The organism is Serratia sp. BIGb0234, from assembly GCF_024809915.1.
Classification (GTDB): Bacteria; Pseudomonadota; Gammaproteobacteria; order Enterobacterales; family Enterobacteriaceae; genus Serratia; species Serratia liquefaciens.
This window is the reverse complement of record NZ_JANUEI010000002.1, coordinates 564761-622280: the sequence shown is the minus strand read 5'-3', so window position 1 is coordinate 622280 and position 57520 is coordinate 564761. Positions and strand designations below refer to the sequence as shown.

Annotated in this window: 51 protein-coding genes, 2 tRNA genes and 1 pseudogene (1 of these 54 only partly in view); 36 read left to right on the top strand and 18 right to left on the bottom strand. The window is 56.5% G+C overall.

Going from position 1 to position 57520, the window contains the following annotated elements; all coding sequences use genetic code 11:
• The 4 genes from M2407_RS09955 to M2407_RS09940 all read left to right on the top strand — a co-directional run.
• A protein-coding gene (locus M2407_RS09955; RefSeq protein WP_259217859.1) for a Gfo/Idh/MocA family protein crosses the window boundary here: on the top strand, positions 1-972 show its 3' portion. It extends 207 nt beyond the left edge of the window; the window shows 972 of its 1179 coding nt (coding positions 208-1179); its start codon lies beyond the left edge, outside the window; its stop codon occupies positions 970-972.
• A 23-nt stretch (positions 973-995) separates the two neighbouring features.
• Positions 996-1937 carry a sugar phosphate isomerase/epimerase gene (locus M2407_RS09950; protein ID WP_122079849.1) on the top strand — a complete coding sequence of 314 codons (942 nt, stop codon included), beginning with the start codon at positions 996-998 and terminating at the stop codon, positions 1935-1937.
• Positions 1938-2098: 161 nt separating this feature from the next.
• Positions 2099-3289: a sugar transporter gene (locus M2407_RS09945; RefSeq protein WP_115058468.1), complete on the top strand. Its 1191-nt coding sequence runs from the start codon at positions 2099-2101 to the stop codon at positions 3287-3289.
• Between the two features lie 190 nt (positions 3290-3479).
• Positions 3480-4901 carry an MFS transporter gene (locus M2407_RS09940; RefSeq protein ID WP_234530175.1) on the top strand — a complete coding sequence of 474 codons (1422 nt, stop codon included), beginning with the start codon at positions 3480-3482 and terminating at the stop codon, positions 4899-4901.
• Positions 4902-5031: 130 nt separating this feature from the next.
• Here the strand turns inward: M2407_RS09940 and katG are convergent, their stop codons facing one another.
• Entirely contained in the window at positions 5032-7230 is a 2199-nt protein-coding gene (gene katG / locus M2407_RS09935; RefSeq protein ID WP_142814848.1) for a catalase/peroxidase HPI, read from the bottom strand.
• Between the two features lie 653 nt (positions 7231-7883).
• On the opposite strand from katG, the gene M2407_RS09930 reads away from it, so the two are divergent.
• Both M2407_RS09930 and M2407_RS09925 read left to right on the top strand, forming a co-directional pair.
• Entirely contained in the window at positions 7884-8288 is a 405-nt protein-coding gene (locus M2407_RS09930; RefSeq protein ID WP_142814933.1) for a DUF2251 domain-containing protein, read from the top strand.
• Between the two features lie 263 nt (positions 8289-8551).
• A complete protein-coding gene (locus M2407_RS09925) occupies positions 8552-9286 on the top strand; it encodes a 2-phosphosulfolactate phosphatase (RefSeq protein ID WP_259217849.1) in 735 nt (244 codons plus the stop codon).
• 151 nt (positions 9287-9437) lie between these two features.
• On the opposite strand, the gene M2407_RS09920 is transcribed toward M2407_RS09925, so the two are convergent.
• The 3 genes from M2407_RS09920 to dpiA form a co-directional block, all read right to left on the bottom strand.
• Positions 9438-9513, bottom strand: a tRNA-Asn gene (locus M2407_RS09920).
• A 113-nt stretch (positions 9514-9626) separates the two neighbouring features.
• Positions 9627-12716 carry a beta-galactosidase gene (locus tag M2407_RS09915; protein WP_259217847.1) on the bottom strand — a complete coding sequence of 1030 codons (3090 nt, stop codon included), beginning with the start codon at positions 12714-12716 and terminating at the stop codon, positions 9627-9629.
• 113 nt (positions 12717-12829) lie between these two features.
• Positions 12830-13516, bottom strand: a complete 687-nt coding sequence (gene dpiA, locus M2407_RS09910; RefSeq protein ID WP_046373127.1) for a two-component response regulator DpiA — start codon at positions 13514-13516, stop codon at positions 12830-12832.
• 331 nt (positions 13517-13847) lie between these two features.
• Between dpiA and citC the strand changes: the two genes are divergently transcribed.
• From citC to M2407_RS09865, 9 genes are all read left to right on the top strand, one after another.
• Entirely contained in the window at positions 13848-14921 is a 1074-nt protein-coding gene (citC, locus tag M2407_RS09905) for a [citrate (pro-3S)-lyase] ligase (RefSeq protein ID WP_259217844.1), read from the top strand.
• Positions 14918-15226, top strand: coding sequence for a citrate lyase acyl carrier protein (gene citD / locus M2407_RS09900; RefSeq protein ID WP_142814851.1), 309 nt, complete (start codon positions 14918-14920; stop codon positions 15224-15226). Before citC ends, citD begins: the two co-directional genes overlap by 4 nt.
• On the top strand, positions 15210-16130 hold the full coding sequence (gene citE, locus M2407_RS09895) for a citrate (pro-3S)-lyase subunit beta (protein ID WP_020827712.1): 921 nt from the start codon (positions 15210-15212) through the stop codon (positions 16128-16130). Before citD ends, citE begins: the two co-directional genes overlap by 17 nt.
• Positions 16130-17635, top strand: a complete 1506-nt coding sequence (citF, locus tag M2407_RS09890) for a citrate lyase subunit alpha (RefSeq protein WP_044552441.1) — start codon at positions 16130-16132, stop codon at positions 17633-17635. Before citE ends, citF begins: the two co-directional genes overlap by 1 nt.
• Positions 17636-17639: 4 nt before the next feature.
• A complete protein-coding gene (gene citX, locus M2407_RS09885) occupies positions 17640-18188 on the top strand; it encodes a citrate lyase holo-[acyl-carrier protein] synthase (RefSeq protein WP_128865662.1) in 549 nt (182 codons plus the stop codon).
• Complete coding sequence (citG, locus tag M2407_RS09880) at positions 18169-19092, top strand: triphosphoribosyl-dephospho-CoA synthase CitG (RefSeq protein WP_409049650.1); 924 nt, start codon at positions 18169-18171, stop codon at positions 19090-19092. Before citX ends, citG begins: the two co-directional genes overlap by 20 nt.
• 39 nt (positions 19093-19131) lie before the next feature.
• Complete coding sequence (locus M2407_RS09875; RefSeq protein ID WP_020827708.1) at positions 19132-20595, top strand: anion permease; 1464 nt, start codon at positions 19132-19134, stop codon at positions 20593-20595.
• Between the two features lie 150 nt (positions 20596-20745).
• Positions 20746-21975, top strand: a complete 1230-nt coding sequence (gene agp, locus M2407_RS09870) for a bifunctional glucose-1-phosphatase/inositol phosphatase (protein ID WP_122079840.1) — start codon at positions 20746-20748, stop codon at positions 21973-21975.
• Between the two features lie 104 nt (positions 21976-22079).
• Entirely contained in the window at positions 22080-22775 is a 696-nt protein-coding gene (locus M2407_RS09865) for a 4'-phosphopantetheinyl transferase (RefSeq protein WP_201896222.1), read from the top strand.
• 37 nt (positions 22776-22812) lie between these two features.
• Here the strand turns inward: M2407_RS09865 and rarD are convergent, their stop codons facing one another.
• Positions 22813-23706 (bottom strand): EamA family transporter RarD, encoded by an 894-nt coding sequence (gene rarD, locus M2407_RS09860; RefSeq protein WP_122079838.1) that lies wholly within the window; start codon positions 23704-23706, stop codon positions 22813-22815.
• A 139-nt stretch (positions 23707-23845) separates the two neighbouring features.
• On the opposite strand from rarD, the gene alkB reads away from it, so the two are divergent.
• Complete coding sequence (gene alkB / locus M2407_RS09855) at positions 23846-24493, top strand: DNA oxidative demethylase AlkB (RefSeq protein ID WP_020827704.1); 648 nt, start codon at positions 23846-23848, stop codon at positions 24491-24493.
• Here the strand turns inward: alkB and M2407_RS09850 are convergent.
• Positions 24476-25411 carry a LysR family transcriptional regulator gene (locus M2407_RS09850; RefSeq protein WP_201896224.1) on the bottom strand — a complete coding sequence of 312 codons (936 nt, stop codon included), beginning with the start codon at positions 25409-25411 and terminating at the stop codon, positions 24476-24478. The genes alkB and M2407_RS09850 overlap by 18 nt on opposite strands.
• Before the next feature lie 84 nt (positions 25412-25495).
• Here M2407_RS09850 and M2407_RS09845 point away from each other — a divergent pair, with 84 nt between their 5' ends.
• Positions 25496-26125 (top strand): alanyl-tRNA editing protein, encoded by a 630-nt coding sequence (locus tag M2407_RS09845; protein ID WP_116690169.1) that lies wholly within the window; start codon positions 25496-25498, stop codon positions 26123-26125.
• 16 nt (positions 26126-26141) lie between these two features.
• Here M2407_RS09845 and M2407_RS09840 read toward each other — a convergent pair whose 3' ends face one another.
• A complete protein-coding gene (locus M2407_RS09840) occupies positions 26142-26390 on the bottom strand; it encodes a hypothetical protein (protein WP_048762549.1) in 249 nt (82 codons plus the stop codon).
• A 175-nt stretch (positions 26391-26565) separates the two neighbouring features.
• On the opposite strand from M2407_RS09840, the gene M2407_RS09835 reads away from it, so the two are divergent.
• From M2407_RS09835 to M2407_RS09800, 8 genes are all read left to right on the top strand, one after another.
• Positions 26566-28191 (top strand): TIGR04028 family ABC transporter substrate-binding protein, encoded by a 1626-nt coding sequence (locus M2407_RS09835; protein ID WP_259217833.1) that lies wholly within the window; start codon positions 26566-26568, stop codon positions 28189-28191.
• Positions 28192-28201: 10 nt separating this feature from the next.
• The gene (locus M2407_RS09830; protein ID WP_046373137.1) at positions 28202-29146 is read left to right on the top strand and encodes an ABC transporter permease; all 945 of its coding nucleotides are present in this window, start codon (positions 28202-28204) and stop codon (positions 29144-29146) included.
• Positions 29143-30033, top strand: coding sequence for an ABC transporter permease (locus M2407_RS09825; RefSeq protein WP_115058480.1), 891 nt, complete (start codon positions 29143-29145; stop codon positions 30031-30033). Before M2407_RS09830 ends, M2407_RS09825 begins: the two co-directional genes overlap by 4 nt.
• The gene (locus M2407_RS09820) at positions 30030-31706 is read left to right on the top strand and encodes an ABC transporter ATP-binding protein (protein ID WP_259217830.1); all 1677 of its coding nucleotides are present in this window, start codon (positions 30030-30032) and stop codon (positions 31704-31706) included. The genes M2407_RS09825 and M2407_RS09820 overlap by 4 nt, the downstream gene beginning before the upstream one ends.
• Positions 31696-32742: a putative FMN-dependent luciferase-like monooxygenase gene (locus M2407_RS09815; protein WP_020827696.1), complete on the top strand. Its 1047-nt coding sequence runs from the start codon at positions 31696-31698 to the stop codon at positions 32740-32742. The genes M2407_RS09820 and M2407_RS09815 overlap by 11 nt, the downstream gene beginning before the upstream one ends.
• The gene (locus M2407_RS09810) at positions 32739-33857 is read left to right on the top strand and encodes an alkylhydroperoxidase domain protein (RefSeq protein ID WP_259217829.1); all 1119 of its coding nucleotides are present in this window, start codon (positions 32739-32741) and stop codon (positions 33855-33857) included. Before M2407_RS09815 ends, M2407_RS09810 begins: the two co-directional genes overlap by 4 nt.
• 258 nt (positions 33858-34115) lie before the next feature.
• Positions 34116-35024, top strand: a complete 909-nt coding sequence (locus M2407_RS09805; protein WP_122079831.1) for a sugar glycosyltransferase — start codon at positions 34116-34118, stop codon at positions 35022-35024.
• Entirely contained in the window at positions 35002-36177 is a 1176-nt protein-coding gene (locus M2407_RS09800) for an O-antigen ligase (RefSeq protein ID WP_259217825.1), read from the top strand. Before M2407_RS09805 ends, M2407_RS09800 begins: the two co-directional genes overlap by 23 nt.
• Here M2407_RS09800 and M2407_RS09795 read toward each other — a convergent pair.
• Positions 36158-37264, bottom strand: a complete 1107-nt coding sequence (locus M2407_RS09795; protein WP_259217823.1) for a glycosyltransferase family 9 protein — start codon at positions 37262-37264, stop codon at positions 36158-36160. The two genes, M2407_RS09800 and M2407_RS09795, sit on opposite strands and share 20 nt — an antisense overlap.
• A gap of 147 nt (positions 37265-37411) precedes the next feature.
• Entirely contained in the window at positions 37412-38047 is a 636-nt protein-coding gene (locus M2407_RS09790) for a flavodoxin family protein (RefSeq protein ID WP_020827691.1), read from the bottom strand.
• Positions 38048-38168: 121 nt separating this feature from the next.
• Here M2407_RS09790 and M2407_RS09785 point away from each other — a divergent pair, with 121 nt between their 5' ends.
• From M2407_RS09785 to M2407_RS09775, 3 genes are all read left to right on the top strand, one after another.
• A complete protein-coding gene (locus M2407_RS09785) occupies positions 38169-39050 on the top strand; it encodes a LysR substrate-binding domain-containing protein (RefSeq protein ID WP_048762554.1) in 882 nt (293 codons plus the stop codon).
• Positions 39051-39137: 87 nt separating this feature from the next.
• Positions 39138-39725: a nitroreductase family protein gene (locus tag M2407_RS09780; RefSeq protein WP_020827689.1), complete on the top strand. Its 588-nt coding sequence runs from the start codon at positions 39138-39140 to the stop codon at positions 39723-39725.
• Between the two features lie 157 nt (positions 39726-39882).
• A complete protein-coding gene (locus M2407_RS09775; protein WP_259217821.1) occupies positions 39883-40170 on the top strand; it encodes a DUF2623 domain-containing protein in 288 nt (95 codons plus the stop codon).
• A 33-nt stretch (positions 40171-40203) separates the two neighbouring features.
• Here M2407_RS09775 and M2407_RS09770 read toward each other — a convergent pair whose 3' ends face one another.
• Entirely contained in the window at positions 40204-40773 is a 570-nt protein-coding gene (locus M2407_RS09770) for an XRE family transcriptional regulator (protein WP_116690177.1), read from the bottom strand.
• Between the two features lie 39 nt (positions 40774-40812).
• Here M2407_RS09770 and M2407_RS09765 point away from each other — a divergent pair, with 39 nt between their 5' ends.
• From M2407_RS09765 to M2407_RS09745, 5 genes are all read left to right on the top strand, one after another.
• Positions 40813-41331, top strand: coding sequence for a GNAT family N-acetyltransferase (locus M2407_RS09765; protein WP_048762556.1), 519 nt, complete (start codon positions 40813-40815; stop codon positions 41329-41331).
• Positions 41332-41356: 25 nt separating this feature from the next.
• Positions 41357-41527 carry a hypothetical protein gene (locus M2407_RS09760; RefSeq protein ID WP_232807845.1) on the top strand — a complete coding sequence of 57 codons (171 nt, stop codon included), beginning with the start codon at positions 41357-41359 and terminating at the stop codon, positions 41525-41527.
• Between the two features lie 387 nt (positions 41528-41914).
• Complete coding sequence (locus M2407_RS09755) at positions 41915-43063, top strand: tail fiber domain-containing protein (protein ID WP_259217816.1); 1149 nt, start codon at positions 41915-41917, stop codon at positions 43061-43063.
• A gap of 151 nt (positions 43064-43214) precedes the next feature.
• Positions 43215-45128 carry an S-type pyocin domain-containing protein gene (locus M2407_RS09750; protein WP_259217815.1) on the top strand — a complete coding sequence of 638 codons (1914 nt, stop codon included), beginning with the start codon at positions 43215-43217 and terminating at the stop codon, positions 45126-45128.
• A complete protein-coding gene (locus tag M2407_RS09745) occupies positions 45125-45424 on the top strand; it encodes a hypothetical protein (protein WP_130016410.1) in 300 nt (99 codons plus the stop codon). The genes M2407_RS09750 and M2407_RS09745 overlap by 4 nt, the downstream gene beginning before the upstream one ends.
• Positions 45425-45626: 202 nt before the next feature.
• Here the strand turns inward: M2407_RS09745 and M2407_RS09740 are convergent, their stop codons facing one another.
• Together M2407_RS09740 and M2407_RS09735 are read right to left on the bottom strand one after the other, a co-directional pair.
• On the bottom strand, positions 45627-47813 hold the full coding sequence (locus M2407_RS09740) for a TonB-dependent siderophore receptor (RefSeq protein ID WP_130016409.1): 2187 nt from the start codon (positions 47811-47813) through the stop codon (positions 45627-45629).
• Positions 47814-48062: 249 nt separating this feature from the next.
• Complete coding sequence (locus M2407_RS09735; RefSeq protein ID WP_259217810.1) at positions 48063-48950, bottom strand: SDR family oxidoreductase; 888 nt, start codon at positions 48948-48950, stop codon at positions 48063-48065.
• Positions 48951-49094: 144 nt separating this feature from the next.
• On the opposite strand from M2407_RS09735, the gene M2407_RS09730 reads away from it, so the two are divergent.
• Positions 49095-50027 (top strand): LysR family transcriptional regulator, encoded by a 933-nt coding sequence (locus M2407_RS09730; protein WP_128865675.1) that lies wholly within the window; start codon positions 49095-49097, stop codon positions 50025-50027.
• A gap of 33 nt (positions 50028-50060) precedes the next feature.
• Here the strand turns inward: M2407_RS09730 and M2407_RS09725 are convergent, their stop codons facing one another.
• The 3 genes from M2407_RS09725 to M2407_RS09715 all read right to left on the bottom strand — a co-directional run bounded on the left by M2407_RS09725 (position 50061) and on the right by M2407_RS09715 (position 53290).
• Positions 50061-50660, bottom strand: a complete 600-nt coding sequence (locus M2407_RS09725) for a hypothetical protein (protein WP_130016407.1) — start codon at positions 50658-50660, stop codon at positions 50061-50063.
• A gap of 593 nt (positions 50661-51253) precedes the next feature.
• Positions 51254-52285, bottom strand: coding sequence for a methionine synthase (locus M2407_RS09720; protein WP_041414744.1), 1032 nt, complete (start codon positions 52283-52285; stop codon positions 51254-51256).
• 27 nt (positions 52286-52312) lie between these two features.
• The gene (locus tag M2407_RS09715) at positions 52313-53290 is read right to left on the bottom strand and encodes a DUF1852 domain-containing protein (RefSeq protein ID WP_259218363.1); all 978 of its coding nucleotides are present in this window, start codon (positions 53288-53290) and stop codon (positions 52313-52315) included.
• A gap of 520 nt (positions 53291-53810) precedes the next feature.
• On the opposite strand from M2407_RS09715, the pseudogene M2407_RS09710 reads away from it, so the two are divergent.
• A pseudogene (locus M2407_RS09710) lies at positions 53811-53915 on the top strand (type II toxin-antitoxin system PemK/MazF family toxin); the annotation flags it as partial.
• Positions 53916-53985: 70 nt separating this feature from the next.
• On the opposite strand, the gene M2407_RS09705 reads toward M2407_RS09710, so the two are convergent.
• Positions 53986-54061, bottom strand: a tRNA-Asn gene (locus tag M2407_RS09705).
• 348 nt (positions 54062-54409) lie between these two features.
• On the opposite strand from M2407_RS09705, the gene nac reads away from it, so the two are divergent.
• Positions 54410-55333, top strand: coding sequence for a nitrogen assimilation transcriptional regulator NAC (gene nac, locus M2407_RS09700; RefSeq protein WP_020827677.1), 924 nt, complete (start codon positions 54410-54412; stop codon positions 55331-55333).
• Position 55334: 1 nt separating this feature from the next.
• On the opposite strand, the gene M2407_RS09695 is transcribed toward nac, so the two are convergent.
• On the bottom strand, positions 55335-56792 hold the full coding sequence (locus M2407_RS09695) for a heavy metal sensor histidine kinase (protein ID WP_048762598.1): 1458 nt from the start codon (positions 56790-56792) through the stop codon (positions 55335-55337).
• Positions 56789-57496, bottom strand: a complete 708-nt coding sequence (locus M2407_RS09690) for a heavy metal response regulator transcription factor (RefSeq protein ID WP_020827675.1) — start codon at positions 57494-57496, stop codon at positions 56789-56791. The genes M2407_RS09695 and M2407_RS09690 overlap by 4 nt, the downstream gene beginning before the upstream one ends.
• Positions 57497-57520 lie beyond the last annotated feature (24 nt).

The window sequence follows — 57520 nt, the reverse complement described above, 5'->3', positions numbered from 1 at the left end:
GAAGATTACCACACGTTGTTCGCTCAAGAGGCGCTGCGTGAGGACGGCATTGAAGTGGTGTCGGTAGCGACGCCGAACGGCACGCATTACGAAATTACCCGTGCGGCGCTGCAGGCCGGGTTGCACGTCATCTGCGAGAAACCGCTGTTTTTCACCAGCCAGGAAGCCTATGAAATTAAAGCGCTGGCGGCGGAAAAAAACCTGATCGTCGGCGTGACTTACGGTTTCTCCGGCCACCCGCTGCTGCTGCAAATGCGCGCGATGATCGCCAACGGCCAGATTGGCGAAGTACGGATGGTGGATCTGCAATATACCCACGGTTTTAATGCCACGGACGAAGTGGATCGCCTCAGCGAAGCGCAGAAATGGCGCATTGACCCCAAGATCTCAGGCCCGAGCTTTGTGCTGGGGGATATTTCCACCCACACCTACTACCTCTCCCAATTGGTCATGCCGCAGATGCAGATCCGCGAGCTGCTCTGCGATCGGCAAAGTTTTATTCCCTCGCGTGCGCCGCTGGAAGACAACGCGCTGGTGATGATGCGCTATGAAAGTGGCGCGGTAGGGCGGATGTGGGCTTCATCGGTGAATGCTGGCGCGATGAGCAGCCAGCGCATTCGCATCGTGGGGTCGAAGGCCAGCCTGGAGTGGAGCGACATCAACCCCAGCGAGCTGCGCTACGAGGTGCAGGGGCAGCCAAACCAGACGCTGTATCGCGGCATGGCGTATCTGGACGATACCTGCAACGCCTGGGAACGGCTGGGGGCTTTGCATACCGAAGGCCTGACCGAATCCTGGGCCAACATCTACCTGAAATTTGCTCTGGCTATCGACGCTACCCGCCGCGGCGATCGGCAGGCGCTGGCGCAACTGGTGTATCCGGATATCGACGCCGGGATCGAGGGCGTGCGCTGGATTGAAAACTGCGTGCGTTCCGCCAACCAGGGCGCCCGTTGGGTGGCCTTTGAATAAACCTATTTATCCGGAGCAAGAGCATGAAACTTTCTTTTTGTACCGATAGCCTGGGCCACCTGCCGTTTGAAGCCATGCTGGATCGCCTGGGCGAACTGGGGGTGTTTGGCGTGGAAATGACCACCGGCGGCTGGTCTTCGGCACCGCATCTGGACACCGTGGCGCTGTTGCAGGACGCGGGCAAACGGCGGCGGCTGATGGCGGCGCTGGAAAGCCGCGGCATGAAAATTGCGGCGCTGAACGTTTCCGGTAATCCGCTGGAGCCCGGCGTGCTGGGCGAAAAACACCGCCATGAGACCGACAACACGCTGGCGCTGGCCGCCGGCCTGGGGGTGAAAAAAATTGTTATGATGAGCGGATTGCCGCCTGCGGCGCCCGGCGACAGCATCCCTAACTGGATCACCTATACCGTCAGTTGGCCGCCGACGCTGAAAAACTGCCTGGACTACCAGTGGAACGAGGTGGCGATCCCGTATTGGCAGAAGCTGGTGGATAAGGCGCAGGCGTTCGGCATAGAGAAGTTCGCGCTGGAAAATTTCAGCTCGATGCTGGTGTGGAACCCGGACACGCTGTTCAGGCTGCGCGACGCGGTGGGGCCGATGGTGGGCTTGAACCTCGATCCCAGCCATCTGATCTGGATGGGGGCCGATCCGATTGCCGTCGCACGGCGCCTGGGGGACGCGATCCACCACGTGCACGGCAAAGATGTGCGGCTGGAAAGGGGGATAGTGGCGGTCAACGGGCTGCTGGAAACCCGGCCGGTGGAACAGGTTGCACAACGTGCCTGGAACTATGTGGCCGTCGGGTGCGGGCAGGATTTGCAGTGGTGGAAGGAATTCTTCTCGGTGGTACGCATGATGGGTTACAACGACTGGGTCTCGCTGGAGATGGAGGATCTGACCATGTCGGTCGATGCCGGTATTCATACCTCGGTTGAGGCGTTACAACGCTGCATCAGCCAATAACGCCTGTTTATTTCTGCCAAAGGCCTGCAGGTTTGCAGGCCTTTGCGCGGCAAAAGACTGTCGAAAAAAACAGGCCAATAAAAGTGTGATCTATATCGCATTTACCCCGGCAGTTGGTTAAAATATCGCTACTTCCCGCACCTGTCCGGATCCCGTTTAACATGGAACAAACCCAGGTATCTCGCTCAACCGCCTGGTTGCGCGTGGTCATCCTTGCCGTCTCGGCCTTTATCTTCAATACCACCGAATTTATTCCGGTGGGGTTGCTGAGCGACATCGCCAAAAGTTTCTCAATGCAAACCGAGCAAGTGGGTTTGATCATCACCATTTACGCCTGGATTGTCGCCTCCGCCTCTCTGGTGTGTATGCTGCTCACCAGCAAAATTGAACGGCGCAAGCTGCTGATCGGGGTGTTCATACTGTTTATCGCCAGCCATGTGCTGACCGCAGTGGCCTGGAACTTCACCACGCTGGTGATTTCCCGTGCCGGTGTGGCGCTGGCCCACGCGGTATTCTGGTCGATCACCGCCTCGCTGGCGATCCGGGTCGCCCCGGCGGGCAAAAAGGCGCAGGCGCTGAGCCTGCTGGCCGGCGGTACCGCGCTGGCCATGGTGCTCGGCCTGCCGCTGGGCCGCGTGATTGGTCAGATCCTCGGCTGGCGCATGACCTTTATCGGCATCGCGGTTTGCGCCACCCTGGCGCTGGTGCTGCTGTGGCGTCTGCTGCCGGTGCTGAAAAGCGAGCATTCCGGTTCACTGTCCAGCGTGCCAATGCTGTTTAAGCGTCCGGCGCTGGTCAGCCTGTATATGCTGACCATCATCGTGGTGACGGCGAATTTCACCGCCTACAGCTATATCGAACCCTTTATTCAGACCGTGGCCGGGCTGTCGGAAAACTTCACCACGCTGATGCTGTTGCTGTTCGGCGCCGCCGGTATCATTGGCAGCCTGCTGTTTAGCCGCTTCAGCGAACGTTTTCCGTCGGGCTTTTTCATCGGCGCCATCGCGCTGTTGATGCTGAGCCTGCTGCTGCTGTTGCCGGCCTCCGGCAATGAAAATCACCTGACGCTGCTGTTTGCGGTGTGGGGCATGGCCATTATGGCGATTGGCCTGTCGATGCAGGCCAAGGTGTTAAACCTGGCGCCGGACGCCACCGACGTGGCGATGTCGATCTACTCCGGGCTGTACAACTTTGGTATCGGCGGCGGCGCGCTGCTGGGTAACCAGGTCAGCCAGCATCTGGGCATGGGCAACATCGGTTTTGTCGCTGCACCGCTGGCGCTGATTGCCCTCGGCTGGTGTGTGCTGAACTTTTACCGCGGCGAACGCCTGCAACACCACCACATCCGCTAAGCCCCACCGCACGACAGCGGGCCATCAGTTCGCTGTCGTGCATTGCTACTCCGGTTGAATTTTCTCTCAGCAAAACAGATTGCTGCAGTTTTTTATGCTTAAAATTTTTTCATAGTCTGCTAATTAAATATTTAACTCCGACGCCGAGCCGATAGCATAGAAAACTATCGATTATGTTATGGCGAGGTTAATGGTGAGTGAGTCTTTGGTTGCGGGAAGCGTGGGGGCGGCCCAGTCGCCGATCCATGAACGGGATCTGTCAGCAAGAATAGATGCATTGCCCACCTCCGCCGGGCTGTGGCGGTTTATTGCTTTGCTGGCGTTAGGCGGCTTTTTTGAACTCTACGACCTGTTCCAGACCGGATACATCAGCACCGGCTTAATCGCCGAAGGCATCTTCCATACCGGAGCGCAGGGCGTGTTCGGTGTCTCCGACCAGGCGGCATTCGCCTCCGCCACATTCCTTGGCCTGTTTATCGGCGCCAGCCTGCTCAGCCCCTATGCCGACCGCTTTGGCCGCCGCACCACCTTTATGTTTGCCCTGGCCTGGTATGGCATCTTTTCGCTGTGTCTGGCTTTTCAGCATCAGGCCGAATGGGTGATCTTCCTGCGCTTTTTGGTTGGCGTCGGCTTGGGTATTGAGCTGGTGACGATCGATACTTACCTGACCGAATGGGTGCCCGCACATCTGCGCACCCGGGCGTTTGCCTTTTCCTTCTTCATTCAGTTTCTCTCGGTGCCGACGGTGGCGTTAATGTCGTGGTGGCTGGTGCCGCAAACCATCCTGGGCCTGAGCGGCTGGCGTTACGTGGTGATCGCCGGTGCGGTGGCTTCGCTGGTGATCTGGCTGGTGCGTAAAGGCCTGCCGGAATCGCCGCGCTGGCTGGCACAGCAGCGGCGCTACCCGGAGGTCCGGCAGGTGATGCAGGCGATGGAACGACGTTGCGGCGTCACCCATACGGCGGATTTCCCCGCGCATGACGCGCAAGCACACAGCGAAATGCCGGCGCAGGGGAGCTTTAAGGATATTTGGTCGCCGCGTTACCGCAGTCGTACCCTGATGCTGGTGGTGATGAATTTCTTCCAGGCCATCGGATTCTTTGGCTTTGGCAACTGGCTGCCCGCTTTGCTGGCCGGAAAGGGAGCCTCCATCACCCACAGCTTGCTGTATGCCTTCTTTATTACTCTGGCTTACCCGTTGGGATCGCTGCTGTGCAGCCGCTATGCCGACAAGATGGAAAACAAGTGGCAGATTGTACTTTCCTGCCTGGTGACGGTGATCTTCGGCTCGCTGTTTGCCCTGCAAAACAACCCCGTCTGGCTGATCCTTTGCGGTTTCTTCATCACCTGGTCCAATGCCTGGCTGACCTACAGCTACCATTCTTATCAATCGGAAGTGTTCCCGACCTACATACGCGCCCGCGCTGTCGGCTTCTGCTATTCGTTCAGCCGACTGTCGACGGTATTCAGCAGCCTGATCATCGGCATCATTCTGCAATACGGCGGCTCGGTGGGGGTTATTGCGTTTATCGTGGCCAGCATGCTGATTGTGATGGTGGTGATCGGCGTGTTTGGCCCGAAAACGCGCGGTATCGATCTGGAAAATATCTGAGTACTACTCGCGTGAGATCCTGTGAAATAAAAAGCCCGCTTAAGCTGACCTAAGCGGGCTTTCAGGCTACTGACAAAGCCTTCACTGGTGTTTGGCGTAGGGGCGCTGCATGCTGCGCCCGTTACATCTCTTAGGCGAGATCAAAACGATCGAGGTTCATCACCTTAGTCCAGGCGGCGACAAAGTCGCGTACGAAGCTGCCCTGGGCGTCTGCGCTGCCGTAAACTTCCGACAAAGCCCGCAGCTGAGAGTGCGAACCGAAGATCAGATCGGCACGCGTCGCCGTCCATTTGAGCGCACCCGTTTGGCTGTCGCGCCCTTCAAACACGCCGTCTTCGTTGGCCGCCTTCCAGGTGGTGCCCATATCCAGCAAATTGACGAAGAAGTCGTTGGTCAGCGCCTGTGGGCGTTGGGTCAACACGCCGTGCTGGCTTTGACCGACGTTGGCGTTCAGCACCCGTAACCCGCCCACCAATACCGTCATTTCCGGTGCGGTCAGAGTCAACAGCTGCGCTTTATCGACCAACAGCGCCTCGGCCGGCACGCTGAATTGCTGCTTCAGGTAGTTGCGGAAGCCATCGGCCACCGGTTCCATCGCTTCGAAGGATTCGACGTCGGTCTGCTCCTGCGTTGCGTCCATGCGGCCCGGCGTGAAGGGAACGCTCACCGGGTGCCCGGCGCTGATCGCCGCCTTTTCGATGCCGGCCGCACCGGCCAGCACGATCACATCCGCCAGCGAGACGCGTTTATTACCTGACTGCGCCTGGTTAAAGGCCTGCTGAATACCTTCCAACGTGGCCAGGGTTTGTGCCAACTGAGCAGGCTCGTTCACCGCCCAATCCTTTTGTGGCGCCAGACGAATACGCGCCCCGTTGGCGCCGCCGCGTTTGTCGGAACCGCGGAAGCTGGAGGCGGATGCCCAGGCGGTGGAAACCAGCACCGATACCGGCAGACCCGAGGCCAGGATCCGGGTTTTAAGATCGGCAATATCCTGATCGTTGATCAACTGATGATCGACCGCCGGGATCGGATCCTGCCAAATCAGCTCTTCGGCCGGCACTTCCGGACCGAGATAGCGAGCGCGCGGCCCCATATCGCGGTGGGTCAGTTTGTACCAGGCCCGAGCGAAGGCATCGGCAAGCTGATCGGGATGTTCATAGAAACGACGTGAGATCTTTTCATAGGCCGGATCGAAACGCAGCGACAGGTCAGTCGTCAGCATGGTCGGGCGCTGCTTTTTGTTGGGATCGAAGGCATCGGGAATGGTTTCACCGACGTCTTTGGCCACCCACTGGTGTGCACCGGCCGGACTTTGCGTCAGCTCCCACTCGTATTCGAACAGGTGCCGGAAGAAGTCGTGGTTCCACTGGGTTGGGGTGGTGGTCCAGGTGACTTCCAAACCGCTGGTGATGGCGTCTTTACCCTTGCCGGTACCGAAGCTGCTATGCCAGCCGAGGCCCTGCAGCTCAAGGCCTGCGCTTTCAGGATCGTCACCGACGTGCGACGCCGGGCCCGCGCCGTGGGTCTTGCCGAAGGTGTGGCCACCGGCAATCAGCGCCACGGTTTCTTCGTCGTTCATCGCCATGCGGGCGAAGGTTTCGCGGATGTCGCGCGCCGCAGCGACCGGATCGGGGTTGCCGTCCGGGCCTTCCGGGTTGACGTAGATCAGGCCCATTTGCACTGCGGCCAATGGGTCTTCAAGGTCGCGATCGCCCGAGTAGCGGCTGTTCTGACCGCCGCTCAGTTCCAGCCAGATCTTTTCCGACCCCCAGTAAACATCATCCGGTTCCCAGGTGTCGGCGCGGCCGCCCGCGTAGCCAAAGGTTTTAAAGCCCATGGATTCAAGCGCCACGTTGCCGGTCAGGATAATCAGGTCGGCCCAGGAAATTTTACGGCCATATTTTTGCTTAATCGGCCACAGCAGGCGGCGGGCCTTATCGAGGCTGACATTGTCGGGCCAACTGTTGAGCGGCGCAAAACGCTGCTGGCCTTCACCCGCACCGCCGCGACCGTCGCCGATGCGGTAGGTCCCGGCGCTGTGCCAGGCCATGCGGATGAACAGGCCGCCATAGTGGCCAAAGTCTGCCGGCCACCACTCCTGCGAGTCGGTCATCAGGGCGTGCAGGTCTTGTTTCACCGCCGCCAGATCAAGGCTGTTGAAGGCTTTGGCGTAGTCGAAATCCGGGTCCATCGGGTTGGAGAGGGGGGAGTGTTGGTGCAGCGGCTTCAGGCTAAGTTGGTTGGGCCACCAGTCTTGATTCGAAGGGCCGCGGCGCGGTGCATTCAGTTTACCGCCGCCCGAAAAGGGGCATTTGCTTTCAGTTGTCATGTTGCGCTCTCTGCTTCGTAGGTTGCTCGCCAGACCCGAAATATCTGATGCCTGAGGGAGCCGTTAGCTTGCTATCGCGGGCGAAAGCCCACATCGGGTGTTGCGCTAAGGGTTTATCTAATCAACTGATTTACAAAAATAAAAAATGATCTCTCTTCGTCAGGCTCGCAGCGGGGAGCCTATCGATACTCAGCATTAAGCGTAGTCAGTAGATGCAGATAGATAAAATAGGAATAGTTGAATGTTGTGATAGTTTTTGGCTATTGAATTTTATTTTATTGATAGGGGTGCTGAGGGGAGGGAAGCGAGGCGTTGCGTTAATAAAGGGGATTTCTTGATTAATGCTTTTTTGGTGGGAGGTTATAAAATGGTATCTCTGAGAGGAAATAACCTGTCCAATATTAACCTAATAATAAGCTAATTAATTGTTGGTGTGCTGATAGAGGAATTTCTAGCCAAACTATGGCGATGAGGTTGTGGTTGGAAAGATGATAGGTCTGTTTTGTGCCAGAAGCAGACCTTTCTAAAGCAATTGTGTGTCAACAAAGTGGGCGCAGGTCACGGGCTTATTTCATCGCAGGGATGTTATGGTAAATTGCTTGTCAGTTTGAATGCAGCCTAATCAAACAACCAGGGAAAGGAGAGTAATCGGTATGACGATTTTAGTGACGATACAGGCTCAACTCATTGTTGGAGAAGCGCAGGTGATAAAAAGCCTGGCTCCTGAGGGTATGCTGGCCGCCGTATTTGAAGACGACGGCCAGACCGGGTATTTCTACGCGCTTGATGAGTCCGTTGAAGGAAACCCGATTCAGGATGCAGTGTATATCTACAATGTCGAGGATATTTCAGACGGCCACATTCCTTCTGACGTTAAAATCGGCTGGTCAGAAGACAGTCAGAAGTGCGTGCTCCTTATCAACGGATATCCTCATGGAGCGTTCGATTTCGTTGGGAAAAATGGGTACTGCAGAAGTGGATTTCCTCCCCCGATAAACAAGGTATGGTCTGTGTCCGGCCATGAGTGGAGCGATTCGGTGGATGACTTTTTCCGGTGAGTTACGGTGGGCTTAACGCCTGCCGTTATTATCTATCCATATTGAAAATGTCACTCTGAAGGGGGCGGACGATTTCCTGGACTTTCAGGAGATAAACTATGTATTCAGAATGTCCGCTTCTCGCTCAAAGCGGACCTTATGGCCTAGCTTTCTGTCCAGTCCGTGCCAGAAGTGGACATACCATAGTGCTATTTTTAAAAAAACGATGCTCAGCATTGCGATGTTAAATTCAACTTACAGTAAAACGTTAACCGGGAGGCATGATGGAATGGTACAGCCAAAACAGGTTCGAGGTTCGCCTTGAATGGGGACTTGCAGCTGTCGATTATTTAGCCGAAGAAACAGATTGTGCTGTGATAGTTGACGTTATGTCCTTTTCCACGTGTGTGAGTCTGGCTGTTGAAAATGGTGCCCGAATTTACCCTTATTCGTGGAAAGATGAATCCGCGAACGAATATGGCATGAAAATAGGAGCAAAGGTAGCCAATCCTAACAGAAGATTTAGTGGTGAAGATTACAGCCTGTCGCCTGTTTCTATTCAAAACATAACCGATGGTGAAAAACTGGTACTTCCATCCCCTAATGGATCGGCTATTTCTTTCCGGGCACGGGATGTCGGGATTGAGGTTTTCAGCGGCTGTTTCAGGAATATGTCAGCAACTGCAAATGCATGTAGCACCTTTAAACGTATTCTGATCATCCCCTGCGGAGAGCGATGGCCTGATGGGAGCATCCGTCCTTGTGTTGAAGATTATGTAGCAGCTGGTGGCATTATCGCTGCGATAGGACGCAGAAACTGTTCACCAGAAGCACGGGCAGCATTAGCAGCCTGGCAATTTTATCAACAGCAAAATCTGCGTCCTCTTTACGAATGCTCTTCAGCCAGTGAACTTCAGCAGCGCGGGTTTCAGAGGGATGTCGAACTTTGCCTTGAAACCGATACAGCTAAGCTCGCGTGTCAGTTATACGGGGACGTTTATGCTTCAGGTTTAGAATAACTGATTAATCTGTTCCAGCTCCGTTGACCCCGTACTGCCTGACTATTTTTGCATTTTGCAGAGCAATCGTCCGCTCTTCACCCCAAGCCGCCAACCAAAACCTCAAAAGCAAAAAGCCCGCTCAGGTTTCCCTGAGCGGGCTTCTCTAATATGGCTCCTCTGACTGGACTCGAACCAGTGACATACGGATTAACAGTCCGCCGTTCTACCGACTGAACTACAGAGGAATCGTGTGAACGGCCGGAATCATAACGGGGTGTTGGCAGCATGTCAAAGGCGGATTACGCATTCTGTGACTGTTTGCTTACAGAATGCGCAACCCGTTGACGTTTTGGCAGATTTAGCCCAGTTCCGCGCGTTTTAACCGCAGCTGATAGTGGTAATGGCTGCGGCTGAGCAGGTAGTCCGCATTGACGCTTGGGCTCCAGGAATCGTCGCCGCCGACCCCCATATGGAAGCCGTCCAGGTTGAGCCAGGTACCGGCTTCCGGCTGCAACAGGTGTTGGTGGCTACAGTCCATCAGCTGACGCAGGCCGTAGCGGCTGAGTGAAAAGTGGAACTGCCCGTCGACGTGCCAGTCGCCGTACTGCAACTGGCGGGTGTCGCAGCGCAGGCCGTTTTCGCCGGGGAAGATGTACGGCGTGTGCAGTTCTTCCAGCGGTCGTTGCCAGCGCCCGAATTGCGCGGCAAGGCGACGGTCCGGATAGTTTTCATGCGGCCCCAGGCCCAGCCATTGTGCCTGCGGATGGGGGTCCGCCAGTTGGCAGGTCAGGCCGATACGCGCCGGTGGCGGCAAGCTGGCGGCGATTGCGACGTCAACGCTGACGCTGACCGCGCCCTGGCTGTCGAACAACCACTGTTTGCGGCTGCATAACAGCGTTTCCCCATCTACCCCGAACCGGTGCTCGCTCACCACCCTTACGCCGTCGCTCAGCAGATCGGCCTGCAGCAGCACGCAGTGCTCTTCCAGCCGGTACATGCCGGCCAGCTTCCAGCGTTCGACCCAGGCATTGGGATCGATACGTTCCACTTCGCTGATGCCAATGTCGTTATCCAACGGCGCACGGATAAAGTTATCTTGCAGCGGCGTCAGCAGCAGCGCTTCGCCATCTTGCCACCATTGGCTCAGGAGGCCATTTTCGCGGGTAAACTGCCAGCGTTGCTCGCCATGGCTGATCTCAATCGTCCGGTCATTCTGGCTCAGCTGTGGGGCAACGCCTTTCGTTGCTGGCGGCGCCAAATACAGCGTGCGCGGTACCGGCCATTGATCCCAGGCGCAGCGATGGTTGGCTTCGGACCAGTCGGTGGCCTTGGGCTGTACCACCGCGACATTCAGCCACAGCTCGCCGGGCTGATGAAGTATCGGCAAGCGGTCTAGCAGGTGGAAGCTGGCGCTGCCCTGCGGCGGTAGCGCGAGGTCAAAGCTGCCGCTGGCGCGTTCTACGCCGTCCAGCTCCAGCCGCCAGTCCAGCCGTTCGTTATCGCTATGGCGGAACAGATACTCGCTGCTGACGGTCAACGTCAGCGTTGTGGCATCGAAGGCAAACTGGAAAAATTGCTGGGCGCGTTGCGCCTCGAACAGCGCCGGATGTGGCGTGCGATCGGGGAACACCAGACCGTTAAGGCAGAATTGCCGATCGTTAGGCGTGTCGCCGAAGTCGCCGCCGTAGGCCCAGTATTCATCTCCGTTGTCATCGCGGCGGGTGAGTGCCTGATCGACCCAGTCCCAGACGAAGCCACCTTGCAGGCGCGGATACTGGCGGAAGGCCTGCCAATAACGGTCAAAACCGCCGAAGCTGTTGCCCATCGCGTGAGCGTATTCGCACAGGATCAGCGGCCGCTGTTCATCCGGCAGGCCGATCCACTTCTTGATCGACCACTTGGGCACGGCAGGGAACGGCTGATCCTGATCCACCCGGGCGTACATCGGGCAGATAATGTCGGTCGCGGCGCTGTTGGCGCCGCCGCCTTCATACTGCACCGGGCGAGTAGGGTCCTGGCTTTTCACCCAGCGATAAAGCGCGTCGTGGTTGCAGCCGTGGCCGGATTCGTTGCCCAGAGACCAGATAATAATGCAGGGGTGGTTGCGATCCCGCTGCACCATGCGCGTCACGCGCTCGCTCATCGCCGGTAGCCACAGCGGATCGTCGGAAAGCCGGTTCATCGGCTGCATGCCGTGGGTTTCAATATTGGCTTCGTCGACCACGTACAGCCCATAGCGGTCGCACAACCGGTACCACAGCGGGTGATTGGGGTAGTGCGAGCAGCGCACCGCATTGAAGTTGTGCTGTTTCATCAACAGAATGTCGTGGCGCATCGTGGCTTCATCCATCACCTGGCCGTGCTGCGGATGATGTTCATGCCGGTTGGTGCCGCGGATCAGCAGCGGCTGGCCGTTCAGCTTCAGCAACCCGTTGCTGATGTCGATCTGACGGAAGCCAACGTCATAGGCTTCCACCTCAATAATTTCCCCGTCTGGTGCCAACAGTGCCAGCGTGGCCCGGTACAGCGTTGGGGTTTCAGCGCTCCATAGCGCAGGCTGTTCCACCGGCAGACGCAGCGTTGTGCGGTCATCATAGGCACCGCGCTCGTCGATAATTTCGCTGCCGAGCGCCTGGATTTTTTCGCCAATCAGCTGGCCATCGCGCCACAGCTGCAGTTGCACCCGGTGCTGTGTCGGCCGATTGACGTGCGCTTCCACCACCAGTTCACCACGGCGGAAGCCGTCGTAAAGCGGGGTTGTGATGCGAATATCGCTCAGGTGGGCGGCGGGTTTATGCAGCAGGCTGACGTCGCGGAAAATCCCGCTCATGCGCCACATATCCTGATCTTCCAGATAGCTGCCATCGCACCAGCGCAGCACCATTACCGCCAGTCGGTTCTCACCGGCCTGTAGCCAGGGACTGAGGTCAAATTCGGCGGGCAGACGGCTGTCTTGCGAATAGCCGACCCAATGGCCGTTGCACCACAGGTAAAACGCCGAGTTGACGCCGTCAAAGATAATGCGCGTCTGCCCCTCGGCCAGCCAGGCGGGATCGACGGTAAACTGGCGGGAATAGCAACCGGTCGGGTTTTCTTCCGGGACCAGCGGCGGGTTAACCGGGATCGGGTAGCGGACGTTGGTGTAGATCGGCGCGTCATAACCGGCAAGTTGCCAGTTGGACGGCACCGCCAGCCGGTCGGCATCGGGCAGGTCCTGCCGCAGCCAGGCTTCGGGCACCGCCTGCGGGCTGTGGTAATAGCTGAACTGCCAGTCGCCGTTTAACGTTTTCTGGCTGCTGCTGGGGCTGTCGTCAAGCGCCGCATTCAGATCGCGCCAGCTCGCAAAAGGTGGATGCGCAGCCAGCCGCTGATAATGGGTGCAGGCCGGATTTTGCCAGTCCCGGCGGGCAATAAGGTCTTTCAGGGAAGGAGAGGGCAGAGCACTCATCGGCGATCGTCCTGTCGGCAGAGTAGAGGGGCATCATGCCGAATAAGATGCTGAGGAGAACCCAAAAAGTAAAGCGGTTACATTCAAGCTTGCAGGGGCGATCAAATAACCGCTTATTCTGGCTGAGCAGGCCGGTAAATCCGCTGCGGACGGCCTACCTTGCCGTAAATGATTTCGGCGCGCAGCTGCTGGGCGGCGGTACAAAACTCCAGATAACGGCGTGCCGTGGTGCGGCTTAACCCCATCTGTTGCGCAACGCTTTCAGCGGTGTGGCTGGCCGAGGGCTGTTCGAACAGGCCGCGTATTTTAACCAGCGTCAGCTCATCGATGCCTGCCGGCAATGTCGCCATAGGCTCGCCGCGGGCGTAGGTATTGAACATCTGATCAATGCGGCGCTGGTTAAGGTGTGCCTTATCCTTCAGCGCCTGGTGCCGCTGGCTGAAGCGCAATAGCGTGTGGGCCAGCCGATCATAGGCCAGCGGTTTGATCAGGTAATCGAACACCCCGTAGCGCAGGGCTTCGGCCACGGTGTCCATGTCGCTGGCGGCGGTGATAAAGACGATACCGCCGGCATAACCGCTCAGCGTCAGTTCGCGCAGCAGCTCAATGCCCTGGCCGTCGGGCAGGAAGTTATCCAGCAGGATCAGATCCGGCTTGAAGCGCTCGACCATGGTACGGGCCTGCGCCAGGGTACCCGCCAACCAGATTTGTCGGCAGCCGCCGTTTTGCCGGATAAATTCCGCGTGCATTTCTGCCAGCGGCGTTTCGTCTTCGACGATCAGTATATTCAGCCATTCCATAGTGAATCCCGTCTCCCCGTCGTCTTGCAGATTGCGATCAATATGCTACGAAAATGTAAGTTAATTGCCGCGTAAAATAAAGATTATCTCAATAATAAACACCATAAAAATAATTAAGTAAATAAAGAACATTAAATAACTTATTAACCGAAAGGGGTTTGTGAAATAGGTCAATAATTCGCTATTTTTTTCTGTTTACCATTGTTTCATTAAGTGTCCTTGGCGGATTTATCTCCATGGTTTTTAAGGTTTTAATTCCTGTAATAAATGTTAATTGACACTCTTTTTTGTATTTATTTTGTTATTTAATAGTTAACCCAGAGAGCGTGTTATGTTGGGCGACACCCTATTTAATCGAGTCAAAAGGTCCGATCATAAAAGTATCGCGCAGATTAATGCTTTCCTGCGCAGTAACGATCTGAATATTGACACCACGGTTGAAATATTTATTACCGTGACGCAAAACGATAAGTTGGTCGCCTGCGGCGGCATTGCCGACAATATTATCAAGTGCGTCGCCATCAGCCCGCAAATGCGCGGCGAAGGTTTGGGGCTGACGTTGGCAACGGAGCTGGTGAATCTGGCTTATGAACGCCATCACACCCAGCTGTTTATCTACACCAAAATCCAAAATGAGCCGCTGTTCCAGCAATGCGGTTTCTACCCCATCGCCCGGGTGCCGGGCATCGTGGTGCTGATGGAAAACAGCCCGTGCCGGCTGAAACGCTATGCCGCTCAGTTAGCGAGCCAGCGCCGGCCGGGCACCACCATCGGCAGTATCGTGATGAACGCCAACCCCTTTACCCGCGGCCACCAATACCTGGTGCGCCAGGCCGCTGCGCAATGCGACTGGCTGCACCTGTTTTTGGTCAAGGAAAATACTTCGCGCTTCAGCTATGAAGATCGGCGGCGGCTGGTGCTGGCGGGCACCGCAGACATTCCTAACCTGACGGTGCATGAAGGGTCGCAATACGTCATTTCACGCGCCACCTTCCCTTGTTACTTCATTAAAGATCAAGGTATTGCCGACGACTGCTACACCGAAATCGATCTGAAGATCTTCCGTCAGTATCTGGCGCCCGCGTTGGGCATTACCCACCGCTTCGTCGGCAACGAGCCTTTCTGCGCGGTCACCGCCAAGTACAACCGCGATATGCGTTATTGGCTGGAAACCCCGGCGCTACCCAGTCCGCCAATCGCGCTGGTAGAAATCGAACGTTTGCAATATCAGGGCACGGCGATCTCCGCCTCCTGGGTGCGCAAGCTGCTGGCCGCCGGGGACTTTCACGCCGCCGCGCCGCTGGTGCCGCCGGACACCCTGTATTACCTGCAAGATTTGCAAACGCAGCGCCGGGCCAAGCCGGCGGCACACCCCTTTGAATCCGCACAATCAGGTGAAAGATGAAAATTATCCGAGAAGCAATGGCCGGCACGCTGGAATCCAGCGATGTCATGGTGCGCATCGCCCCCGCCGAGGGGCCGGAACACGATCTGCTGATCGCCAGCAGCGTAGAGAAACAGTTCGGCGAAGCCATCCGCCAAACGTTGCTGGAGGTGCTGCAACGTTATCAGGTGGAGCCGGTGCAGGTGATGGTCGACGACAAAGGCGCGCTCGACTGCGTGCTGCGGGCCCGGCTGGAAACCGCGCTGATGCGCGCCAGCGACAACGGCCTACAGCCATGGGGGGCGCATCATGAAAACGCTGAATAAACACCGTCTGCGCCGCAGCATGCTGTTCGTGCCCGGTGCCAATGCGGCCATGGTGAGCAACGCCTTTATCTATCAGGCCGATGCGCTGATGTTCGATCTGGAAGACTCGGTGATCCTGCGCGAAAAAGACGCCGCGCGGCGGTTGGTGTATCACGCGTTGCAACACCCGCTGTATCAGGAAGTGGAAACCATTGTGCGCGTCAACGCGCTGGATTCCGCCTACGGGCTGGCGGATCTGCAGGCGGTAGTGCGCGGCGGGGCGGACATCGTGCGCCTGCCGAAAACCGACAGCGCGCAGGACGTGGTGGATATGGATCGCGAAATTGCCGCCATCGAAGCCGACTGCGGGCGTCCGGTGGGCAGTACCGGCCTGCTGGCGGCGATTGAGTCGGCGGCGGGGATCACCCAGGCGGTCGCCATCGCCCATGCCTCACCGCGATTGATCGGCATCGCGCTCGGCGCGGAAGACTACGTGCGCAACCTGCGTACCGAACGTTCGCCGGAGGGCATTGAGCTGCTGTTTGCGCGTTGCTCGATATTACAGGCGGCGCGTGCCGCGGGCATTCAGGCGTTCGACACCGTGTATTCCGATGCCAATAACGAAACCGGCTTCCTGCAGGAAGCGGCGCTGATCAAACAGCTCGGTTTCGACGGCAAATCCCTGATTAACCCACGGCAAATTGAACTGCTGCACAACCTGTATGCGCCAACCGCCAAGGAAGTGGCTCACGCCCAGCGGGTGGTGGATGCCGCGGCGGCGGCGGAGCAGGAAGGGCGCGGGGTAGTGTCGCTCAACGGCAAGATGGTCGACAGCCCGGTGATTGAACGCGCGCGGCTGGTATTGCAACGCGCAGCGCTTTCCGGCATCCGCGAAGCGTCGGTTCAGCACGGAGAGGAAGCATAATGAAACGCCAACAACGACTGATGACCCTGAACAACCTGGCGGACCTGCGCTGCTATCAGGATGCCTCCAAGGCCAACCTGCAGGCGCGCAAGCCGCGCGATATCAAACGCTGCGACACGCTGGAACAGGCGGTACGCCGCAGCGGTTTGCAGGACGGAATGACCATCTCTTTCCACCATGCGTTTCGCGGCGGCGATCTGGCGCTGAATCAGGTGATGGAAACGCTGGCGGCGATGGGGTTCCGCAACCTGACGCTGGCCTCCAGCTCGCTGAGCGAATGCCATGCGCCGCTGGTCGGCCATATCCGCAACGGGGTGGTGAGCCGCATTTACACCTCCGGCCTGCGTGGCCCGCTGGCGGATGCCATCTCACGCGGCCTGCTGGCCGAACCGGTACAAATTCACTCCCACGGCGGCCGCGTCAACCTGATCGAGTCCGGTGAACTGGCGATAGACGTCGCTTTCCTCGGGGTTCCGGCCTGCGACGAATTTGGCAATGCCAACGGCTACAGCGGCGAAGCCTGCTGCGGTTCGCTGGGCTACGCCAAAGTGGATGCCGATACCGCAGGCACCGTGGTGTTGCTGACCGAAGCGATCCTGCCTTATCCACATCATCCGGCCAGCCTGGCGCAGGATCGGGTCGATCTGATTGTTCAACTCGAGCGAGTGGGGGACGCCGACAAGATCGGTGCCGACGCCACCCGCATGACTTCTAACCCGCGTGAATTACTGATTGCCCGCCGCGCTGCCGAAGTGATTGCCGGTTCCGGCTTCTTTACCGAAGGATTCTCGCTGCAAACCGGCACCGGCGGGGCTTCGTTGGCGGTGACGCGTTTTCTGGAAGACAAAATGCGCGCGCGTGGCGTTCGCGCCGGTTTCGCCCTCGGCGGCATTACCTCAACCATGGTGGATCTGCATGAAAAAGGGCTGATTGCTCGCCTGCTGGACGTGCAGAGTTTTGACCGCGCGGCGGCGATGTCGTTGGCGCGCAATCCCAACCACATTGAAATCAGCGCCAATCAGTATGCCAACTTCAGTTCGAAGGGCGCTTCGGTCGACCGGCTTGACGTGGTGGTGCTAAGCGCGCTGGAGATCGATACCGGCTTCAACGTCAACGTGCTGACCGGTTCCGACGGCGTGCTGCGCGGGGCTTCTGGCGGTCACTGCGACACCGCCGCGGCGGCACGGTTGGCGATCATCGTCGCACCGCTGGTGCGCGGGCGCATTCCAACGCTGGTCGAGCAGGTGACCACCTGCGTCACGCCGGGCTCCAGCATCGACATTTTGGTTACCGATCACGGTATTGCTGTTAACCCGGCGCGGCCGGAGTTGGCGCAGCGGCTGCAAGAGGCCGGGCTGCCGGTGGTTGGCATCGACTGGCTGCGCCAGCGTGCGCTGTTGCTGACCGGCGAACCGCAGCCGATCGCCTTCACCGACAAAGTGGTGGCGGTCGTGCGTTATCGCGACGGTTCGGTGATCGACGTGGTGCATCAGGTGGCGGAGTAACGTGATGACCTGCGTCCCTCCTGAACTGGCCGCCAACCGCACCGTTAGCCTGCCGGAACTGCTGACCAGCCGCGAGTGCCGCCAGGCACGGCAGCAGGCGTGGCAGGCTCAGCACGCTTCCACGCTGCTGGTGCTGACGCTGGTGGTGCCCGGTGCGGTAAAAGACAGTGCCCTGACCCGCAACATCTTCAACCTCGGCTGGCAGGCACTGCAGCAAATGGGGCATGAGCAAAACTGGCACTGCCTACAGGCGGAAGCGCTGGCGCTTTCCACCGGTTGTGAAGGGTTTATGGCGCTGCAGGCCGATGCCCAACGGGTGAAAGACTGCGCCATGCAGTTGGAGGTTCAGCAGCCGATAGGTCGGCTGTGGGATATCGACGTGCTGGATCCCGAGGGCCGTATTTTATCGCGCCGCGATCTGGGGCTGGCGGAGCGCCGCTGCCTGCTGTGCAGCCAGCCGGCCAAAATCTGCGCCCGTCAGCGGCGACACAGCAGCGAACAGCTGCTGCAGGAAATGGAAAGGATGCTCAATGATGCGCTCTCAACCCGTTGAACTCGCCCGGTGTAGCCCATCGGCGCCGGTCAGTGGCTTTGCCCATGCCGCCTACCGCGCCCTGTTGGTCGAGGTGAACCTGACGCCCAAACCGGGGCTGGTGGATCGCCACAACAACGGTGCCCACCGGGACATGAACATCGGCCATTTTTACCGCAGCGCCCGCGCCATCGGCATCTGGTTGCCGCGCTTTGTCCGTCAGGGGCAGGAAGACGCCCGTTGCCCGGCAGCCGAGCAGTTGGTCAGGCTGCGTCCGCTGGGGCTGGCCTGCGAAAACCACATGTTCCAGGCCACCGGTGGCGTCAACACCCATAAAGGCAGCGTATTTTCCCTCGGCCTGTTTTGTACCGCTTTCGGCCGCCTGTCCCAGAGGCCACAGCCTATTGACGCCGCCACGCTGTGCGCCGAAGTGGCGTCGATGTGTCGTGGGCTGGTGGCGCGCGAGCTGCAACAGCGCAATGCGTTGCAGACCGCCGGCCAAAGGCTGTTTGCCCAACACGGCCTGAGCGGCGCGCGCGGCGAGGCAGAGTCCGGCTTCGAGCGGGTGATTAACGGTGCGCTGCCGCTGTACCTGCAACGGTTGAACGCCGGGTGCGATGAGCAAACGGCGCTGATGGACAGCCTGCTGTGGCTAATGGCCAACAACGATGACACCAACGTCGCCTCACGCGGCGGTCTCGAAGGCCTGCGCTGGTTGCAGCGGCGTGCCGGCGAACTGCTGGCGCAGGGGGGAGCCCAGGGCGAGCAGGGCATAGCAAGCCTGCGGCAGTTCGACGCCGAGTGCATTCACCGCAATCTCAGCCCAGGTGGCAGTGCCGATCTGTTGATCGTCACCTGGCTGCTGGCGCAATTACCGAATTCCACTAAGCCCGCCGCCTTTCAAGCCACAACTTGGAATCCCTAGGGTATAGCTAAAAAAATAACCCGTCTTCAGGAGAAACTTATGTCCGAAACCAAGGAAAAAATCTGGAAAGCGCTGGCGCCGCTGTTGGTGCTGGCGATCCTGCTCTGGATACCCACGCCCGACGGCATGCCGCCGCAGGCCTGGCGCTACTTCGCCATTTTTGTGGCGATGATTGTCGGCATGATCCTGGAGCCGATCCCGGCGACGGCGATCAGCTTTATCGCCGTGACCCTCAGCGTGCTGAGCGCCAACTGGGTGTTGTTCGGGGCGCAGGAATTAGCGGAGCCGGGCTTCAAGGCCGGTAAAGAGGCGCTGAAATGGGGGCTGGCCGGATTCTCCAGCACCACCGTCTGGCTGGTGTTCGGCGCATTTATCTTTGCGCTCGGCTACGAAGCCACCGGGCTGGGGCGACGCATTGCGCTGTTTTTGGTGAAGTTTATGGGCAAGCGTACCCTGACGCTCGGTTATGCGGTGGTGATCATCGATATCCTGCTGGCGCCTTTTACTCCGTCCAACACCGCCCGTACCGGCGGCACCGTGTTCCCGGTGGTGAAAAACCTGCCGCCGCTGTTTGATTCCTTCCCCAACGATCCCTCCTCACGGCGCATCGGCGGTTACCTGATGTGGATGATGGTGGTCGGGACCAGCATCAGCTCCTCGATGTTCGTCACCGGCGCCGCGCCTAACGTGCTGGGCATCGAGTTCGTCAGCAAAATCGCCGGCGTGCATATCAGCTGGATGCAGTGGTTCCTGGCCTTCCTGCCGGTCGGTCTGCTGCTGCTGGTGATTGCGCCGTTGATTTCCTATTACCTGTACAAACCGGGCGTTACGCACAGCAGCGAAGTCGCTTCCTGGGCCAATAGCGCGCTGGGGGAAATGGGCAAGCTGACGCGCAAGGAGTACACGCTGATTGGCCTGGTGCTGCTCAGCCTGTGTCTGTGGGTGTTTGGCGGCAAGATATTGGATGCCACCACGGTCTGTTTGTTGGCGGTATCGCTGATGCTGGCCTTGCACGTAGTGTCGTGGAAGGACATCACCAAATACTCCAGCGCCTGGAACACCTTGGTGAACCTGGCGACGCTGGTGGTGATGGCCAACGGCCTGACGCGCTCCGGTTTTATCGACTGGTTCGCGCTGACCATGAGCACCCATCTGGACGGATTCTCGCCGGATATGACGGTCGTGGCGCTGGTCCTGGTGTTCTACTTCGCTCACTACCTGTTCGCCAGCCTGTCGGCGCACACGGCAACCCTGCTGCCGGTGATCCTTGCCGTCGGTAAAGGCCTGCCGGGCGTGCCTATGGAGCAGCTGTCGATGCTGCTGGTGCTGTCGATCGGCATCATGGGCGTGCTGACGCCGTACGCCACCGGTCCTGGGGTTATCATCTACGGCTGTGGCTACGTGAAGTCGAAAGACTACTGGCGGATGGGCGGTATTCTGGGCGTGGTGTACATCGCCGCGCTGTTGTTGATCGGCTGGCCGATCATGCGTTTGTGGATGTGATTTTCTAAATTATCAGCGGCCCTCGGCGAAGGGCTGCTGAGCAGACCTTTCCCTGTGATGCTCATCACACACTTTCGGCGTTAACCTCTCCATGATAGCGAAGCAATAGCTAACACATTAAAAATAATCACAATCCTGGAGCCTCTGCGGATGAAAAGAAAAACTTTATTGCTGTGCTTGCCGTTATTTATGACCGGGACTGCCTTGGCGGAAACCAACGACTATCAATTGGATCAGGTGCTGGTGATGAGCCGCCATAACCTGCGTGCGCCGCTGGCCAACAACGGCAGCGTATTGGCGCAGTCCACGCCCAAAGCCTGGCCAGCCTGGGACACGCCGGGTGGCCTGCTGACCACCAAGGGCGGGGTGCTGGAAGTGTATATGGGCCACTACTTCAATGCGTGGCTCAAGCAAACCGGAGTATTGCCGCAGGAAGGCTGCCCGACCGCCGGCAGCGTTTACGTCTATGCCAACAGTTTGCAACGCACGGTGGCGACCGCGCAGTTCTTTACCAACGGTGCTTTCCCCGGTTGTGACGTCAGCGTGCATCATCAGGACAAAATGGGGGAGATGGATCCCACCTTCAACCCGATCATCACTGACAACAGCGAACCTTTCAATCAGCAGGCACTGGGGGCAATGAACGCCGAACTGGCCTCGTTGAAGCTGGACGCCTCCTACAAGCAATTAGAAAAAATCATCGATTACAAAGATTCCAGCGCCTGTAAAACCGACAAGCACTGCGATCTGACCAAAGAAGCCAGCAAAATGAGCGCAGTGCCGGGCAAAGAGCCGGGTGTGGCCGGGCCGCTGCGGGTAGGGAACTCGCTGGTGGACGCCTTTATGCTGCAATATTACGAAGGCTTCCCGATGAAGGACGTGGCCTGGGGCAAAATCACCACGCCACAGCAGTGGAAACAGCTGGCGCAGCTGAAGGACGGCTATCAGGATTCGCTGTTTACCTCGCCGGTGGTGGCGCAAAACGTGGCCAAACCGCTGCTGACGTATATCAACGGCGCATTGATTGGCGAACGCAAGCCGGATTCGCCGAAGGTAACGGTGCTGGTGGGTCACGACTCCAACATTGCCTCCCTGCTGTCGGCGATGGAGTTCAAGCCGTACCAACTGCCGCATCAATATGAGAAAACGCCGATTGGCGGCAAGCTGGTGTTCCAGCGCTGGCACGATAAGAAAAACGATCGCGATTTGCTGAAAATCGAGTACGTGTATCAATCCACCGACCAGTTGCGCAATGCCACTCCGCTGACGCTGAAAACCCCGCCACAGCGCGTTACGATGGCGTTAAAAGGCTGCCCAATCGATAAGCAGGGCTACTGCGCCTGGAGCGACTTCGAAAAAACCATGAAAGGGATTCTGTAATCCTGTCGTGCCTCTCCTTCGGTAACGGGGGAGAGGAATAATCATTGTTGCTCAGGAGCTCGGCGTCTAAAATTAGCGTTCTGCACACCCAATATGGACAACCCGTGTTCTCTTCTTTTATTCCCACCTTTGAACGGTTGAACCTGGACGATTACCCGGGGCAGGTTGCCCGTTGCCGCTTTTCTGTGGCGCACTACCAGGATGATTGTTTCGCTGCCATTGGCATGACGCTCCCCGAACATCTGGCGCGTGCGGTGCCAAAGCGGCGGGCGGAATATCTGGCCGGGCGTTATCTGGCGCGGACCTTGTTGGCACCGCTGGGTTTTGCGGATTTCACGCTGTTGCGCGGCGAAGACCGGGCACCGCAGTGGCCGCCGGGTATCGCCGGTGCGCTCAGCCACAATGCGGGCACAGCGCTTTGCGCGGTGCATCCGGAACCCGGGTTGGGCGGCGTGGGGCTGGACGTTGAAACGCTCATTCCCGCCGCGCGTGCGGAGGAGCTGCAGCGAGCGATCGTTAGCGAGGCGGAATCTGCCCAACTGCACGCTCATTCACAGCCATTTAACCACCTGCTGACCTTGGCCTTTTCCGCCAAAGAGAGCCTGTTCAAAGCGCTATATCCGCAGGTGCGCTGCTATTTTGACTTTCTCGACGCACGCCTGGTCACGCTGGATACGCAACGACAGACGTTCGAATTGGAACTGCTCAAAACCCTTACGCCGCAGTGCCATGCAGGTCGCCGTTTCTGCGGCCGTTACTGGCAACAAGGTGACGATGTCACAACTTTTATTTATTTATAAATCAATAAAATAAAGCCAAGAATTCGGCGTTGCACTGTCACATTTTCCGGTGGATTCGCCTGCGGCGCAGCAGGTGGCTGGCCCCTTCCGACACCAACAGCAGCACCGCCAGCCAGATAGGAATATAGGTCAGCCATTCATCCCGGCCGATACTCTCGCCAAGCAGCAAGGCCACCACCACCAACAGCACCGGCTCCACATAGCTCAGCAGGCCGAACAGGCTGAACGGCAGCAGACGGCTGGCCAGGATATAGCACACCAGCGCAGCGGCGCTGATCACCCCCAACAGCGGGATTTGCCAATAAAGTGCCGGGCTGATGCTCAACGCCGCCAGTGGCCCGTTGCCCCCGAAAGCGAACCAGGCGGCGACCGGCAGCATCAGCGTTAGCTCACACCACAAGCCACCCAGGTTGTCGGTGCCGAAACGGCGACGCAGGATAAAGTACACCGGGTAGCCCAGCGCCACCAGCAAGGTGGTCCAGGACACGCCGCCGACCTGATACAACTCGTTGCCGACGCCGATAATGGCGCAGCTGACCGCCAGTTTTTGCAGCAGCGAAAGGCGATCGCGGAAGATCAGGCGTCCTGCCAGCACCATGGTCAGCGGCAGCAGGAAATAGCCGAGCGATACCTCCAACGCCTTGCCGTGCAGCGGTGCCCAGAGAAACAGCCAGAGCTGAACCCCCAGCAGCGCCGAACTCAGCGGCAGAAACAGCAGGCGGCGCGGCCGCTGTTTTATCCAACTCAAGGTCTCGCTGACCTTGCGCCAGTCGGCGGAAAGCACCATAAACAGCGTCAAAAACGGCACCGTCAGCAGAGTACGCCAGCCAAAGACTTGCTCGCCGTCAAGCGGGGTCAGGGTAGAGGTGTAGTAATACATCACGCCGAACAATACCGAGGCGATGACGGAAAGAACGATCCCTTTAATCACATGCGATCCTGAAAAGTTATTGATTTTATTGCCGCTACTCTAGAGAAGTGTAGCGCTAACAACAATGCGGCGCATCAGGCTGGACAATCGCCAACGGCAAGTTAAAATAAATACTGTGTATTAATACAGGTGTTTTGTCATGACCCTCGATCTTTTTGAAGACTCCGTGCCGCCGCCGTGGCGGGAACAGATTGCGCCAGGCGCGGTGGTGATGCACGGTTTTGTGCGCGATCACGGCCCAGAACTGCTGGCGGCGGTGCATGGGGTGATTGCTCAGGTGCCCTGGCGGCACATGACTACGCCGGGCGGTCATGTGATGTCGGTGGCGATGAGCTGGTGCGGTAACGGCTGGAGCAGCGACAGCCGCGGTTACCGCTATTCGGAACGCGATTCGCGCAGTGGCAAACGTTGGCCGCCGATCCCGGATATCCTGATGGCGCTGGCGGATGAAGCGGCACAGCAGGCGGGCTTTGCCCCGTTTGTGCCGGATTCCTGCCTGATGAACCGCTACGATCCGGGCAGCAAGCTGTCATTGCATCAGGACAAAGACGAGCATGATTTCGGTTCGCCGATCGTTTCCGTTTCCCTCGGGCTGCCGGCGGTATTCCAGTTCGGCGGCATGCAACGTAGCGATCGGGCCCAGCGCATTCCTTTGGCGCACGGCGACGTGGTGGTGTGGGGCGGCCCGTCGCGGCTGTGTTTTCACGGCATTATGCCGATCAAGGAAGGCTACCATTCGCTGGTGGGGCCGCACCGTATCAATATCACCTTACGCAAGGCGCTTTAGCTGCGGCTCTTTCGCCAGGCAGGCCACCAGATAGTCGATAAACACCCGCAGCTTGGGAGGCAGGTACTGATTGGGGGCATACAGCAACCACAGCCCGCCGTGGTAACTGCTGAGGAAATCCCATTGCGGCAGCACCTGCACCACTTCGCCGTCGTCCAGCGCCTGACGGGCGGTAAAGTACGGCAGGCTGCCAATGCCAATGTGCTGTTTCACCGCATCCAGCCGCACGCCGGTATGGTTGGCGGCGTAGCGCCCACGTACGTTGACCGTCACCGTTTTCCCGGCCTGGCGGAATTTCCAACGGGCGTCGTTCGGCGTTTCACCCAGATAAATGCAGCTGTGCTGCGCCAAATCCTGCGGATGCTGCGGCGTTCCCTGCTGTGCCAGATAAGCCGGTGTGGCGCACAGCAGGTGGTCGATGGTCATCAGTTGGCGGCCAATCAGCCCAGGGGAAGGGCGTTCGGTAATGCGTAGCGCCAGATCGACCCGATCATCAATCAAATCCATATAGCGGTCTTCCAGCCGCAGGCGAACGTCTACTTTGGGATAGCGGCGTAAAAACGCCGGTATATGCGGGTGCAGTACATAGCGCCCTACCGCCTTGGGCACGCTGACGCTGACCAAGCCTTCAGGCTCTACTGCACCGCGCCCGCTGAACTCCATCACCGAGTGCGCGGCGTCCAGCATGCTGCGGCAGCGTTGAAATACTTCTTCGCCCTGTTCGCTTAGCCGCAATTTGCGCGTGGTGCGGTGTAGCAGTTGCAATGCTAACGCCTGTTCCAGTTTAGCCACGCTGCGGCTGGCGGCAGAGGGGGATGTGCCCAGTCGACGGGCGGCGGCGGAAAAACTGCCGCTCTCCACCACCTGGACAAACACGGCCATTTCGGCCAGCAGCGAATGAGAGAGATTTGTGCTCACAGCGCAAAGGTCCATTGTGTTATTGACGGATTATCCTTTGATTATGGCATGAATATAATGGGCTCTCTAATCAGGAGAAAAACCATGACCGAACGGCTTTATTATTACAGCGACGAATTACAGGGCGCAGCGCAGGTGCTGGCCTGTACCCCGATGGAAGAGGGTGGATACGCGATAGAGCTGGACGCCACATTGTTTCACCCGCAGGGCGGCGGACAACCGGCCGACGGCGGTAAGCTTGGCGGCATCCCGGTGCTACGCGTGGTGCAGCAGGGCGACAAGGTGCTGCATTTCACCGCCGAGCCGTTGGCCGCAGGGCCGGTGAGCGTGCAGGTTGATGGTGAACAGCGTCGGTTGCATACCCGTTGGCACTCCGCCGGGCATCTGATCGGCTGGCTGGGGGAAACCCGCGGCTGGCAACCGGTGAAGGCGCACCACTGGCCGGGCGAAGGGCGGATCACTTTCACACCGGGCGCTGAGCCACAAACGCTGGATCAGGATTTTCTTCAGGCGGAGCTGGCAAGGCTGATTGCGGCAGACCTTCCGCGCAGACAGGTGGCGGTTGACGGCCTGCGGCAGGTGGGATTTGGCGAACTGCCGACCTATGGCTGCGGTGGCACCCATGTGCCCTCGCTGGCGGAGCTGGGCGCGGTAAACATCACGGCGCTCAAAGTGAAAAAAGGCCAGTTGATTGTTCAGTACGCGCTAGATTAAAACGTCGTCCGGGTGGCTATTTCGCCGGCCCGGCCTGCCGCAGCATGGTGCAGAACGCGCACTGGCATCCCGCCTGCGGCAACGCCGCGCAGGTACCGATATTGACCGGTTGCGCGTCCATCGCGTGAAAACCGTAAAACATATTCTCCAGGCTGTTTTCCGCTGCGCGCGCCTGTTCAGGCCTTGGCTCGGGCACCTTGGACTGAAACGCGGCGGCCCGACCGGCCAACAGGCCAAGGAACAACAGCGAAAGCTGAATTTTCATTTTCGTCTCCCCGATGTGATTTCTGATACGTTATAACAAAACACCCATTCTGCCAACCGTCGCTGCCTTGTGCATTTTCCGCCATAGGTTAGCGAAATTAGTTCGTTCAACTCCCCGCCGATTTGGTTTGTTATCTAATCCATAACATTCTGAAATAAAGAAGGCGTGGCACACTATGTTTAAGTTCTCTTTCAATAGATTAACCAGCGGAATAACAGTGGCATTGGGCTTGGCGGTGGCGGCTACTCCGGCGCTGGCGTCGGTGCAGGGCGGCACGCTGATCTACCTGGAACAGCAGGCGCACACCAACCTTTATCCGCCTTCCGGCGGCTTCTACCCCAACGGCGGCATCCTCAACCAGATCACCGACAAGCTGACCTACCAGAACCCCAAAACGCTGGAGATTGAGCCGTGGATCGCCGAATCCTGGAGCAGTAATGCCGACAAAACCGAATACACCTTCAAGCTCCGGCCGGGCGTGACCTTCTCGGACGGTACGCCGCTGGACGCCAACGCGGTGGCGAAGAACTTCGATACCTATGGCCTGGGCAACAAAGAGAAACGTCTGCCGGTCTCCGAGGTGATCAATAACTATGACCACAGTGAAGTGATCGATCCCTTGACCGTGAAGTTCTACTTCAAGCGCTCTTCGCCGGGTTTCCTGCAGGGAACCGCCACCATAGGGTCAGGGCTGGTTTCTCTCAGCACCTTAAACCGCAGCTATGACGAATTGGGTGACGCGCGCCATATCATAGGTTCCGGCCCGTTCGTGGTCAGTGCCGAAATGCTGGGGCGCGAAGTGGATCTCAGCGTGCGCAAAGATTACCGCTGGGGCCCGGCCAGGCTGACGCAGCAGGGGCGCGCCAATCTGGACGGTATCAAGGTGATCGTGACCGGCGAAGACAGCGTACGTATTGGCGCATTGCAGGCCGGACAGGCGGACTTTATTCGCCAGATCCAGGCCTATGACGAGAAACAAACCCAGGATCAGGGTTTCACTATCTACGCCGCCCCAACGCGCGGCGTCAATGACAGCGTGGCCTTCCGGCCGGACAACCCGTTGGTGAGCGACCTGCGCGTGCGTCAGGCATTGCTGCACGCCACCGACAGCAAGCAAATCGTCGAGACGCTGTTCTCCGTTAACTATCCGCAGGCCAAATCGGTGATTGCTTCTTCCGCCGCCGGTTTTGTCGACCTTTCCGCCAAACTGAAATTCGACCCGGATCTGGCTAACCGTCTGCTGGATGAAGCCGGCTGGAAGAAGGGCGGCGACGGTCTGCGTGAGAAGGACGGCAAAAAACTGTTGCTGAACGTTTATGAATCGCTGCCGCAACCGCAGAACAAGGCGGTGCTACAGCTGGTTTCGCAGCAGTGGGGCAAAGTTGGCGCGCGCTTGAACATTCTGGCGGGCGACGCCGGCAGCAAGGTGGCGGATAACCTGGATCCGCAGAAAACCCCGGCGGCGGTGGTGGAAGTGGGACGGGCCGATCCGGATGTGATTAAAAGTCAGTTCTACCCAACCAACCGCGATGCGCTGTTACAGCAAGGCGGGACGGGCAAAAACAGCGCATTTAAAGATGACAAGCTGAACGCGCTGCTGCTGGGCATCGCTTCAGAGGTGGATGCCCAAAAACGCCTGCAGATTGCCGGCGAGGCGCAAAACTACCTGCTCGATCAGGCCTACGTGATACCGTTCTTCGAAGAGCCGCAGGTGTTTGCCGGAGCGCCTTATCTCAAGGGCGTAAGTTTTGAAGCGGTCGGCCGCCCGAGTTTCTACGGCGCATGGCTGGAAAAACGCTGAGGAGACCATGATGAGCCGATATCTGGCACGGCGTATCGGGCAGGCGCTGCTGGTGCTGTGGGCGACCTTTAGCCTGTCGTTTATCTTACTGCAGGTGCTGCCGGGTGATGCCATTCTGATTAAGTTTCAGAACCCGGACATGGGCCTCAGCCCGGCGCAGATCGCCGATATGCGCGCGGCCTATGGCGCCGATGTGTCGCTGTGGCAGCAGTATCTGCATGCGCTGGGCAACGTGCTGCGCGGGGATCTCGGCTATTCCATTCAGGCCGGCGTGCCGGTGACGGAGCTGTTGGCCACCAACTTGCCCGCCACGTTGCAACTGGCGCTATTGGGGTTTTCGCTGGCGCTGATCCTGGCGTTGGCGTTGGCCTTTATCTCCAATTTGACCCGCTTTGGCTGGCTGAGGTCATTGCTGCAGTCTCTGCCATCGCTGTTTGTCTCGGTGCCGACCTTCTGGTTGGGCATTGTGCTGATCCAGCTGTTTTCTTTTCGGCTCAAGCTGATCCCGGTGATCAATCCGGGAGAGTGGGAAGGGCTGATCCTGCCGATTGTGACGCTGGCAATACCGATTTCCGCCCCGCTGGCGCAGATCCTGATCCGCAGTATCGACCAGGTACAAACCCAACCCTTTGTCGCCGTGGCCCGTGCCAAAGGCGCCAGCCGCAGCCGGGTGCTGTGGCGGCACGTGGCGCGTAACGCCATGCTGCCGGTGCTGACCATCGCCGGTATTTTACTCGGCGAACTGATCGCCGGCGCCTTGATCACCGAAACCGTGTTTGGCCGCAGCGGGCTGGGGCAACTCACCTTGCAGGCGGTGCTGAATCAGGACGTCGCGGTGCTGCAAGCGATCGTGGTGATTTCCGCCGCCGCTTTCGTCACCCTCAATCTGCTGGTGGATCTGCTGTTCCCGCTGCTGGATCCGCGATTGAAAACCCATACAGGAGCCGCCGTATGAGCAGTATCTCGTTTGAGAAATCCAGCGTGCCGGAGCGCGATCTGGGCGCGGTGGAAAGCGAAGGCACTTTGCCAACGCACCGTCCGCGCCGCCGTCGTGTACCGCTGACGCTGTTGCTGGCCTGGGCGGTGATTGCCATTGCGGTGCTGTGGGCGCTGGCACCGCAGCTGTTCACGGCCTACAGCGGCACCGAAGGCATTGCCGGGGCGCAGCGTTTGGCACCGGGGGGCGAACATTGGTTGGGCACCGATCAACTGGGGCGCGATCTCTATGCGCGCATTGTTTATGGCGCTTCGCAGACGCTGTCCGCCGCGCTGGTGGCGGTCGCTTTAGGCCTGCTGTTGGGCACCGCGCTGGGGCTGATTGCCGGTGCGGTGGGCGGCATCGCGGATGACGCGGTGATGCGCCTTGTCGACGTGTTGCTGTCGATTCCCGGTCTGCTGCTGTCGTTGAGCATCATTATTTTGCTGGGCTTCGGCACGGTTAACGCCGCCATCGCCGTGGGGATTACCTCGGTGGCGAACTTTGCCCGCCTGGCGCGCGCCGAGGTGGTACGGGTACGCCACAGCGATTACGTCGAGGCGGCCTATGGCAGCGGCGGTACCTTCTGGGCGGTGCTGTGGCGGCACATTTTGCCGAACTCGTTAACCTCGGTAATTGCCTTCTCGGCATTGCAGTTCGGCAGCGCGATTCTGGCGATTGCTACCTTGAGCTTCCTGGGTTACGGCACGCCCCCGCCGACGCCAGAGTGGGGGCTGCTGATCGCCGAAGGGCGCAACTATATTTCCACCGCCTGGTGGCTAACCACCTTCCCGGGGCTGGCGGTCGTGGCGGTGGTTCTGGCGGCCAACCGCATCAGCCGCGCATTGGGGAGAACGCCAGTATGAGTATTCAGAGCGCATTACAACGGGCGAGCGCCACACCACCGGTACTGGAGCTGGAACAGGTTTCGATCGCCTATCAGGGCGCGGCTGGCAATCAGCGGGTGGTGCATCAGGTGTCGTTTGCCATTCAGCCTGGGGAAGTGGTGGCGCTGGTCGGCGAGTCCGGTTCCGGCAAAACCACCACCGCGCAGGCAATCATTGGTTTGCTGACGGAAAACGGTCGCCTGGAGCAGGGGGCAATACGGCTGAACGGCACCGACATCAGCCACTGGTCATCAAAGCGTCTGGATGCGGTACGCGGGGCGCAAATCAGTTTGATCCCACAAGATCCCTCCAGCTCACTCAATCCGGTGAAAACCATTGGCGATCAGGTGGCAGAGATCATCAACATTCACCGTCGGCTGCCGCGCAAGCAGCTGCAGCAGCGGGTGGTGGCGTTGTTGACCCGCGTCGGTTTGACGCATCCGGAGCTGCGGGCGCGTCAGTATCCGCACGAGCTTTCCGGCGGCATGAAACAGCGGGTGTTGATCGCCATTGCCATTGCACTGCAACCGGCGTTGATTATCGCCGATGAGCCGACCAGTGCGCTGGATGTCACGGTGCAAAAACGCATTCTCGATCTGATCGACGAACTGCGGCAGGAGTTTGGCACTGCGGTGCTGCTGGTGACCCACGATCTGGCGGTGGCGGCGGAACGCGCCGATCGGCTGCTGGTATTTCGCCATGGCCGGGTACAGGAGCAGGGAGTGACTGCCGATGTGCTGCGCGCCCCTGCCAGCGACTATACCCGCCGGCTGTTTGCTGACGTGCCCTCATTGAGCCGTGCAGTGGTGCCGCAACCCGGTCACCGCACGCAGGAGCTGGCGATCCAGGTCAATGGGCTGGTGAAAGATTTCCCCCTGGCCGGTAGCGGTGGCAAAACTTATCGGGCGCTGGACCAGGTGTCGTTCAGCGTGCCTGGCGGCACTACCCATGCGCTGGTGGGGGAGTCCGGCTCCGGTAAAACCACATTGGCGCGCTGCCTGCTCGGTTTCCAACGGCCGGACGCCGGGCAAATCATTATCGACGGCGTCGACTTTACGCGCTTGAAGGGCGAAGCGTTGCGCCAGTTCCGCCGCCGCATTCAGCTGGTGTATCAGAACCCATTCGGTTCGCTCGATCCGTCCCAGACGTTGTATCAGGTGATTGAAGAGCCGCTGCTGAATTTCGAGCCGCTGACCCAGGCCGAGCGCTATCGCCGGGTGCGAGATTTGTTTGAACGCGTGGCGCTACCGAACGAATTGCTGAGCCGTAAACCTCGCGAACTTTCCGGTGGCCAGCGACAGCGGGTGGCGATCGCCCGGGCGCTGGTGCTGCAGCCGCGGGTACTGGTGCTGGATGAAGCCACTTCGGCATTGGATGTCACGGTTCAGGCGCAGATCCTGCGGTTGCTGCAGGATTTGCAGCAGGAATTGGGGCTGACCTATTTGTTTATCTCACACGACCTGGCCACGGTCAGGCAGATTTCCCACAGCGTTTCGGTGTTGCACCGCGGCGTGCAGGTGGACAGCGGGGCGACCGGTGAGCTGTTCGCCATGCCGGGCAGCGATTACACACGTCAGCTGATTGAAGCCATTCCCGGCCGTCAGCTTTATGCCGAACAGCCCCAGATTGAGGATGCATTCTATGAGCAGTAAAAGACTCGGTTTTTTCACCCGGCTGCTGGATCAGGGCAGTGCGCAACAGCGCTATCGGCTGGCGACCGAACAGATCGTGCATGCCGAACGGGCCGGCTTTGACAGCGCCTGGGTGGCGCAGCACCATTTTCATGAGGACGAGGGCGGCCTGCCTTCACCGCTGGTGTTTCTGGCGCAGGTGGCGGCGCGAACCCGCCATATCCGGCTCGGCACCGGGGTGATCACGCTGCCGATGGAGTCTGCGATTCGGGTGGCCGAAGACACTGCGGTGCTGGATCTGCTGTCCGACGGCAGGTTGGAAGTCGGTATCGCTGCAGGCGGCACGCCTTCTTCGTTTAGCGCCTTCGGTTTCGACGCCGCACAGCGTCACGCGGTGTTTGCCGACAATTTCAGCACCCTGCTGCGAGCCTGGCGCGGTGAGGCCCTGGGTGGCGAAGATAACCGCCTGTATCCGGCGGCACCGCAGTTGGCCGAACGGGTCTGGCAGGCGACCTTTTCGGTGGAAGGCGGCGAGCGCGCCGGGCGGGCCGGTGACGGCCTGATGCTGTCGCGTACTCAGCCGCGCCCGGCAGATGCGCCGGATTTGCCGCTGGACGAATTGCAGAACCCGATTATCGACGCCTATCTGGCGGCGCTGCCGCCCGGCATTGCGCCGCGCATCATGGGATCGCGCACCGCATTGGTAACCGACCATGGCCAACAGGCGCGGGACTTTGCCGCCAAAGGGTTGAGCCGTGGACTTGAGCGCCTGCGCGCCAGTGGCCACCGGCCGTCCGACGAGTCGCTTGATGGGCTGATCCGCGCTTTTGACGTGCACCTTGGCACCCCGGAGCAGGTGATTGCTTCATTGCAAAAAGACAGCGCGCTGGCGCGAGTGACCGATCTGGCATTCCAGGTGCACTCTATCGATCCACCGCACGCCACCATCCTGCGTTCTATTGAGTTGATCGCCCGCCACGTTGCCCCGGAGCTGGGCTGGCAACGCCGCAATCCCGCATCCGTCTCCTACGAACATCACGCTGAGGAAAAGGTATGACTGCAACATTGCTCCCTAAAGATTTGCTGGCTGAGCTGGCAGAGAACGCCCCCAATTCTGCATTGGCTCAGGCCAGAGCTACCCGACAAGTGGCGACAGATGCGATTCAGGCCAGCTATCTGGCGCTGTTCTCACCCGCTGATGCCGGCGATTTCCCCGTCGTGCAACGGTTGCAGCTCGCGCAGCGCATCAGCGAATGGCATGCGGACAAGCTGCTTGCTGCACACTACGGCACCTTGTTGCAGCAGGAGGGGGGCGTTCAGCCTGGCCCGCATTTGCAGGCAGCGTTCGATCACGCCGAAAGGCTGGCGTTCAAACCCGCCAGTGCCGACGCGCAGCATTTGCAGGCATTGCAACAGGCCGGCTGGTCGCTGGACGCTATCGTCACCCTGTCGCAGCTGATCGCCTTTGTTAGTTTCCAGAGCCGCTTGCTGACGGGTTATCGGCTGCTTGAAGGAAAACCACTCGAAAGCTCCGGCGGAGCACCCGTCAGGGCTGGCGGGTGGCGTACCGAATCCGTGACTCTTGGCGGCCGCCACGCACCACCGGTGTTTACCCGCCAGGAACTGGGTTGGGAGCCCTGGATTGCCGCCAAGCCGCTGGCAGAGTTTGATGAGCAAGGCCAGGCGCTTTTGACGCGCTTCGGGCACAGCGACTCGGATTATTTCCGCCTGCTGGCGCGTAACCATCCGGTGCTGGAGCAGAGAACGTTGGCGGATCGCGCCATTTTCTACACGCCGGGTGGGTTGGAACGTAAGGATCGCGAGCTGGCGGCAACGGTGGCCAGTAAGGTGAATGGCTGCATCTATTGCGCTTCGGTGCATGCCCGCAAGGCGGCGCAGTTGTCCAAGCAAACGGATGAGGTACAGCGGCTGCTGGATGTGGCCCCGGGCGGCATTTTGAGCGAGGGGCAAGGGGAGCCGTGGCGGACTCAGATAGACTTCGCCGCTGCGCTGTCCGCCACGCCGCCACAGGTCAATGCCGGGCATCTGGCGGCATTGCGCGAGCAAGGGTTGGACGAACTGGCGTTGCTGGATCTGGTGCAATCGACCGCGTTCTTCGCCTGGGCCAATCGGCTGATGCTGACGCTCGGCGAGCCTTTCGACGATCTATAAATAACCCTTAGCACAATCCACGTTAATGGGGCGAAAGTATGCGCCCCTAGGCAATTAAAGAATAATTATTACCGTTCCCTACAGGTTTTTAACTCGGTTAACAAATCCACACACCTCTTTTCGTTAACATTACGAAGAATTCAAAATGCAATAATTGCCCATGTTCATTAATGCTCAGATACTCAGCCCTACAATAAATCTAATGCGGTCAGGACAGTTCTGTTCGGCGCAAATACATTTTTACAGGGCAGGGATACGATGGGCAGTTTTCTTAAGCAGGTGTATCGTTATTCTCATTCACGGCCTTATCGGCACAATGAAAATCTCTGGCCCTACGTAAAAATCGAACGTGCAGACAGCGGCGAGATTGCCGAATTACATTATAAAAAGCAGACTGTTCCTATAGTGACGCTGTCAGCTGTTAAAGACAGCTGCAAGGGGCCCATATTATTGACCGCTACGGGGCCGTCGGTGAATGCCATTCGCTTTAGTGAACTGCCTGAGATGCCGGCCATCGGGGTCAATGGGGCTTTTAGTCTAAGCCAAAAGGTTAACTTTCGGTTTTATGTGATTGTCGATATGGGGTTTATCGATCGGCGGCCGGATATTATCGAAAACATTATTCAGGCGCCGGATTTAATCCTTTTCACCACGGTTCACGGCGTGGCGAAAATTATTGATTGCTTCACCCTGGCAGGCGTGAAATGCCGGTTTTCAGTGGTTGAGGACGCGAGCTGCAAAATTTACAGCCCCCAAATTCCTCTCTCGGCATTGTGGGACCATTATCACAAAGACCGCAGCGTTTTTTTCTCGCCTGGCAACAAAACCATCGCCTTCAGCCACGATATTCGACACGGAGTTTTTGATGCCGGCACGGTAGTGTATTGGGCTTTTCAGATCATTGCCTTTCTTGGGTTTAAACAGCTATTTATTGCCGGGCTGGATATGAATAACTTTAATTTGCCGCGTTTTTATGAAACTCATGAAAACAAGCTGCCGACATTTTTGCCGGAGAAGGTCGATGACCTGATTATTCCGGCATTTAGCCATGCCGGTGAGAGAATGAAGATGAGAAAAATGGTGATTAGAAACTTTTCATTAAACAGCGCAATAGATACCGGTATTTTTGAAAAGGTTGATAGTAATGATTTTTTCAAAAATAATTGAGTTCACCGAACGACTCTCTTTTTACGCCATGCTGGCCTTTTCTTTTTTTAGCGCCATTTTTTGCGGTTTTACCCGGGTCAATAATTTATTCCACCTCGCGGCATTCTTTTTTCTGCTGACGCTGGCCACACGCCCCGGAGTTCGCTCGGCCTGGCTTAACCGGCGTGCCGCAAGCGCGGGAATGGCGCTGGTAGCCTGCTTTCTTGCCTATTATGCCGTCAGCAATCTTTGGGGCGGCACGCCGGATGATACGGCATCTACCCTGACGCACGGCGTTTATATCCTGCTCTATCTGGCCTTGCTGGTCACCGTATTGGAAAGTCCGGAGCGCAACCTGCTGCTTTGCGCCGTGATCGCCGGCATCACGCTGCTGTGTTTGTATCTGGCGTGCGTTGATTTCCGGGAAATTTATTCTCTCCGAGAAACTTCCGGAGCCAACCCTGGCCCGCGCAACGTGATCGACCTGGCCGGCTATGCGGCGTTGGGCATCATTCTAAGCCTGATGGTGTTCCGTGATACCGGGAAGAAAAGGGCGCTGTCAGCGATCCCGCTGTTGTTCGCTTTTATGGTGTTCACCCAAAGTCGCGGACCCCTGATGGCCTTATTGGCGGCGTTGGCGTTAACCACCTCCTATCTGGCGCTGAATAAAAAATCGCTGCTGGCCATTGCGGCCGCGGTGTTATTTGCCGTGGGTGCAGTGCTGTTTTCACCAATCGGTGAAATGTTGATTACGCGTTTTGAAGAGCTGTATCAACAGAGCTTTGTGCGGATGAGCATTTGGCGGCACAGCCTGTTGCTGGTCGAACAGGCACCGTTCTTTGGCTATGGCTTTGATAAGCAGCTGACCTTTACCAATTACACCGGCGAGTTTATTCATACTACCCATAGCCTGTATTTGGGAGCGTTGCTCAAAGGCGGGTTGGTGGGGTTTTGCCTGTTTGCCGCTTTATTGACGTTTGGCGCACAGCTGGCCGTGCGTCATCTCCGGGCCGGTCGCCGCCTGGAAGCGGCTTTGTACCTGTTTATGCTGATTTTCTACTGTTCACAGGGCATGTTTGTCATCGCGAACCCAGCCGAGTTTTGGTACCTGTTTTGGTTCCCGCTGGCGATGGTCTTTGCCCAGCCTCCGCTGATTAGCCCACCGGCGCGCTAATTTTCAGCGCGTTCGTCACTTTTTCAAACACCTCATTTTCAGTGATGATGCTGAGCGGCTGTTGGCGTTGCGCGGCATTGAGCTTTTGTTCATCCACCGGGACGTACATCACCTGATGCAATTCACTGTTTTGATAGGGGCCGGTGTGCTGTGGATTGGCGGTAACAAACAGGCTGACGGTCGGTGTTTTCAGGGCGATGGCCAGGTGCAGTGGGCCGGTGTCGCCGGTGACCAGCACCTGCATGTTCGACATCACCGCCAGCAGTTGCGGCAGGGTGGTTTTGCCAATATGGCTGACCACGCGCAACTGCTCGGCTGCCGTCAGCCCCGCCATAAACGCCCGTTCAATAGACAGTTCTTTGGGGCTGCCGATTAATTCAATCTGGTGGTGCGGCGAAGATGCCAGCAGCAGTTTCGCCAGACGAATAAACTGCGCGACCGGCCAGCAGCGCAGCGTTTCAGAAGCGCCCATTTGCAAGCCGATCGAAATTTTTCCTGCGGCTTTAGCCACTGGCGAAAACTCGACAGGAATAAACATCTCGGTGTTGTCGCTTTGGCAGCCCAACTGAGCCACCAGATCCAGCTTGCGTTGAATCAGATGGCCGCCGGTGCTGCGGCTCACGCCACACAGCCAGGGCTCCATGCCGGTGGCTTTATTACCGTAAGCGTCTTTGAAGACATATTGGCAACCGGCAATAATGGCGACCATCACATCATAAGGGGATTTGGAGTGCAGGATAATCGCCAACTGAGGCCGGTGTTGGCGCAGTTGGCGAATAACACCGAGCATGTCTTTCGCTTTATGATCCCAATAAATAACCTGATTAAAGCAGCGGCTGGTCGCGACCAACTGTTTGTTCTTGTGGCTGGAAATCAGGGTGATGTTTGCTGCCGGGTAGCGTTCACGCACCGCGCGGATCGCCGGCGTGTTAAACATCAGGTCGCCGAGGGCGCTGGTGGAAAAAATCACGATGCGTTCAAAAACCTGCTCAGGCTGAAAATGGGTCTTATCCTTAAAGTTGCCACCCAGCCGGGTATACATCCGCAGGCCAAGGTTGGCCGCCGCTATTTTCCACTGTTTTGACATCTTGTTCCGCTTTGGGTTGATGGGCATGCCGATCTGAACCCTGGCATCATATGACGTTTGTTGTGGTGGGCCAATGGGCGGCAATATCTTGCTACATATGCTTGCGCAACCTTGATAAAGGGGCAGCAAGGCTACCCCTGGGCAGCGTCAGTTTTGCCAAACCTGCGGGCTGCGCGGCGTATCCATTCGGTAGTCTGAATAGGGACGAGTGAATATCTCGCGCCCCAGCTCGCGGGCGGCTTGCAGCGGGTTACGCGGATCGCGGCTGATTTCGCCCCGGCTGTTGCCCGCGCCATGAACCAGCCCGACGAATTCGGAATGCGAATAGCGGCTGAACTCCTGAATTTGATGCACAATCCCCATCGCGGCACCGGGATAGGTTTCCTCCGAGGCTACCGCCAGCCCGATGCGTTTGCCGCTCATACGCTGATGCACCTGTTCCGCATCGGGGTAGGCGCTGGAGTAGTAGCTGAAAGAGCGGTCGAAAAAGGCTTTGGTTTGCGCCGACATGCCGTACCAGTAAAGTGGGGTGCAGAACACCGCAGCGTCCGCCGGCAGAAAATGCTCAAGGAACAGTTCGCCATAACGGTCGGCAGGCGGGGTGGCGTGGCGCTCATCCACCAAAAAACCGTTGATGTAATCGTCTAAAAAAAACAGGCTGGCGTCGGTGCCGGCCTCGGCGGCACCCGCCATGATGGCCTGCGCCAGGGTTGCACTGTTGCCGTCGCGACGTGGGCTGCCAACCAGGACGATAAGTCGTTTTGACTGATGAGATGAATTCATGTCGTTCTCCATTGATGGGGGTGTAGAACACGAGAATCAATTTAGGGTGAGTAAAGCTGTAGTGACAAATGACGGCTATTCTTTCAGGATGAGTTCAATTCATCTGTAGGGAGCCCTGACCATGTTTGCCTCGCTGCCGGTTACCGCATTGCGCACCTTTGAATCCGCCGCCCGGCTGCGTAGTTTTAAACAGGCGGCTTTGGAGTTGGCGGTGACGCCGACGGCGGTATCGCATCAGATAAAAGCGCTTGAGCAGCAGCTGGGTTTTGCATTATTCGATCGGATACCGCGGGGCGTGCGGTTGACGCCAAAGGGCGAACGTTTGTTCGCCGGAGTGCACGGCGCATTGCTCGACGTGGCAACGGTGCTGGATGCTCTGCGACCGACGCCGAGCGCGGGGTCGCTGTGCGTTTCCGTTACCCATTCCTTCGCGGCGTTGTGGTTGGTACCGCGCCTGGGGCGTTTTTATCAGGCCTATCCGCACTATTTGGTACGCCTGGAGGCCTGCGCTGAGGTGATTGATCTGCAGCAGGACGCCAGCGTAGACATTGCTATTCGTTACAGCAGCGCAAACTACCCGCAGTTGTATCAGGCGGCGCGGCTGGAAGAGAGTTTTGGCGTTTACGGCGCCCCGGGGTTTTGTGCGGCGGAGCAACCTGCGCCAACCTTGATCACCGTGCGCTGGCGGGATTCCACCCTCTACGAAACCCGCTGGCGCGATTGGTGCCTGGCTGCCGGGGTCGATTGGTGGCAGCGCCACACGACGCTGCGGGCCTATGACGAAGAGCATTATGCGCTGCAAGCGGCGGTAGCCGGGCAGGGGTTGGTGCTGGCGAGCTCGGTAATGGTGTCCGATCAGGTGCGTAATGGCTTGCTGGTACCCTATCGGCCGGATATTCGCGTGCCGGGATCGGCCTACACCGCGTTGTGTGTACCCGGGCGTGAACGGCACCCGCCGGTACGGGCATTCCTCGACTGGCTACAGCAGGAACTTGGCGGCTGATGAACAGCACAAAATAAAAGTTTTTCTGGCGTGCGGCATGGGAATATTGGATAAATTTGGTATTCCATTCCCATGAGAGAGATGTCCATGAGCCAGCCAAGAGTTTCCGATCACCCGATTGATGCGCAGTTTATTGAACGCTGGTCGCCGCGCGCGCTGGCGAATGATCCTATCGACGATACGACCCTGTTGAGCTTCTTCGAAGCGGCACGCTGGTCGCCTTCGGCGTATAACATCCAGCCGTGGCGCTTCGCTTATAGCAAGCACGGTTCGGCCAGTTGGGACAGCTACCTGGACTTCCTGATTGAATTCAACCGCGGCTGGGCGCAGCACGCTTCGGCGCTGGTGGTGATCATTTCGAAAACGACCAGCCTGAACGGCGAGAAGGAAGTGGATAACCCAAGCCATTCCTTTGATACCGGTGCTGCCTGGGCCAATCTGGCGCTGCAGGCGCATCTGAAAGGCTGGCTGACCCACTGCATGGGTGGCGTTCACCACGATAAAATCAAGGCTGCGCTCAACCTGCCGGATAACTATCAGGTGCATGGCATGGTGGCGATCGGCAAGGCGGGCGACAAATCCCTGCTGCCTGAATTCCTGCAGCAAAAAGAGATCCCTTCAGGGCGTTTGCCGCTGGAGCAGACGGTGGTGGAAGGGCTGAACTTTACCCTGTAATCGCTTTTTCTGAGACTGATCCGGCCCGCAGGGTTCCCTCTGCGGGCTTTTTTATTGCCTTGCGTAGATGAGGTAAAACTTTGTGAGTATGTCCATGAGTGCGATGATCGCTATATAATATTTTATATAGCGATTGTTGAAAATTAGGGGAGGGTACATGGACAATCACTTCGGTAAGGGGCTGATGGCCGGGTTAGCCGCGCGGGACGCCAAGCCTGCTGCGCAACTGTCCCGTTTCTGTTGTGAATACAAACGTGGCTTTGTATTGGGCTATGCGCACCACCTGGCGGAAAGCCTGGGTGACGAAAATCAGGCTGCGTTCGAGGCCGGCTTGCTCTGCCGGGCTTACGATCTTAACGGCGAGATGATGAGTGAGTTCTTCACCGGCGGCAGCAACCGCCTGGCCGAAAAGTTTTTCTGCGCGGGGTACAACCGGGAAGGATAACCTTAAGCACCGCCACGCTTTGGCCTGAGCGACTCAGGCCTTGTTCATCACCACCACCAAATAGATGCAGAGTTCAGCGCTTTCATTCTTGAACACGCAGTCGGTCGGTGGGCCAAGTTCCAGGCAATCGCCCTGGTCCATTTCATGGCGGGTTTCGCCTTCCTGAAACACCAGCGAGCCGGACAAAACCCAGATCAATTGCCGCATAAAGGCATAGGCCGAAGCCGGCATGGGGATCGCGGCCCCGGCGGGCAGTTCAATGCGCACCAGATCGAGCGGCATATCCGACTGCGGCGACACATGGCGACGCACGTAGCCGCTGTCGGGATCGACCCACAGCGGTTGGTCCTGCTTACGCATCAGCCGGCCTTCCTGCGTTTCCGCCCGGGCGATCAGTTTGGACATGCTCAGACCGAATGCTCCGGAAAGCCGCCCCAGCAACATCGCCGTTGGGCTACTGTCGCCGCGTTCAATTTTGTGCACCATCGCGCGTGAAACGCCGGCCCGTTCCGCCAGATCGGACAGCGACCAATGGCGCGCCTCACGTTCGATGCGGATCCTCGCGCCGATGCGCTGATTTAGGTTGTCTAATTTATTATCCATATCATAGTATGATAGTAGACGGTCAACCAAGAGGTCAACATGCTTATCCGTAACGCGACTATAACCGATAGCGCAGGCATTGCCGCTATCTATAACGACGCCGTGCTGAACACCACGGCAATCTGGAATGAACTTAGCGTCGACGAGGCAAACCGCGCCGCGTGGATAACAGAACGGCAGGGGATGGGCTACCCGGTGCTGGTGGCGATTGACGCAGCGGGTGAGGTAATGGGCTATGCCTCATTTGGCGATTGGCGGGCGTGGGACGGCTATCGACACACCGTCGAGCATTCGGTGTATGTTCGGCGAGACAGCCGCGGCGGCGGGGTAGGTAAAACGCTGTTGATTGCGCTGATTGAGCAGGCGCGGGCGATCGGCAAACACGTGATGGTGGCGGGCATTGAGTCCGGCAACCACGCGTCTGTGCAATTGCACATTAATCTGGGCTTCGAAATGGTAGGTCGCATGAGCGAAGTGGGTGCCAAGTTTGGCAAATGGCTGGATTTGACCTTCCTGCAGCTGAAGCTCGACGACGCCAGCGCCCCACCAAAGCGCTAATGGCACAGCGAAAACCGAGATCTCTATGAATATCATGCTATTGCTGCTGGTTGCGGCCGGGGTCAGCCTGGTCATTCAGAACCTGTTGATGGTGCGCATTACAGAGAGCGTGTCGACGGTGCTGATTACGCTGGTGATCAACTCCAGTGTTGGCGAGAGCAGCGAAACAGCAAAAGCCGTTACCCTGTTAATTTAAATAGCCAATTAAAGATAAATGAATAAGTCATCACTCATCATTAGCTGTCGTCACTTCTCCTTTCTTGACTTCTCAAAGAGAGATTTGCTGTAGGTGTAGTCTCTCACCATCATAAATGGACCTACCCGCAGTCATTGCCTAACCGTGTTCACATTAAATGAGAGCCGATTCCCCTTTGTTGTTTCCGATATCACACATCAATTGATAATAATTATCATTTGATATTGTCTTCTGATACGCTCAATATACTGGTTATGCATACAGTATTGTGTGTGTTTATCGGCTTTGGACACATTTAGATGCGCGGCTCATGCTTTTTTGCCTGCAGCTCGGAAGTGACCTGATGCCATTTAACTGTCAGAAAGGATGTTAAAAGAGGAGATTATCATGGCTGAACAAAAGAAAAGCGCTCAAGTATTCAACGGTACCAATGATGACATTACCGAACTGAAATCGTTGACCACGCTACGCAAACGCATCATCAGCGACGACGAAATCGTCTCCAAATCAGCCAACGGCTTCCGACTGGCTAATGGTAACACCGGAGTGATGCTGCGTAACGATGGCAAGGACTTCTATGCATTGACCACGCCAGGTGGACAGGCTCTGGACGGGCAGTGGAATACCCTGCGACCCTTCTCATTCAATCTCGCTTCCGGGCGGGTTGCTTTACGTAACGGCGTAGATATCTCCGGCGGAGCGATGGTCTCGCATAATGCGGGTATCTCCACTGCGACCACCGGTCCTTCTCCGCTTATTAACGGACAGGTCTATGATGCGGCCGCCGTACATACCGATTTCACCAGCGGTAATGTCACCACCACAATGCGGATGAATTCACGAGTTATCGCCGGCAAAGAGGATTATGGGCTGCTCTCTTACCGCGATAGGCAGGGGAATTGGAATGAACTTCGGATCAGAGCCAACGCCGAGCTGTCAGTAGGTCAACTGACCAAACGTAACGCTCAAGGTTGGTTTACTGCAAGCTCACCTGAGAATGCCGATAAATCGAGAGAATCCATTACAAATGGGCTGTACTTACAAAATTCAGGTAATAAACACGTAAAAATTTATCATCACGACCATGTGAGTTACAACGAGCTGGTGATAAACGTGAGTGACGGAAACAAAAATAGCTGGTTCGTTTTCAAAGAAGATGGCTATGCCGTCACCGGTGGCGGGTGGAACATCAGTTCCGACATCCGCATGAAAACCGCTATCGCAAAAATTGACAGCCCCCTGGACAAGCTGGCCAGCATCGGTGGTTATACCTATTTCAAACAAGGCGTGCCGGAAGCCGGAGTGATTGCCCAAGAAATAGAAAACGTCTTGCCGCAGTCCGTCACACAAAGCGAAATGAAACTGAATGATGGCAGCGTGCTGAAAGATGCCCGCAGCATCAATATTAACGGCGTAGTGGCACTGCTGGTTGAGGCGCTAAAAGAAGAACGCTCACTTCGAGAGGCTGAACGTGAAGTATTTGAGACGCGATTAGCCGCTTTAGAAGACGTCAAGTCAACATTTCGCAATTCTTGAGCAACAGTTACGGGACTTACATATGGAGAACCTTTATCTGCGCGTTTCAGTAGCACGTCCCCTTGTTCTGGGTCGGTCTCCTATCCATAAATATGAACTGTATGTAAATACAATTTGACGAAGTTAGTCATTGCTAATATGGAGGTTATTTATGCCAGAAGAAATACTCACCGTGACTGCTAATCCCCCACCAGTTATAGATAGTGGAACTAACACCGGAGCACCCTTACCCGTTTACGTTCCCTGGCCGGGAATGGGCGGGGTTCGGCCTGGTGGCGGGAGCCCAGCGTATGATCCGAAAAAGGTAGCTTTCTCCGGGTTATCCGAACTCAGCGAAAGTCAGACGAAAATAAATCAATTTCTGGACGATGCCAGGAATGCTTATCCGCAAAATGCAGAGCAAATCTGGGACGAGGCTAATGCGTTGTTGACTGATTTAATAAATACCGGACTTATTAATCAGCCTGAATTCAATGCGGCAGCCAATGCATTGCAGGAATCGATTAAGTCATTACAGGCGAATATCGATTTAAAAAATGAGGAAGAGCAGATAGTTAACGACAAGGTGCAGGAAACAGAGGTCACCTTCCGGGATTTTATGAATAACAATAAGCTCGCGAATTTTATCGACAAGCCTGCTGGCATGATTGATGTGGCGATATCAGTAGCAGGGCCAGGGTTCATCAAATTATGGAATGAAACCGTACCCCCTAGAATTAGCGCGGAGATTGAGGAGAAAAATAAACTCGTCGCATATCTTGACCGGGTAAAAATCATTACGGGTGATGTAGCTGCCAAGAAAAATGCCCTGGCTGATATAAAAAATAGGACTGAATCTGAAGCCAGAGTGAAGGCTGAAGAGGCCCGCAAGGTCGAGGAAGCTCGCAAGGTCGAGGACGCTCGCAAGGTCGAGGAAGCCCGCAAAGCCGAAGAGGCAAGGAAAGCGTTGTTTGCCAAGGCGGGCATTTTGGACACACCGGTTTATACACCTGAAAAGTTGAAAGCCGCCAATGCGGCATTGGCTGCAGCAGGGGCAATCGTGCTTAACCGTGCCGGCGGTTTGGTACAGTTGTCTACGGTGGCCAACAGCGTCATGGTGGCCGCCAGTGAATTGGCAGGCTGGGTGTCAAGTGCCCTATGGAGGGGGGTGGTTGAAGTTTCTCGAATAGCAACAGTCAGCACGATAGGTCCAACTGTTGGTGCTTTTGTGGTTGGCTTCTGGCCGAGGAAAGCCGGGGAAGGTAGTGACAGAGTTTTCGGTCGCGACATTGAAATGTTCGCTGCTCAGGCTCAACTCTTTGCCGCAGGAAAGGTCAGTATTACCCCTGAGATGACCTCAGTCGATTTGCCGGTGCGCGGCTTTATCACCTCAGGCAACACTGGTCAGCAAGAGGTGACGTTGGTAAAAACAGGAGCCGCCGGCGTTTCTGCCAGTGTGCCTGTGTATCGACCAGTACGTGATGAGAAAACTGGATTGGACAAGATAACCTTGCCAGCGGTGAATGGGGCTCCATCGCGAACCATCCTGGTCAATCCGGTGCCAGTTGGACCCACGGCCCCACCCCATACCGGTAACACCGCGCCGGTGCCGGTGACACCGGTCCATACCGGCACGGAGATAAAACAGGCGGACAGTATCGTCACAACCACCTTTCCGGCGAGTGACATCCCGCCGTTGCAAGATTTCATTTACTGGCAGCCGGATGCATCGGGGACAGGTGTAGAAGCAATTTATGTGGTGCTGAGCAGCCCCCCCAAATCAGTTACTCATAAGCATAAGCATTATCCACCCAAAGGTGTACCTTGGAAAGATGTAATAAAAACAACAGGTAATGGAGGGAGTGCTAAATTTAAACCAGAGGTTAATATTTCTGAAATTGATATCGATGCATGGGAAAATGGTCAAGTAACTGAAAAACACTCAACATGGAAGGTTAAACAATATGATCATGTAATTGGTGCTTATGCGGGAAAAGAAACTCAATGGGTTGTTGTTAAGGAGTCTCAGGGGGTTATTCACTCTCATCCAATTTCGGAACAAAAGGCTAAGGGGTACATAAAATGAGCATCGACCGTAAGGAAATCGATTTCAAAGGTGGCGTGGTAACTGATGATACATTATTTATAACGGACCTTGATGATTCAGTAGACTATATCGATGAAGATTTATTATTGGTGGAGTATAAAAATAATTACTCAGTGGACGTGTCATTTCATGAGGGGCTTAATAATTTAAGTGTTAATGTCATATTCGAAAGCGATTGGGAACATCCTGTATACAGAAAGGTTATAGCGCTTAATGGCAAAAAAGAGTTGCTAGAATCGATCAAAGAAGCTATTGACATCGCAGTTAAGGCTTAGAAAAAGAGCATAAAATTGACACTGTAACTTAGGAAATTTTGCAATCGTAATCTATAAAAGTATGGTGTCAAATAATCTACAAAACTTTCGATAAATGTGTTTTGATCAACGTCCAGCAAACTAAGGTTTGTTGGGCGTTTTCGTTGATGGCTTATTCCAAGCCCGCCCGGTTTTCCCCGAACGGGCCTGCTTATTTATTCGATCAGAATGACAGGGTCATACCGGCATAATACGCGCGCCCAGGTTCGTTGTAAGTTGATGCCCCTTGGTTCTCGCGGTATAGCTGTTTATCGAACAGGTTACTGATACCGGCATTCAGGCGCAGATCCTTGGTCAGATCGTAATTCACGCCAATCGCAGCCACGGTGTAAGCTCCCACTTCATTGGTCGCCAGCGAACCGACTTCATTACGGATCTCGGCATATTCGCGGGGTTTCTGACGACCATAGAATGTCCAGGTGAGGTTGGTCGAGAGTTTGTCGGTTACCTGATAATCCAGCATGGTGTTAACGGTGTATTTCGGGATCACGGAAAGCGGGTTCCCGGTATCCTTATTTTCCGATGTGATCATATAGGTGGCGTTGGTACGCCAGTTCAGCCGATCTTTCACTACCGGGATCACCAGGTTGCCTTCTAGCCCTTCCACCACCGCCTTGCCGCCATTTTCCCAACGCAGAATGTTGTAGCCGTTAGAGGCGTAGCCCACCAGATCGGTCCCGGAAACGATTTTATTTTTATAATCGTTACGGAAATAGGTAATACCGGCGTTGAACCCTTCATAGGTGAACTCCAGGCCGACTTCTTTGTTGATGCTGACTTCCGGATCCAAGTCGGCATTGCCCATCAGGTAGCAGCTCCCCGTGGCAATGTTGTCCGGGCAGCCGTTGCCGCGGGTGGCCAGCAGGTAGCCTTCGCTGGACTGATACAGGTTTGGGGCTTTAAAGACGCGGGCGATCCCGGCTTTCAGTTTGAAATGGTCGCCAAGTTCCTGCGAGGCATTCAGGCTTGGGCTCCAGTTGCTGCCGAATTTGCTGTGATAATCAAAACGCATGCCGGGGATCAGCAGGGTGCCGGGCAAGACTTCGATATTATCTTCGAAGTACAGGGCGCTGAGTTCTGCGCTGTTTTTGGCGCTGCGTCCGGAAGGATCGCCGGAGATATCGCCGATGGTGACGCCGCTGGCATCGGTGACCTGCATAGAGGCCGGATCGTCGAGCTGCTCACGGTTCCACTCGGCCCCCAGGGTCATGGTTTGTTCGAACCACAGGTTGAGCGGCAGCGTCACTTCACCGGTGGTTCTGACATTTTTCAGCCGACTGGTGTTGAATTGGTCGCTGTTGATCATCCCTTCGACACGCCCGGTAGAGCCTTCCTGAAGACGGGTATTGTTGGTTTTTTCGTAGTAAACGCCGACGCGTGACTGGCCCCAATCCCAGATGCCGTTATGGGTGATGCCGTAAGTCTGGCGATACAGGCGGTTGGTTTCTTGTCCGTACAGCGACGAAACCAGATCGTTCGGGCTGAGATTACCGTTGCTGTACTGGGTATCGCCGGCGTAGATATTGCCTTGGCGGCTATAGCCCAGCTCAAAATCGAGGATCTGCGTCGGGGTCATTTTCCACGAGAACAGGGCGTTGACGTCTTTGTTGCGTACGCCTTCGCTACCGGCAGCATAGGAACCGTTTTGCGCGGTGTTGATATCCGCCGCATCGGCGTCGGTCTTGTTAAAGTTGCCGTACAGGCGCATGGTGAGCGCGTCGCCGGCCAACGGGCCGCTGAGGCTAAAGTTGGTGCGTTTCGTTGCGCCTTCCTTGTCGTTTTCAGGCTGATTGGTAAACAGCGACAGGCTGCCATGCCAGTCATTGGTGGGGCGTTTGGTGATGATATTAATCACACCGCCGGCGGCACCGGAACCGTAACGCGCCGCCGCAGGCCCACGCAGCACTTCGATGCGCTCAACCATTTCCGCCGGCACCCAGTTGGTATCGCCGCGGGTGTCCCTTTCGCCGCGCCAGCTGTAGCGAACCGAATTGCGCGACGTGGTGGGGACGCCGTCGATTAAAATCAGCGTGTTTTCCGGCCCCATGCCGCGTATATCGATCTGACGGTTATTGCCACGGCTGCCGCTGGCGCTGTTGCCGGTCAGGTTCACGCCGGGCATTTTGCGGATGATGTCGGATAAATCGTTGACCGGCGGATCCTTGGCGATGTCCTCGGCGGTAATAATGGAAACGCCAGGCTGCTGTTTTAATTGTTCTTCCGCCGGCGCCAAAACTACCATTTCCTCACTTTCCGCTGCCAAATCATCGGCAGCATAGCCGCTCCCGCTAATTAATCCCGCCAGCAAAATCGCGCCTGGTTTCAATTTGAAAGAGTGTGTGTAAATCATGCATCTTATCCCTGAAAGTATGTGCAAATATTATTGAATAATTATGATAACGATAACTATTCTCATTTATTGTAAGGAAAGTGCAAATTCACAATATCTCCACAATGTCGTTTCGGGCGGGGTGTGTTTTTATCTGATTGATAAATTTATATTTAAAAAATTTTTCTGATGGTGAGCCTAAGTGGCGCAGGGCAGATGTAAAGCTAAAGCCCGCCTGGTTTTCCCCAAACGGGCCAGATAAAAAAGGAATTAATAGGCGAAAGCGGCCCGGTGTTTGCGGATAAACTCTGGCCAACGAACCGGCTCTTTGCCGGCAATTGTCGGGAAGTTGTCAAAGGTTTCTTCAACGCCGGGAATATCGCGTTCGGCAATGCGGCGCAGATTGTCGCCAACGCAGTTCATATAAGCCATCTCGGCGCCAGATTGCCGCATGTTCTCCAGGAAAATCCGGTAATCGAGCGCTTCATAGCGAAATGGCTGGCCCAGTATTTCCGTCAACATGGCCGCAATCTCGCCATAGGATTTGGCGTCATAACCCAGTCGATAGGTTTTGCCCGCATGCTGTTCAGGGTGCAGCAGTGAACAGGCTGCCGCCAGCGCGACGTCTTCGCCGTCAACCCAACTGAAGGGAGCATCACCGGTGTATTGCTGAATGACGCCGTTGACCACCGCGGGAATGCCACCGTAGCCGATCAGATTTTGCATAAAGCACTCCGGCCGCAAATGCGTAAAGCTGAAACCCAATGCCTCAATATAACGTTCGATCAATTGATGCCAGGCCCAGTGAGCAATGGTGGTGTCGTCGCGGCCGCAGGCACCGAGGTGCACAATATGCTGCACCCCGGCCTGTTTCGCCTTATCGAGAAACACCTTGCTCTGGCGCAGCATGTCGACGGTATAGCCGGTCGCCAGAAAGGTGCGGTCAATACCCTGCAGCGCCGGCGCCAGCGTTTCTTCTTGATCAAAATCCATAATAACGGTGCTGATGCCCTGAGCGGTAAAAGGCTCGGCTTTTTTCGGGGAGCGTACCGCCGCCACCAGGGCAATGGTGGTGTCTGCCTGCAGGTTACGCAAAGTATCGCCGCCTATCTGGCCGGTGGCGCCGGTAATCAGCACCCTTGGTTTGTTTATGCTCATCAATAAACTCTTGTCATGGTCTGTGGTTGAATCGGGCCTGGCCCTGAGGATGTATTACCAGATCGAGTTTACGGGGAATAAATTTCCTATTTAGGCTATAAATTACCGAGTTTATGGAATTAAATTCATTAATGGTGACGGACTATGTTTTCTTCCGAACGACTCAAAGGTATCGATCTGTTTGTCTGCGTAGCCGATCTGGGCAGCTTTACGGCCGCCGCAGAACGTCTGAACTTGACCGGTTCCGCCATCAGCAAAGGCATTGCCCGTCTCGAAAGCCGGCTGCAGGTTCGCTTGTTTAACCGGACCACGCGGCGCCTCTCACTGACCGACGCGGGGGAAACCTTTTACCGCACCTGCACCAGCGTATTGGGCGAGCTGGAAGAGGCGGAGCTTGCCATGCAGGCTGAAAATGCCGAGCCACGGGGAAGGGTGCGTATCGATCTTCCTGCCGCCTATGGTCGTCTGCATGCTTTACCGGTGATCCTCAAGCTGATTGAGCATCATCCGCTGTTAATGCCGCATATTTCGTTTTCCGACCGCTTTGTCGATCCTGCGATAGAGGGGATCGATATTATTGTGCGTATCGGCGGCGCGGATATTTGGCCGAATACTTTAGGACACTGTTATCTGGGGGCGCAGCGGCATATTTTTTGCGCTTCACCGGCCTATGTGAAAAAGCGCGGCGTGCCGAACAACGAACAGGATTTGGATAATCACAGCTGCGTGGTTTACGGCGAAGGCAACGGTATGCTCACCCCCTGGCATTTTGCCGGCGTGCAGGCGAATAACAGCGAGAAAAGGGTGTTACCGGCGCGGGTGGCTATCGGCGATGCAGAAGGGCAGCTTACCGCCGTTTTGGCCGGGCACGGCATAGCGCAGTTGCCTACCTGGTTGGTGAAACGGCAGCTTGCAGAGGGTTCGCTGGTGGAGGTATTGCCTCATCTGGCAACCGATGGATTACCGATTAATCTGGCCTGGCTCAAGAGCCGGCAGGCGCTGCCGAAAGTTCGCGCGTTATTGAAGATCCTGACTGACAATCTGGGGCCAGATGGCAGCATGACCGAGCGCGCCTGAGGTTCGTTAGGCACTTCAGCGACAGAAAAATTCTCAGGAAATGGCGGCGGCGAGGTTGCGCAATTCCGGCAACACGCCCAGGTTTTTCTCCTGCACGATATCCTGACAAACTTTCAGGATCACCGCTTTGACCACGTCGGAGCTTCGCATCAGGTTCTGTTGTTCCATTAGGCTATTGACTTCAGCCAGCTGTTTTTTAGTGACTTTCATTGACAGCCGTTTGGATGCCTTGGCATTTGCCAGCTCGCTGCCTAACAGCGCTTTCAGTCCTTCCTGATGATAGTAGCCGGTGGTCAGCGCATGAAGGTAATACAGGATCAGCGTCTTATGAAAATCTTCGCCCAGTGAAGCATCTATTTTCTGCGTGGCGACGTTAAGAATATCGAGATAGTGCGCCGGAACCCGGACTTCCAGCGCCGACTTGCTTTGTTCAAACTCGCTTTTAATTTGCGGTGTGGATTGAGCAGGGACACTGACCACGGAGTCGCACTGGTTACAGACCGCGGCCAGAATATTCTTTACCGTGCCACGCCGATCGCTGAAGTCCACATCGCGTAAACGATAAGTCGCGATAGATTTCCCGCAGTGGTGACACAGAACGGCACGCGTATCGCCTTCTTTAACAATTTTCACTTTGAACTCCTTGTCGATTTATTGGTGCACGCTGATAAAGATGACGTCGGGTTCCATAAAATAAAATTTTACGTACCAGCAGCAACCGGACTTCCAGGGTTGAAGAATGTGAACGTCAGTATCTGCATCCTGATGATGTGGACGGCACTGATATGCGTCTCCGGAAGTTTTCCTGATAAGTTCGATTACCTCGTTTTTATCAACCTGACCAGTGGCGAACAGATTCTTGACATCGATGTTGCCACGTACCTCATGGTCATACGCGCCTTGCTGAAGACAGCGTATAGCGAGCTTTTTTACGTCCCTGAACCCCATCTTATCTCCGTATATTGTACGAAATTTGGCGTACGCACAAGGTGTCTGAAAAATTTCATAGCACTTACTCTACTGGCGATAGTGAGGGTGAAGTTAAGTGATGAACGTGTGTCGCGTGGAGAAAAGACTAAAAGGCGCAGCACTGCGCAAACTGATGCAACGCGTAGCAACGTTGGCGGATAAAAATGCGAGAAGCCCGCTCAAGTTTCCCTGAGCGGGCTCAAATAGGGTTTACCACTTCGCACATTTATCCGCCGAAAGCAGGATATTGGGCGAAGTTACTTTGCTGAAAGCTCTCTGCGGATGATCTCTGCACCTGCGCTTAAGGCATTGAGTTTGCCTGTGGCTACCCGACGCGATAAAGGCGCCATGCCGCAGTTGGTCGAAGGGTAGAGTTTGTCGGCATCGACAAACTGAAGGGCTTTGCGCAATGTATTGGCCACTTCCTCCGGGGTTTCTATGCTGTTGGTCGCCACGTCAATGGCCCCGACCATCACTTTTTTACCGCGGATCAGTTCAAGCAGATCCATAGGAACATGCGAGTTATGACATTCCAGCGAGATGATATCGATATTCGAAGTTTGCAGTTTGGGGAACGCTTCTTCGTATTGTCTCCACTCTGATCCCAGCGTCTTCTTCCAATCCGTATTGGCCTTGATGCCATAGCCGTAGCAGATATGTACCGCTGTTTCACATTTAAGCCCTTCAATGGCTCTTTCCAGAGCGGCGATCCCCCAATCATTCACCTCATCAAAAAAAACGTTAAAGGCGGGTTCATCAAACTGGATAATATCGACGCCCGCAGCCTCTAATTCTTTGGCTTCCTGATTGAGGATCTTGGCAAATTCCCAGGCCAGTTTTTCGCGGCTCTTATAGTGGTTATCATAAAGCGTATCGATCATGGTCATCGGGCCTGGCAGGGCCCATTTGATGGGTTGCTTGGTCAGCTGACGTAAAAACTTGGCATCTTCCACAAAAACGGGTTTTTGACGCGCCACAGCGCCAACCACGGTTGGTACGCTCGCATCGTAGCGATTACGGATTTTAACCACCTCACGCTTCTCGAAATCAACGCCGCTCAGGTGTTCGATAAACGTAGTGACAAAGTGTTGGCGCGTTTGCTCGCCATCGCTGACAATATCAATGCCTGCACGCAGTTGATCTTCCAGGGACAAGCGCAGGGCATCTTGTTTTCCCTCAATTAATTCCTCATTTTGCAGTTTCCACGGTGACCAAAGTGTCTCTGGTTGTGCAAGCCAGGAAGGTTTCGGCAAACTGCCGGCAGTAGAAGTTGGGAGCAAAATTTTCACAATAAATGACCTTTTATTTTCGATTAATTAAAGAGCGTAGTGAGCAGACCATTGCTCAAGAATATTCTTGTAGGGTTTGATGAAATGCTCTTCAGTAAATTTCCCCTGCTCAATAGCCAACTGGCTGCGTTCTTCTCGGTCATAAACAATTTTCGTCAATGAATGATCCTGCTGATTCAGGCTTGGCTGATAATATTGCCCTGCGGCAGAGTTCGCATTGTAAATCTCAGGCCGATAAATTTTTTGGAAAGTCTCCATCGTGCTGATGGTACTGATAAGCTCAATATCAGTGTAATCACTCAACAAATCGCCGGAGAAATAAAAGGCCAAAGGCGCAACGCTATTTTTCGGCATAAAGTAGCGAACCTGTAATCCCATTTTTTCGAAATACTTCTCAGTCAAAGATGAGTCGTTTTGCTGATATTCTATGCCCAATACAGGATGCTGGTTACCCGTCCGCTGATAAGTGTCTTTACTTGAGACGCTTAAGCAGATTACCGGTGACTTTTTAAAATTCTGTTTGTACTCCATTGAGTTGACGAAATACTTAAATATGTTGCCGTGCAGGTCGCCAAAATCATCTGGTATGCTAAACCCAGGTTGGTTTTTGTTGTGTTCCAGCAGCAATACACTGAAGTCATAATCTCGCACATAAGAAGAGAAATTATTCCCGACAATGCCTTCAATCCGCTGGTGAGTTTTTTTATCAATAATGTTGGTTTTTAATATTTCAATCACTGGGAAGGTATTGCCATTGCCTTCAACACTCATCTCGACAGAAATAATTTCAAGCTCGACAGAGTAACGATCGCCTTTTGGGTTGTCCCAATGCGCTAACGTATTGAAACGATTATCAATCATTACCAATGTGTTGCGCAGATTCTCCCGGCGATTTTTCCCTCTGGCCAAATTGGCAAAATTGGTGGTAATACGCGTATTCTCAGAGGGGTTATAATCCTCATCGAAAAGGCTGCGCTTAATCGTAAATGTAAAGTCTCTGCTCATCGCGATGTTGCACCCTAAGTTCTGAGATGAAAACTGAATTGGCTTCTTGATTTCGTAGAAGTTACTGGTTTGTTCACTCATCAGTCTTCATGTTGTCAATAAGTTAATGTTGCATATTTTATGCCAGAGCCATCGGATGAGTGAAAGCGACTAAATTTCATTACCACATGAGCTATCTTCATGATCTGACAGCGGCGGGTATCGGCAGAGTTGCCAACCCCCTGGGCTTAACGATCCGCAGCGGCATCCTGCGGGCAGAAACGGGCAACTGAACAGGCCAATGGAAAGGGGATAAAGGCGAGGTGAGGGTGCTGATTGCCGAAGCGCTCGGTATCGCACCAGAGCAAATCAGGCCTTCGCGTTATCGCTGAGATATTCCCGGCGCAGCATGATCCGGAATCTGCGCCGCATTTTGTTTATCTGATTGTCATAATCATTTGAACCGTAAGAATAATTGCTATCGTACGCCTCGTTACGTTAAGGCAAATGCCATAGGAATCTGACTAAAAATCGCACATAGCCCAGAACCATTGACCTGGGGGCTCGTAGCGGCAAACGACTGGAACGTGTACCTGACAGTATCATGAACGAGGTGCTGGGCAGCCTGGAAGCTATTCTGAGCTGAAGCTTTTAATTAAATAGAAAACCAAAAGCAAAACGCCCGCTTAAGTTTCCTTAAGCGGGCGTCTTTAATATGGCTCCTCTGACTGGACTCGAACCAGTGACATACGGATTAACAGTCCGCCGTTCTACCGACTGAACTACAGAGGAATCGTGTGAACGGGGCGAATAATAGCGGGGTGATGCGGGCTTGTAAAGCCTGAAAACGCCTTGCCGTTTCGTTTGCTGCAAGATTATTCAACCTGCTGCTTTTTATGGCTTTTATTGATGCTCTGCTGCGCAATGGTTCAGGAGCGGCCATGGGCTGCACTCCGCGTGCTTCACGCTGGTGCAAACCTTCTCCGTTCTGGGTCGTCCATCGCAGGGGGGTTATTGAGCACCAGCATCATTTTTTCTTATTTTTCCGGCGATTAGTTAACGGCTTCTCTTATTTCGTCGGTCTGGCCCGGATCTTGCTGCCGTTCTGTCAACGCAGTTCAGCGGCATGACGGAGGCAATATGAATTTCAGACGTCTGAAGTATTTTGTGAAAATCGTCGATATCGGCAGCCTAACCCAGGCGGCGGAGGTGCTGCATATCGCGCAGCCGGCGCTCAGCCAGCAGTTGGCCACCCTGGAAGGGGAGCTGAAACAGCAACTGCTGATCCGCACCAAGCGCGGCGTGATGCCGACCGAGGCCGGAAACATCCTGTATGCCCATGCCCAGACCATTTTGCGCCAGTGTGAACAGGCGCAGAGCGCGGTCAACAGCGCCGGACAGGCGATGAGCGGTCAGGTATCCGTCGGGCTGGCGCCGGGTAGCCTGGCATCACAGTTGGCGCTGCCGCTGTTGCAGGCGGTACGCGATCAGCATCCGGGTATCTTACTCAGTTTGAATGAGAACATCGGCTCTACGCTCGCCGGACAGGTTGCCGGTCAAAGTCTGGATATGGCGGTGATCTACGGTGCCAAAATGCCTGCGGGCCTTCAGGCCACCGCGCTGATGCGAGAAGATCTCTATCTGGTGGCGACGCGTGCGGTGCCGAACCCGGGTAACAGCGTTGATCTGCTGGACGTTGCGCGCCTGAATCTGTTCCTGCCGCGCGAAGGTGATGTGGTACGCACCCAGGTTGATGAAGCCATGGCGGTGCGCAAGCTGGCCGCCAATGTGATTGGTGAAATCGAGTCCTCCAGCACCTTGAGCGCGGCCATCGCCAGCGGCCTGGGGGCCACCATTTTACCCGAGTCGGTGGCGCGGGCGATGATTGGCCCGGCCAAGGCCTGGATGGCTCGAATCAATGCTCCGTCGCTTAGCGTGCCGCTGTCGCTGTGCATTTCCGCACAGCACTCCCTGTCGGCGCCGGCGTTGGTGGTGAAAGAGATCCTGCTGTCGATCGCCGCCAGCCGCAGTCAGGAAAAACGCGTGTTGGCGTTGGTACAATAAATCACGACAGGCTTTCCCGCTTAATCTCGGCGATGGCGGGAGCCGCCGGCAGCGGTTTTGGCGCCGGTGGCGTCGGGTTTTCCTCTGGCCGCGATAGCGCCAGCGAGAAACCGAAGGTGTTGACGCCGTCGAGACTGTGGACGAAGGCTTCCCCCTGGTGCATCAGCGCAATAGCGCGGACGATGGACAGCCCCAGACCGTGGTGCATGTCACTGCGAACGCGCGAAGAGTCGACGCGGTAGAAGCGTTCAAACAGCCGGCTCAGGTGCTCGGGGGCGATGGTTTCGCCCTGGTTGGCAACGGCGACGACGGCAAATCCCCGCTGCTCCTGCAGCAGTACCGAAACGGCGCTGCCCGCGACGGCGTGGCGCGCACTGTTTTCAAGCAGGTTAGCCAGCGCACGATGGAACAGCCGCCGGTCAACCTGCGCCCGCACCTCTCCGGAAATCTCAATGGTCAAATCGTTTTCCATAAACGAAGGTTCGACGTATTCCGCCGTTTTCAGAGATTCTTCCCGCAGCGACACTTCGCTCAGTTGGGTAGCGTATTGTCCGGCCTGAGCGTGGGACAGGAACAGCATGTCGTTGACGATCGAGGTCATGCGTTCCAGCTCTTCCAGGTTCGACTGCAGCAGTTCTTCCAGTTCCTGTACGCTGCGTTCGCGAGCCAGCGCCAACTGGGTTTGACCAATCAGATTGGTGAGCGGGGTGCGCAGCTCATGCGCCACGTCGGCGTTAAAGCTCTCCAACTGCCGCCAGGCCACTTCCTGGCGCGCCAGCACGCCATTGAAAGACTCCGCCAGGTTGCGCAGCTCGGCCGGTAAGGTGGCGCTGTCCAGCCGCTGGCCGGTAGTGCCGGGCACCAAGCGGTGCGCCTGTTCACTGAGATTGAGCACCGGTCGCATACCGAAGCGCGATATGGCATAGCCCAGCAGGGCCGCCAGCCCAATCCCCAGCAGCGAAATCACCACCAGCGCCTGGGTGAACTCCCTCAGCGTGCCCATATAGGGGGCAGAATCAATCGCCACCACATAGCGCACCTCTGGGCGAGCGCCCAGCGGCGGCAGCGTTGCGATCAGCATATACAGCGGGCAATCGCCGTCAGGATTGGCGGCAGTGGCGAAACCGTCCGCCAGTTTTGACCAGTGGGTTCCCGGCGGGGGAGCACCGCCGAAGCGGTAACGCGGATCCTCGCTGATCACCCAGTATTTCACCTGGCTGCCTTCGCTGTTGGACAGGGTATTGAGCTTTTGTTGCACCATTGGCCAGTCGCGAGCGGTCCCTTTGGCTTCGATAAAGGGGGAGACCAGCGAATGGCGAAAGTGCAGCTCGTTGTGCATCTGGTTTTGCAATGAGGTCAGCAGCGAACTGCGCAGAAACAGCGCCAGCACCAGCATGATCAGCGCCATGGTCAGCGCGAACATCAATGCCATCCGGCTGGAAATGGAAATTTTCATCAGGCGATTATCCGTGGCGCATCGCGATGCAGCGGACGATTTTCCAGCACGTAGCCCATGCCTCGCACCGTGTGCAGCAGCTTTTGCGGATAGGGGGAGTCGATTTTGGCGCGCAGGCGCTTAATCGCCACTTCAACCACGTTGGCGTCGCTGTCGAAGTTCATGTCCCAAACCTGTTCGGCGATCATCATTTTGGACAGTATCTCCCCCTGATGGCGAGCCAACAGGCTGAGCAGGGCAAATTCTTTGGCGGTCAGATCGATACGCTCCCCGCCGCGGGTCACTCGCCGCGCCAGCAGATCCACGTGCAGATCGTCGATTTGCAGTTGGGTGACGTCAATGCCGTCGCTGGTGCGGCGGCGCAATAACGCCTGGATGCGGGCGACCAGTTCGATCAGCGAGAACGGCTTGGGCAGATAATCATCCGCGCCGTGGCGCAGGCCCTTGACGCGTTCGTCTACCGAACCGCGGGCAGACAGCATCAACACCGGCGTCTGTTTGCTGGCGCGCAGGCCCTCCAATACCGCATAGCCGTCTTTGCCCGGCAGCATCACATCCAGGATCACCGCGTCATAGTCCTGCTGCACCGCCAGGTGCAAGCCCTCAATGCCATCGCCGGCGACGTCTACGGTGTAGCCCAGTTCGCTCAGTGCGCGGTTAACGTAGGACGAGGTTTTTTCTTCGTCCTCAACCAACAGTAATCGCATGGCCACTCCCGTCATTATCACCTG

What these genes read in the sequence shown, in the direction of transcription:
- M2407_RS09950 (WP_122079849.1), top strand. Translation starts at nt 996, where the DNA reads ATGAAACTTTCTTTTTGTACCGATAGCCTGGGCCACCTGCCGTTTGAA.
- M2407_RS09945 (WP_115058468.1), top strand. Translation starts at nt 2,099, where the DNA reads ATGGAACAAACCCAGGTATCTCGCTCAACCGCCTGGTTGCGCGTGGTC.
- M2407_RS09940 (WP_234530175.1), top strand. Translation starts at nt 3,480, where the DNA reads ATGGTGAGTGAGTCTTTGGTTGCGGGAAGCGTGGGGGCGGCCCAGTCG.
- katG (WP_142814848.1), bottom strand. Translation starts at nt 7,230, where the DNA reads ATGACAACTGAAAGCAAATGCCCCTTTTCGGGCGGCGGTAAACTGAAT.
- M2407_RS09930 (WP_142814933.1), top strand. Translation starts at nt 7,884, where the DNA reads ATGACGATTTTAGTGACGATACAGGCTCAACTCATTGTTGGAGAAGCG.
- M2407_RS09925 (WP_259217849.1), top strand. Translation starts at nt 8,552, where the DNA reads ATGGAATGGTACAGCCAAAACAGGTTCGAGGTTCGCCTTGAATGGGGA.
- M2407_RS09915 (WP_259217847.1), bottom strand. Translation starts at nt 12,716, where the DNA reads ATGAGTGCTCTGCCCTCTCCTTCCCTGAAAGACCTTATTGCCCGCCGG.
- dpiA (WP_046373127.1), bottom strand. Translation starts at nt 13,516, where the DNA reads ATGGAATGGCTGAATATACTGATCGTCGAAGACGAAACGCCGCTGGCA.
- citC (WP_259217844.1), top strand. Translation starts at nt 13,848, where the DNA reads ATGTTGGGCGACACCCTATTTAATCGAGTCAAAAGGTCCGATCATAAA.
- citD (WP_142814851.1), top strand. Translation starts at nt 14,918, where the DNA reads ATGAAAATTATCCGAGAAGCAATGGCCGGCACGCTGGAATCCAGCGAT.
- citE (WP_020827712.1), top strand. Translation starts at nt 15,210, where the DNA reads ATGAAAACGCTGAATAAACACCGTCTGCGCCGCAGCATGCTGTTCGTG.
- citF (WP_044552441.1), top strand. Translation starts at nt 16,130, where the DNA reads ATGAAACGCCAACAACGACTGATGACCCTGAACAACCTGGCGGACCTG.
- citX (WP_128865662.1), top strand. Translation starts at nt 17,640, where the DNA reads ATGACCTGCGTCCCTCCTGAACTGGCCGCCAACCGCACCGTTAGCCTG.
- citG (WP_409049650.1), top strand. Translation starts at nt 18,169, where the DNA reads ATGCGCTCTCAACCCGTTGAACTCGCCCGGTGTAGCCCATCGGCGCCG.
- M2407_RS09875 (WP_020827708.1), top strand. Translation starts at nt 19,132, where the DNA reads ATGTCCGAAACCAAGGAAAAAATCTGGAAAGCGCTGGCGCCGCTGTTG.
- agp (WP_122079840.1), top strand. Translation starts at nt 20,746, where the DNA reads ATGAAAAGAAAAACTTTATTGCTGTGCTTGCCGTTATTTATGACCGGG.
- alkB (WP_020827704.1), top strand. Translation starts at nt 23,846, where the DNA reads ATGACCCTCGATCTTTTTGAAGACTCCGTGCCGCCGCCGTGGCGGGAA.
- M2407_RS09845 (WP_116690169.1), top strand. Translation starts at nt 25,496, where the DNA reads ATGACCGAACGGCTTTATTATTACAGCGACGAATTACAGGGCGCAGCG.
- M2407_RS09840 (WP_048762549.1), bottom strand. Translation starts at nt 26,390, where the DNA reads ATGAAAATTCAGCTTTCGCTGTTGTTCCTTGGCCTGTTGGCCGGTCGG.
- M2407_RS09835 (WP_259217833.1), top strand. Translation starts at nt 26,566, where the DNA reads ATGTTTAAGTTCTCTTTCAATAGATTAACCAGCGGAATAACAGTGGCA.
- M2407_RS09830 (WP_046373137.1), top strand. Translation starts at nt 28,202, where the DNA reads ATGAGCCGATATCTGGCACGGCGTATCGGGCAGGCGCTGCTGGTGCTG.
- M2407_RS09825 (WP_115058480.1), top strand. Translation starts at nt 29,143, where the DNA reads ATGAGCAGTATCTCGTTTGAGAAATCCAGCGTGCCGGAGCGCGATCTG.
- M2407_RS09820 (WP_259217830.1), top strand. Translation starts at nt 30,030, where the DNA reads ATGAGTATTCAGAGCGCATTACAACGGGCGAGCGCCACACCACCGGTA.
- M2407_RS09815 (WP_020827696.1), top strand. Translation starts at nt 31,696, where the DNA reads ATGAGCAGTAAAAGACTCGGTTTTTTCACCCGGCTGCTGGATCAGGGC.
- M2407_RS09810 (WP_259217829.1), top strand. Translation starts at nt 32,739, where the DNA reads ATGACTGCAACATTGCTCCCTAAAGATTTGCTGGCTGAGCTGGCAGAG.
- M2407_RS09805 (WP_122079831.1), top strand. Translation starts at nt 34,116, where the DNA reads ATGGGCAGTTTTCTTAAGCAGGTGTATCGTTATTCTCATTCACGGCCT.
- M2407_RS09800 (WP_259217825.1), top strand. Translation starts at nt 35,002, where the DNA reads ATGATTTTTTCAAAAATAATTGAGTTCACCGAACGACTCTCTTTTTAC.
- M2407_RS09795 (WP_259217823.1), bottom strand. Translation starts at nt 37,264, where the DNA reads ATGTCAAAACAGTGGAAAATAGCGGCGGCCAACCTTGGCCTGCGGATG.
- M2407_RS09790 (WP_020827691.1), bottom strand. Translation starts at nt 38,047, where the DNA reads ATGAATTCATCTCATCAGTCAAAACGACTTATCGTCCTGGTTGGCAGC.
- M2407_RS09785 (WP_048762554.1), top strand. Translation starts at nt 38,169, where the DNA reads ATGTTTGCCTCGCTGCCGGTTACCGCATTGCGCACCTTTGAATCCGCC.
- M2407_RS09780 (WP_020827689.1), top strand. Translation starts at nt 39,138, where the DNA reads ATGAGCCAGCCAAGAGTTTCCGATCACCCGATTGATGCGCAGTTTATT.
- M2407_RS09775 (WP_259217821.1), top strand. Translation starts at nt 39,883, where the DNA reads ATGGACAATCACTTCGGTAAGGGGCTGATGGCCGGGTTAGCCGCGCGG.
- M2407_RS09770 (WP_116690177.1), bottom strand. Translation starts at nt 40,773, where the DNA reads ATGGATAATAAATTAGACAACCTAAATCAGCGCATCGGCGCGAGGATC.
- M2407_RS09765 (WP_048762556.1), top strand. Translation starts at nt 40,813, where the DNA reads ATGCTTATCCGTAACGCGACTATAACCGATAGCGCAGGCATTGCCGCT.
- M2407_RS09760 (WP_232807845.1), top strand. Translation starts at nt 41,357, where the DNA reads ATGAATATCATGCTATTGCTGCTGGTTGCGGCCGGGGTCAGCCTGGTC.
- M2407_RS09755 (WP_259217816.1), top strand. Translation starts at nt 41,915, where the DNA reads ATGGCTGAACAAAAGAAAAGCGCTCAAGTATTCAACGGTACCAATGAT.
- M2407_RS09750 (WP_259217815.1), top strand. Translation starts at nt 43,215, where the DNA reads ATGCCAGAAGAAATACTCACCGTGACTGCTAATCCCCCACCAGTTATA.
- M2407_RS09745 (WP_130016410.1), top strand. Translation starts at nt 45,125, where the DNA reads ATGAGCATCGACCGTAAGGAAATCGATTTCAAAGGTGGCGTGGTAACT.
- M2407_RS09740 (WP_130016409.1), bottom strand. Translation starts at nt 47,813, where the DNA reads ATGATTTACACACACTCTTTCAAATTGAAACCAGGCGCGATTTTGCTG.
- M2407_RS09735 (WP_259217810.1), bottom strand. Translation starts at nt 48,950, where the DNA reads ATGAGCATAAACAAACCAAGGGTGCTGATTACCGGCGCCACCGGCCAG.
- M2407_RS09730 (WP_128865675.1), top strand. Translation starts at nt 49,095, where the DNA reads ATGTTTTCTTCCGAACGACTCAAAGGTATCGATCTGTTTGTCTGCGTA.
- M2407_RS09715 (WP_259218363.1), bottom strand. Translation starts at nt 53,290, where the DNA reads ATGAGCAGAGACTTTACATTTACGATTAAGCGCAGCCTTTTCGATGAG.
- nac (WP_020827677.1), top strand. Translation starts at nt 54,410, where the DNA reads ATGAATTTCAGACGTCTGAAGTATTTTGTGAAAATCGTCGATATCGGC.
- M2407_RS09690 (WP_020827675.1), bottom strand. Translation starts at nt 57,496, where the DNA reads ATGCGATTACTGTTGGTTGAGGACGAAGAAAAAACCTCGTCCTACGTT.